Genomic DNA, 45393 nt, shown 5'->3' with positions numbered 1-45393 from the left:
AATCCGAGAGTTAATGACTATAGAATACTCTTGTAGCCCGCGCAGGCACCGCTTTGTCCGCAAGTGCCCCAGGCTTTCTAAGCGGAACGCTACGCGAACAGCCTGCGGGGTTTTTGCATATTTTATTTTTTGGAGTTCCCTTAGAGGAAAAGCACCGTAAGTTTGGGTCATTTCTAGCCCGGATAAGACCGAGGGAGATAGACTGGAACAGATGGATTTTAAAGATTAAAAAACCCTTGCCAATAGAACGAATGGCTCAACTGCGGCTGGATCGGGTCAGCCTGAACGCAGCGATCGCAGGGGCGAGGATGGAAAAACCCATCCTGAATGAGATTTGTTTTGACGTTTACCCAGGCGACTGCCTTGCCATTGTGGGTCCCTCTGGGGGGGGGAAAACCTCCTTGTTACGATTGATGGCTCGACTCATCGACCCCAGCCGTGGCACGATCTATCTGGATGGACAAGATTATCGGAAAATTCCGGTATTGGAACTGCGCCAGCAAGTGACCCTCGTCCTGCAAGACTCGAAACTCTTAGGCATGAGCGTCAAAGAGGCGATCGCCTATCCCCTGAATCTGCGCGGAATGAAATCCCCCGAGATTCAGGAGAGAGTCTCCACTTGGATGGATCGCCTACACCTACCTACCGAATGGCTGGAGCGAACAGAAATGCAGCTATCGGCAGGACAACGGCAGTTGGTGGCCTTATGCCGCGCCTTAGTCATTGAACCTTCGATTTTGTTACTAGATGAACCGACCTCCGCCTTAGACGTGGGTCGCGCTGAGCACCTCCTGCAAGTTTTAGCTGAAGTGGCCCTGAACACGGAGACGACTCTGATTATGGTCAATCACCAACTCGACCTCGCCCAGCAGTTTTGCAACCGCTTATTGTATTTGCACAAAGGCACGCTTTTGGAGGACCTGCCCGAGGAGCAGATTGACTCGGCAAAGTTGCGATCGGCGATCGTCCAAGCGGAAGCAGAGGCTGCCTCGGAATGGGAATGAGTTGAGGGAATTGACCTCGGACCTTTTAGGCGTCACTTTTAGGCTCAAGGGAGTCTAGCCGCGAGAGAGTGGCACCGCGCCGACTGGAGTTAATTGACGCATCGGGGTTTTTTTCCCCATCGGTTGTTCAGGTTGTTGGGCGGGCGTCGCGTTGAGGATTTCCGTATTCAAGCGATAGCCCACATTGCGGACCGTTTGAATCAAGCTAGGTTGTCGGGGGTCAGTTTCGATTTTTTTCCGCAGGGAGAGGACATGAGTGTCAATGGTGCGGGGATTATCAATGGCATCCGGCCATGCTCGGCGCAGCAGTTCCGGACGGCTCATGGGCAGGCCCCCAGCTTGAGCGAGGACGTACAGCAGACTAAATTCCTGGGGCGTCAGTTCGATCGCGTCCTCTTGATATCGAACCCGGCGCTGGACTAAATCAATTTGCAGGTCGCCATAGTCTAAGCTGGCCGGTGGTGTCATTCGGCGATGACGTCGGACCAGGGATTCGACTCGGGCGAGAAATTCCTGCATCCCAAAGGGTTTTTTCAGGTAGTCATCGGCTCCTGATTTCAAGCCTTCTACAATATCGGATTCGGTATTGCGAGCGGATAAAATTAAAATCAACGTTTCTTGCTGCTGGTAGAGCCAGCGGCAAAATTCTAAACCATCACCATCGGGTAATTCGTTGTCAAGGATGACTAGAGTTGGATGGCGATTATAGAAAATTTCTCGGGCATGACGGATGTCCGCTGATTGATAAACCCCATATCCTACTTGCTGCAGGTGCCACCCTAACAGCGATCGCAGATGAGGATTGCCTTCCACAATTAAAATGCAAACAGATCCCACAACTGAGTTGTTTCCTTCACGTCGGTGGAATTTAGGTTACCAAACCTTTTGTCAGGGTTTTGTAACTTCCGCTACCCTGAGTCCCCCCCAAATGTTAAGGAATTCCAAATAAAGTGGTGCTTTAGGTAAAAATTCCATCAATCGGGCGATCGCAATGCCATAATCGCCAGACCCTTAGAGGAAATGGCAGTAAAATAGGAATAGAGCAGTGCTGCGGGGCCACCCCAGGCCAGTTTTCCTGGAGGCTCACCCTCATAGCCAGAGGGTTCCCTCAAAAAGCCCAAAGACTCTCCGAACAAGGGTTTGGGCGTGGGAGTTGAGATGGTTTGAATCCGGGTTTGCCCCCGTTGAATCCGGGAGGATCAACCCCCGAGATGGAACAAAAGGGAATGCTCCGATTCAAGGAAAATAGACTGGGGTCACCGGATTAAGTGCTGACTTTTACACCATTCGAGGTTTTAATTATGCTTCAAGATACTGCAACCATTCGCCATTATCAAAAACTCACGGACTCCTTGGTAGATATGTGGAATCGGGGATATCGCCTGGATGATCTCCGCCTTTATTTAGAGGGATATATCGCCGCCATGCGACAAACCAATACCATCGAAGCTTTCCACATCCACAGGTTTGAGGAAGAAGCCATTCGATTTCTCCATGACCCGTCTAATTTCGAGCTGGTCCCACAGCCCCAGGCGGAAACCGGGTACTATTGACAAGAGTCTTGGGGATTTGACATTTCATCGACAAAAAGTAACCAGCATCATAGCGCGATCGCTATTGATGCTTGGGTTTCTTAAGCCCTGTATGCATAATTTTTATTCTATTTATTTAAATATCCATAAGAAAGGGCTTGATCATTCAAGCCCTTTCTCATGCAGATGAAATTCACCAATTTAACCCGACAGTTAAACCGGAGAGTTGCTCAGATTAGGAAGCCAGAGCGACTTCGACCTTCTGTTGCAATTCACCACTTTGATAGAGTTCGATGAGAATATCCGAACCTCCAACAAATTCACCATTCACATAGACTTGGGGAATCGTGGGCCAGTTGGAATACTCTTTGATCCCCTGACGAATCTCATAATCATCCAGAACGTTCACAGTTTCGTAAGGAACGCCCAAAGTGTTGAGAATCTGCACGACATTGTTGGAAAAACCACATTGGGGCATGAGCTTGGTCCCCTTCATGAAAACGGTAATTTTGTTACGGTTTACGATGTTGTCAAGTCGCTCTTTGAGTTCGGGAGTGATAGTCATGATGGGTGTTCGTTAAGGTAAGGGATGGGTTGTTACTGTGCAAAGAAGGGGTAGCAGAGTACCCAGGGCGATCGCCGTCTTAATAGCGGATTGGACGACCCAGCCTAGTTATGAGACGGCCCCAGAGACTTGGCTCCAAGCCTCCGGAGTATAAGTCTTCATGGTTAGCGCATGGATCGCTTCTGTGGACATAGCCTCTTGTAGAGAACCATACACCAACTGATGTTGCCGCACTCGGGGTAGTCCTTCAAAGTGGGACGAAACGACGATGACCTGATAGTGATCTCGGGTGCCGGTCAAATCTTCAACCGTCACCTGAGCGTCTGGCAATTGTGCCTCGATCATTGCCTTGACCTGATCCGGGCTAACCATTCTTACTCCTGTCCATACTGTTTTAATAGTAGTAGTTTAATTTAATTTTAGAAGGGCGATCGCCACGGCTCAAGGGGAAAACCCCGGGGGGTAAATTCCCCGGACTTTCCTAAATCCTCCATAACCGATGAGGTCCCAGGCACAAAAACCGGGGTCTTGGGCCAAATGGGGGGCGTTTTTGTCAGCCATCTCGCCGGTTACCGAACCCCCGAAGAACTTTGGCGTCCTCCCGGAAAGGGTGAATCCACAAAACCCAACTCCCACAATTGCTCGTAAGCTTTTTTCCCCAACTCTCGCGTGGGTTGCTGGGACTGGATAATCTGGATCAACAAAGGCACTGCCAATGCCGGTTGATTCTGCACCCGATGAACCAGGGCTAGTTCGTAGGTGGCTAAATCACGCATTTCAGCAGTTTCCGCCGCCCGATTCCGATGGGTTTCCGCCGTGGCGTTATCAATGCCCGCAAAACTGGTAAAAAGCTGCTGATAGAAATTAGAAAGCTGATTGAAAATCTCCCGAGAACGCTGCAACTTGCTAACCGCTTGTTCATACTGTTCCGCACTGGCAGATTGTCGAGCTTCTTCCATCAACCGATTGGCCGCCTCCATACTTAACAGACCCGTCTGTTGCGCTACGGTGTTGGATTCTTCGCTAGGTTCTTCCGGGGAGACTTCCGGCGTGGCATCCGGGTCGGAACTGCTGGGTTCCTCGATGATTTCCACAAAACCGATGTCACCTAATAACTGATACGCTTGACGACCGAGTTCTCGGGTGGGCTGTTGAGACCCCACAATCTGAATCAGTAAGGGGACCGCGAGATCGGCTTTATTTTGGGCGCTATGAACCAATGCCAACTCGTAACTCGCCTCGTCCCGCATTTGGGCGGTTTCTGCCGCCAGGGTGCGATGACTGTTGGCAATCCGGTTATCAATCCCGGTAAAGCTGGTGAAAAGTTGTTGGTGGAAATTGGACAGTTGATTAAAAATCTCTCGGGACTGTTGCAGTTTTGTCACCGCTGGTTCGTACTCTTGAGCCGCAGCGGATGCTTTGGCTTCTTGGACTAATCTTTGTCCTGCCTCCATACTCAGTAAGGTGCTATCGGCAGCGAGTCGGCGCAAATCCTCCGGGTCTGACGGTGGGGTAACCACCTCTGGTTGGGGACTTGATTGCGGCGTTGGCTGCGATGGGGATGTGGCCCCCCGCTCCGTTGGCGTTGGCCTGGTTAGGGGTTCGTTTGGCCGACCGGAAGGCTGTAATCCATCTAATCCATCGGGTTGAGCTTGTTCTTGCGCCCGAATGGGTAGGGGAGACAACAGGGTGAATCCTGCGATCACGCTTACAGACAATAAACCCGCAAAACCGAGCGGGGGAACTTTTACAGCAGATCCCATAAAGTACCTTTGTGTGTGGGGAGGACACCAGAGCGATAAAAACTTTAGGTATCTTAACATTGCCATGTCCCGGGTTGTGGAAGAAACTGAAAATGGGTAAAATCTCAGGGGCGATCGACCTCAGTCAAGGTTAGAAACCGGGTTTCTGCAACAAATTTGTGGCTCTGATGCAGAGATTTTGTTAAGAAACCCGGTTTCTGGTCCCTGGCATCTAAAACTGTGGGATCTAAAACTGTACTGAGGTCCTAGGCCCACTCCAATAAAGGATCCCAGATAGGCTGGGGGAAACCCAAGGCCCTGGTGGATCGAGTGAACCTATTTTACTCATTCAGCCTTTCCTCTCCAAGTCGGTGCACATTTTCCGGCAGTGGGAGCGATCGCCCCCACCCTGGTTATCCGCAATTCCCAATTACGGACAGCGCTGTACAGAACTTGTCCCCTAGCGCCCCCCACCGGCAATCTTACTGATTTATCCGTTAGCTAAATGAATAAAACCCATTAGCGAATAGATCAATCAGCGAAGGAATACATCCAATGACTGGTCCAGTTTATCGGTCAGATGCCTCTGAATCCAATCCCGTCGGAATTGGCGTATCCGATGAAAGCCTCGGCATTCTCCTGCAACGAGGTGGAGAAGAATTACTCCTCTTAAAACTCAGCGATCGCTTTACCGTCCGCCCCCTAGAACCCCATGCCCCCAAAGATTGGTTCAGCCAAATTCCGGCCACCCATCAACAACAACTCCCCAATACCCAGTTAGAAGAATTTATCGTAGACCGGGCAGACCTAGAACAGGTCATGACAGCGGTGCGAAGCTTGCCGGAAGTCGCCTTTGTTAGCCATGTCTATACCGTAGATAATAATCCGCAAATGCGGGTTTACCTCACCGATGAGGTTACTATTCAATTTGCGGAAACCGTAGACGAAACCCAACGACAGGCGATCGCCGATACCGTACAACTCGACCTTGATAAACCCGTTTACGGCATCCCCAACACCTTTATTAGTTACGTTCGTCGGACTGCTACAGAAAATCCCATCAAAATTGCCAACCGGCTGATGCGAAAATCCGAGGTTCTCACCGCCGAACCTAACATCGTCATCACCACCCAAAACCACTACCTGCCTCGCAGCAGCTTTTATCATAAACAGTGGTATTTACACAACAAAGGAGGCCGCGACCTCGCCCCTGGGTCCCATATTGAAGCGGAAAAAGCCTGGGATGTGACCCGAGGCATCCGGTCCGTCGTGGTTGCCATTACCGATGATGCGATCGACCTCAATCACCCGGATTTCCAAGGTCCCGGTAAAGTCGTCGCCCCCCGAGACTTTAAACGCAAAAACTTTTTACCCCTCCCGGAAGGAGAGTCAGACAACCACGGGACCGCCTGTGCCGGAGTCGCCGTTGCCGAAGAAAATGGCGTCGGGATTGTCGGGGTTGCCCCGGGTTGCGCCCTGATGCCGATCCGGACCACGGGCTATCTGGATGACGAATCCATCGAACAAGTTTTTGATTGGGCTATGACCAAAGGAGCCTCAGTCATTTCCTGTAGTTGGGGGGCTTCTGCGGTCTATTTTCCCCTCTCCCTGCGGCAACGGGCTGCCATTACCCGCGCCGCCACGGAAGGACGCAACGGCAAGGGTTGTGTGATTGTCTTTGCCGCAGGCAATGCTAACCGTCCCACCAGTGGCACTGTAAACGAGAGTGGTTGGCCGAATAACCTGCTCCAAGGGCCGGTCAAATGGTTGAGTGGGTTTGCGGTCCATCCTGATGTGATTGCCGTGTCTGCTTGCACCAGTTTGGCTAAAAAGGCGGCCTATAGTAACTGGGGTCCCTCTATCTCTGTCTGTGCTCCGAGTAATAATGCACCCCCGGGAATGTGGATTCAAGAAATGGGTGCGGTGAATACGCCTCCAGAGATTAAGGGGTATTTAACCGGGTTGGGCGTTTTCACGACCGATCGCACCGGGTCTAAAGGATACGATTCCGGGGATTATACCGGCTATTTCGGTGGGACCTCCAGTGCTTGTCCCGTGGTTGCCGGGGTGGCTGCATTGGTCCTCTCGGTTAATCCTCACTTGACTGCTGCTCAGGTTAAGCAGATTTTGCAGCAAAGTGCGGATAAGATTATCGATCCGGATATTGATATTCAACTGGGGAATCGCTTTGGCACTTACGATAGTAAGGGTCACTCCCAATGGTTTGGCTATGGTAAGGTGAATGCTTATAATGCGGTCCGACGAGCCCAGCGTCTGTTGACGATGCCGATGCAGGTCACTCGCCAGGTTCAGGCCCAAAACAGCCGTCGGCAGAGTATTCCGGATTTTCAAACGAATCAATCGGGTTTATTTCCTTTTAATCTTTTTGGCAGTAGCGATCGCCCGGGATTAGTTAGCGAAATTTCGATTTCTGACCCGAGTCCGGTTGTCGATATCCGCGTCACGGTGAATATCCAACACAGCTATCTCGGGGATTTAGAACTTTATTTAATTGCGCCCAATGGTCAGACGGTGCAATTACAAAGCCGGACTTTAGGCAGTCAAACTCGCTTGAATAAAACTTACTCCCTACAAACCACTCCCCCCCTCCGCCAGCTTTGCCGTCAGTCGGCTAAAGGGTCTTGGAAGTTGTGGGTCCGAGATTGTGTTCCCGGAGATACGGGGACGCTCAATAGCTGGGATTTGACTTTGGCGGTTTAGTCCCGTTTGAATGAGGGGTGAAGGGGGAGAAGTTCAGTTGTTGGCTGATGCTCTCCCTTTTTCATGGGTTGCTGAACTTATGCAGTCTGAATTAGAGGCTGTACAGGAAAGGTAGCGAGCGTCTCGGGTTATATCCTCGACCAGGATAGGGAAGTTTTAAGGAGGGTTGAAAATGAATGGCTCAGAGGGATTCAGTCTGAAGCTGGCTTTGACGATTCTCTCCCGGTCAAATTCTTTTCGCAATGATGTCATTGTTTAAGTGCAATACGGTTAAACTCTACTCACAATCACCAAACATCCTCCGGGAGTCTCCATTGCTTTTCTAGGAATAGCGTAGAAAATGGGTACTTGTTTATCACTTGTCTGCGATCGCAATCACAGGCTTACTAGATCGCGATCAATTTCATTTTGCAAAACGATAATGAATATAAGCGGTTTTTGATAGTTACCCACTTTAACAAAGCTTTATATATTTAGGATTGACACGCCTGATTTATTCACTTAAAGTAGAAGAAAGAGCTACAAGCCAGCTCTCCAAAATCCAGGATTTTAGGGAGATGTTTACAGGAATAATTGTTCTCACCCCTCTCGCGTAAAACTAGCGCACTATTATGGTCGCAACAGTTCCAGCAAACCCGGTGAAAATTAACCCGTAAACCCCTTGGCCATAGACTTTTGGGGTGACATTTCGCACAAATGCAGCCAGCCCACTCGTTTCACTCCTGTCATTGGAGGAACGGGAGCGTTTAGCTTGACCATTTTTTTCCGAACCGACCGGGGTTAAGTTGGCAAATTCATCGCAACTCAACCGATCCAGGCGGTGAAGAGTGTACACCAGGAGTAGAACAATGACTTCAGCATTTCTCAATCGTGTTGTCGAACTGACCAACGTAGAGCGCGCACAACAGGGTTTAGCCCCACTCACGTTCAATCCGGAGTTAGCGGCGGCAGCACAGGTCCATAGCGCCAATATGGGAAGTGGCGATTTTTTGGACCATACCAATCCGTTCGATGGCACGATCGCAGCCGATCGCGTCACGAGTCAAGGGTACAACTACCAGACGGTGGCTGAAAACGTCGCGGGGGGTCAACCGACGCCGGAGCAAGTGGTCCTCGAATGGATGAATAGTCCCTCACACCGGGTTAATATCCTCAATCCCGCTGTGACGGAAATTGGTGTAGGCTATCATTTCCAGGAAAATGATACCGGGAATGTCAACTTCTTCCACTATTGGACCCAGGTTTTTGCGACTCCGCTGGAGGAACCGCGCGTGTTTCCCCAAACCCATACTCCAACCCCACCTCCAACGGACGGAATTACTGTCATTGCTCAACCCTTAACGGCCAACAATCAGGGATTTTTTGACCTCACCGCGAATGTCGAGGGAGTTCAACTGGCTCCAGGGGCCCTGAATGGCTACCAATTTGGACTGCGAGCCTTAGATGGAGATGATATCATCATCGGTTCGGCATCCGGTGAAGTCGTCAATGGCAATGCGGGTCGCGATCGCATCTATGGAACCGGCGGAAATAACTTCCTACGCGGCGGGAAAGGGGATGATCACCTTTTTGGCGGCACGAACAATGACATCCTCAACGGCAATAATGATAATGATGTTGTCTTTGGCGGGGATGGCAATGATGTGGTTCGGGGAGGTAAAGGCCATGACTATTTATACGGTGAAGGTGGCGATGACAATTTAATCGGCGATTTTGGTGCGGATGTTCTGATTGGAGGCGCTGGCGCGGACCTGTTCGTCCTCCGTCGCGACACTGTGGTTGGGGTGGTTGAGCCACAGATGGCCGACTATATTATTGATTTTAATCCAGGAGAGGGCGATCGCATTGGCCTGACCGATGGGTTGACGGAAAACGATATTACCTATCAGCGATTCGTGGATGTGGATAACAATGGCCTTCCCGATGCACTGATTCAAATCAACAGCACAAATGAAATTTTAGGGGTTGTTCTAAATATCAATCCCCTGGAGTTAAACGGAATGTTTCAAGCGGTCTCCCCGGACATTTTGGCGATGGGGTAAGGGGATTCTGACTCAGTGGATGGGATGATTTTAAATTAGATACTTGAGATTGGGTGGATAATCAACCACCCAATTTTTTAGTTTATCCCAGGGTCTTCAGTTTCGCGGCGGAATTATCGTTCCCCTGACCCAGGGATAACATGACAGAAGGGTTACCCAGGATTTTGTCCGATCGCCCGCAGTGCTGTTTCTAAATCGGCGGTCAGTTGATTGCCGCTTTCTTTAGGAGTGTCTAGGCAGTATTGAGAGACTTCTAAGGGAGGGGCAATGGTAATTTTCACGCGGCATTGCCAGTTGGGAATCGTCGGATTATATTCCAAATTGATCGGCACAATTTTCACCCCCAAATTAGGATGGAGGGATTCCGCTTGAATCGCCAGTCTTGCTAATCCCGGTTTAAGCGGATGAAGTTCACCATCGTGAAAAATCGCACCTTCGGGGAAAATCGCTAACATTTGACCCGCTTCCAGGAGTTCGACTCCATGCCGCAAACTGCCAATTCCCGGACGTTTTCTATCAATGGGAAATCCACCGACTCGGGGAATTAACCAGCCGTAAATTCCTTTAAATTCATCAATAGAGACCATATAGCGTAAGTCTCGTCCGGTGATATGTCGCCCTGCGGCATAAGCGACTAAAATCCCATCCCACCGCGATCGATGGGTCGGGGCCAGGATAGTGGGTCCGGCGGTGGGAAGATGTTCTTGACCGATGACTTCAATCTCTTTAAAGTAGGCAGGGAGGACGATAAAACGACCTACTGGATATAATGCACTGGCTAACCAAGGGGAAATTTTAGAATTCACCGATGGATTTTTTTCGGATTGGATAGGGGATTTAACCAGGGGTGTTTGCATGATTTTTGGCTAGAACTAAAGATAATACAGAGTAAAAATTAGGTTCAATTTGGGGTTTATTTGAATTAAATTTGGGAATTTATAAAAAGTGTTTTAAACTATTGGGGGCTGAATTTTTCTATTGTACTTGGATTGTTCCAGGTACAGGGGGAGAGTATGGACAGTTTGTAGATTGTCCTAGTCCGGAGGTACAGTAAAGGTTAGAAACCGGGTTTCTTGTCCAACTATTCAGCAATGTCCCAGGAATTGGGGCCAGAAACCCGGTTTCTTGTCCTTGGGAGTTCAACCTATATCCACGACCTCGGTGGAACTTCAGATAGGCGGGGGTTAAAAACCGGCTGAAAACATCACTCGCAATCTTTAACATTAACCCCTCAATGTAGAGGCGATTCGCGAATCGCCTCTACATTGAGGGTAAATTATCAACATCTGCGTAAGTTCTGCTGATGTGATATTTTTGTGTTATTTTAAGTTATAATTTTGCGGTCTGCAGACTGTCGGCGTTGAGAGAACCAGGATTGTAATTGGTCTCGACAATCCGATTCTAAGATGCCACCGAGGACGGATAAGCGGTGAAAGGAAGCGGGACTATCGGGGAGGTTGAGAACGGTGCGGATTGCGCCACTTTTGGGGTCGTCGGCACCATAGACGAGGAGACTAAGACGGGATTGGGCGATCGCCCCGGCACACATGGGACAGGGTTCTAGGGTAACATAGAGAGTACAGCCGTTCAAATGCCAATTTTGTAGCACTTGCCCCGCTGTCCGCAGGGCGAGGATTTCGGCATGGGCGGTGGGGTCATGGTCCCGTTCTCGGCGGTTTTCGGTGCGGGCGACTGCCTTGCCGGAAGGGTCTACAACGATCGCCCCGACGGGAACTTCTCCGGCCTCTGCGGCAGCTTGGGCAAGGGCGATCGCCTGACGCATCCAGTCCCGATGTATAAGATACTGCGGGTCTTGCACTCCGTCTTGCACTCCCATGATTACGTTGGATAATTACAGGTTGTGCAGTCGCCGGGATAGGTGGAGTTATAGATGTCTGTCCGTTGTCCAAAGAGTTGATAACGGTTATCGCGGATTTGTTCATAGACGCGATCGCCGGTCCATTTCATCCCGGGAAGTGCGCGATAGGCGCTGACAAATAGGCTCCCTCCGGGTAATAAATTCCCCAGTTCTTCTGCGGCATCACTTCCCTGCCACCGTCGTTCTGGGCGGTCGGCATCGATTAAAATCATCCCTTGTTCACAGTCTTTTGGCGTGATGCCTAAGCGAGAGAGACTGTTTTCATCCTGCATGGGAATATAGCGAAAAATATCGCCTTTGTCAAAGGTTTCTAACAGTTGAACTACGCTCACACAGAGATTGCATTTGCCGTCATAAATGAAAAAATAAGTCATGGATTTGGGGGGGGTAGGTTAACTTTGGGAACCGATTTTAAATGGAGTTGCTCGGGGGATAAATCGCCACCCTTAAATCAATTGGGTGCTATGATTAAGAGGGGGTCTAACTGTGCTTTGGCATCGAGTTCATATAGGTCATCACATCCCCCGATATGGCGATCGTTAATAAAAATCTGGGGAACGCTGCGGCGTCCATTGGCCCGTTCTGCCATTTTCACTCGGGCGGCACCATCTCCATCAATTTTATATTCGGTGAATTTGACACCCTTCCACATCAGGAGAACTTTGGCCCGAATGCAGTAGGGACAGGTTTGCCAAGTGTAGATTTCCACATGGGCTTTGATGTTTTCCGGGTGACGCCCTAACAGGCGATTCAGGAAGTTTAGCATTGTTCTGAGGGTTTAGAGAGGGGAGGGAAAGGGTTACAAGTTTAGAAGTATGGGAGATTATATCATGATTTTTACCCGATAGCCCAATTTTTCTTTTAAATCAGTAAATTTTGGTGATAATTTTCACTCCGGAATCTTGGATAACGCAGATTGTATTGGTGAATAAATAAGAATTCGGGATTAAGATGGTTTTGCCTTCTCCTTGCAGGGTCGTGTAACGTAAATCAATATCAATAACCGTTCCTTCAAAGTTACCGACGGAAATGCGATCGCGACGGCGGAAGGGTCGATAAATTAAAATTAAAGCCCCAGACACTAGATTCGAGAGGATATCTTTTAAAGCTAATCCCACAGCAAATCCAGTTAGACCCAACCCGGCAATTAACGCCGAAACATCAATCCCGAGGGTTCCGAGGGCGGTAACAATCCCGACAATCCAAACGGTGCTAATGAGGGTTTGTTCCAGCAATTTTTGCGCATCCAGACTCAACTTACTGGTGGTAGTGAGGCGGCGAATCAGTTTTCGCAACAAGGCAGCGGCAATCCAAAAACTGATGATAATCAGCAGACTACCAGCGACTCGGGGTACGTGGATAATAATCAGGTTTAATAACGGGTTTAGCATTCTTCTGAGTTCCAATCCGGAGAGTCTGGGCATTTGCGTTTGGGGTAACCTCTTGGGTGCCGATTTGCCCTAAACGATTGCCCTGTTACAGGACTGACGCAATCTTGAACATCAGGCCCTAAATGTAGAGGCGATTCGGGAATCGCCTCTACATTTAGGGGAGATTCTCCAAGTCTGCATAAGTCCTGTTTTAAACCGAGTCAACCGTTTTCTAAAACGCCGGTACAGTGAGGTTTAGAAACCCGAGTTTTTACCAAAAATGCTGATTATGAGTAACCGATTCGGAATAAAAACTGGTTTTCTTGTCCTCTTTTTTTAATACTCTACCGCAACTCTAGTTTACAACCAATTGCCAACTAAAACATAAGGTGCCCAATAAATTGGATGTTGATAATCTGGGTCTTTCAATAGGTTGAGTTGGGCTTGGCGTAACGCTTCAGATTTAGTGAGATTCTCTTCGTTTAAGGATTGGTAAAAGTCAATCATCAGAGGCACTGTGGCGGCATCATCAATGTACCAGAGGGTCGCGAGGGTACTGCGTGCACCGGCGCGAACGGCCATCCCTGCCAATCCCAAGGCGGCGCGATCGTCCCCAGTTGCCGTCTGACAGGCACTTAAAACCAGTAGTTCTAGGGCTTCAGTACCACTGCGATTTCTCACGCGCAGTAAACTATCCAGTTCATTGACATTAATGCGATCGTCCCAAGCGAGAATAAAGGTATCTTCGGCACTCGAACTAAATTGACCGTGGGTGGCGATATGGACGACGGGAAAAGGAGTTTTTAAAAGCTGTTGTTGTAAGGTATCGCGGGTAAATCCGTCATCCATGAGGACGATTCCGGAGAGTGCAGCATTGATTTGTTCAACTTCGATCGCCACATTCGGCAGTTGTGCGAAGCCAAATCGTTCTTCCGTTAAACCGGCGGTTAAGGCTTTTAAACTTTGTCTTCGTAAGGGTTGAGGGGCCGTGAGTTTGAGTCCAGGACTTACGGCGATGCTGTATTTTTCCAACAAAAATTGTTCCCCGTCATACAAGGCCGCCATTGGAATATTTCTAAACAGTCCATCGGGAACAAAGACTAATGTTTTAATGCCACTGTTAGCTAAACTGTCTTGAATTGGGGCAATTAACCAGTTGTAAACGGTGTTGGCATGAACCCGATATTGCCGAGACGTGCGAGTTACCAAGCTTCTTCTGAGGGTGATGAGGGTTTGTTCGATTTCTTCTTTGGGTAAGGGGGTGGAATAATGCTGTAACGGTTGGTTGGGTAGAGAAACGATCACTTCTAAGCGATCGCCCAAGACGATGGGATAGACGACTGCCGCTGTGAGGTCAACCTGTTGTTTATCCAGTTCCACGGCATTGCTATCCACACAAGCATCCCGAAAAAAGTTATCCAGTTCGGCTAATTTCAGAGATTCGATCGCCTGTAATGCTTTGTGAAGGTTTTCCTGAGAAACCCCCGGACTGGATTTGAGATTGGCGGAGGGTGAGGGAACATCCAACAGTAACGCCACTAATTCGCGATAAACAGGTTCGACACTATCGCGAAAAGAAAATTGCACTTCCCGATTGGTGGTGACTAAATCTAGGCGCAACGACTCCAGAGAGTTAACCGCTTGAGAATAGGCAATGACCGCCCCCGGGCGATCGCCGATCGCGAGGAGTACGCGCCCCAGTTGCCATTGCCAACGATAAGCAATATCCACCGCATTGATATGCTCTGCCAACTCTAACGCCTGTTGGGTGAGACTGTGCGCTTGCTGCCACTGGCGATCGCGTTCGTATAATTCCCCCAAATTCCCTAATGCATAAGATTCAGCGCGGCGATCGCCTATACTTTGGGCCTGTTGGACCGCTGTTCCTAAGAGTTTAGCCGCTTCCGGCAGGACCGAACTCAGGGATGATTTCCCCTCATGCCACTGAATTAAACTTTGTGCGAACTTAATTCGCGAATACACCGCCATCCGACTCGGAGGTAACGCTTCGATTTGGGCATGGATTTGCGGAATCCAGCTTTGAATCAGTGGTTCAGAGGCAGAATCACTCAGAATGAGGGGATTTTCAATTAACAAAGAGAGGACATTGAGACGGGCTTGGACCTGAATATCTGCTGATTCTGCCGTGGCTGCGGCTTGTTGATACAAACCCAAAGCCGCCTCTCCATCTTGGCGGGCGCGCATTGTATTCCCTAACGCGATCGCACTTTCACTGATGGCCCCCGAGGACTTTAACCGTTGGGCCGTCGCCAAACTATCCCGTAAGACCGATTCAGACTGTTCTAAATCCCCCACCATGCGTAAGGCATTTCCCAAGGCGAGTAAAGCGGTTACTTTAGTATCCGAATCAGTTTCCTGGGCTAATCGGGTTTGAAGTTGTTCTAAGCGAGTCAGCGATCGCCGATATAATCCTAATGCCTGTAAAGCCCGGGCTTGATTAATAATAGCCCGATATTCCCCAGACTTTTCCCCCGATTGGCGGTAGGCATCTGCCGCTTGTTCCCAAGTTGTCACTGCCGCTTCGGTTTGTCCGAGAGTAAATTCCAATCCGCCTCGGGTATTGAGGACTTGGGCGAGGACCCGAACGGAGGAGGCAGAGTCCGACTCACCTTGAATCAAAGCGAGACTTTGAGCGATCGTCGCTTTTGCCTCCTCCCACTCTCCCAATTCCTGTAACGCTGCGGACAGATTACTCAAGGCAACTGCTTGCTGCAATCGATTCCCCTCGCTATCACTGCGACTGGCAGCGGTTTCCCACACTGCCGCCGCTGCGGAAAACTCCCCAGATTGATAGAGTAGACGCCCTTGTTCGACTAATTCCTCAGTGGTTTGGGCGATCGCACCTAAGGGTAAAGCGAGCAAAACCAGACTAACGGATAACAGCAATCCCTGTTTAACGTGAAATAAAGACTTATGTTGGGGGTGTCGCATTTTTATAAAAAACTCTAGAGAACTGGACAGTGAAAAGTTTGGTGAAATAATTAATTAGGGGCCTTCAACTATCCAGTTCGTCTGTGTATGACTTGATGCCTGAATGACTCTTTGGCGTGAAGGAATTTTCTCAAACGTAAGCTGGGTAGACTTTGCAGCTCAAATAGAAGGGTCAGCATACTCTGATCAGAGTCACAGAAGAGGGATAGCTTTCAACCCGGGCTAGAGGGGGAACAACGATCGGGGAACAACTGATAGCGGTTTGTCGGTGTAGCGGTTAACACCAGATTGCCGCCCTCGTCGATCGCCCATCCGGTTGTTTCCACCAGTGGCTCCACCTTCATAGCCACCGGCGACTGCTCGGCGGGCTGGCGGCTATGTGATTCTCCATCGAGGGCGACTGGACGCAAATCGTGCCAAACCGACGATCCCATAAAGGGTTGATTCGGATTTTCCGGCAAACCCCCCCGTCCCGCGATCACAAAGCGATTCCCTTCTTGTGCAAGACAGCCCCGGACGATGCCATCGCTCGGATCGGTAGGATTATCTTCTAACTCTACCAATCCCGAAGCCGGATCGAGATCCGGTTCTTGGACTTCGATCGTCCCATCCAGACCAAACTGAGAACTGGCGGTAATCTGACTCTCAGGAGAGAGAAATAAACCTTGGGTGACGATATTGATGTTCCCCCCATTGCCACTGACGGCATTGGCGCGAACTAAACTATTTTCCAGCGCTACAATCGTACTGGCCGCGATCGCCAAGTTCCCGCCATCGCCCCCATCACCCAGTGCTTCTACACTAATGCGACCGTTATTGGTTAAAATCAAACCATTCTGGACGTTCAACTCCACATTTCCCCCCCGTCCAGAGGCCGTGGTTGCCGCAATCGAACCCTGGCGATCGACTGAGATGGATGAGGCATTAATTTGTAACGTTCCGGCATTTCCGGTACCTGCATGAGTGACGGTAATCGTGCCGCCATCGCCAATCGTGATGCGATCGGCATTGATTGTCACTGCTCCCGTATTTCCGGTAGGAACCGGCGGGCTAAAAAATGCTTGCTGCAACTCTTGTGGTGCTTGGAAAGCACTCGCCCCCATTTGAGATTGAAAAAAACCGCTACTGGAAACCCCAACGATTTCAATTTCCGCAGCATTCACGGTAATCCGACCGGCATTTCCCGTCCCACTGGTAAATGCACCCATCGACGCCCCATCTTTGAGGATAATCCTAGGGCTCGTCACCTGTAGTTCTCCCACATTTCCCGATCCAAAGGTTTGCAACCCCACCAAACTCGGCGATCCGATAAATGGATTCACCCCCACCACGTTGATTTCTTCCCTCGCCTGAATCGTCAGATTGCCCCCATTCCCCGTTCCGGAATCGGGAATCGGTTCTCCCAATATCGACAGGGAAGGAATCACCAACGAAAATAGGGTCGCACCACCTTCCACCTGTAATCTGCGCGTCGAAATCACCACATCCCCAGCATCTCCCGATCCGAAGGTAATACTTCCCATCTGGGTGACATTTTCGGGATTCAACGGCGTTGTGCCACTCATCACAATGGTATCGGCATTCACCCGCACATCTCCTCCATTTCCCTGTCCGGCATTAGGGAAAGGCTGTCCCAGAAATTGTGAAAATACGATCGAACTCAAACCCGCCCCTTCTGTAAGGGTTAAACGCGGCGTGTTCAAGCTTATGATGCCTCCTTCTCCTGTCTCGCTCGTCGAGACAATCAGTCCAGAGACAATCACCGGGAAACGGGGATTCACGCCTTGCAGCCAAATCGACTCGGAGGCAGTAACGCTGAGATCTCCCCCACGTCCGGTTCCTTCATTCCAACTTCCCATCTGTGCGCCATTGGTCAGGGTGACTTCCACCGCCGAAATATTGACACTGCCGCCTTGGCCTGCACCGGCTGAGTAACTAAAAATACCACTAAAGAGTAAGGGATTATAGGGAACGGCATTATCTCCCGTGATGGAATTTGCAGTCACGGTCACATTTGCACCATTTCCCGTAGAGGTGGAACCAGCAAGGGTAACAATTTGTCCGCCATCGGTTAAGTTTATCTCTGTGGCATTGACGGTAATTTCTCCACCGGATCCGCTGGCAAAATTTTCGCTGCCAATGCGACTGTTGAGATTGCGGTCTAATAGAGTTTCGCGATCGATTTCGTTGATATCTGGAATGCCCGTAGGAGGAACTGCAAATCCATGTATGGAAATTCTGTCAGCATTGAGAGTCACATTTCCAGCATTTCCCGCTCCTAAACTTAAGGTTTGAATCCGAGAACCGTCGGTGAGGTTAGTTACTGGGGCATTCACCATTACTTCGCCACTATTTCCGGTAGCGGTTTGCAGCACTTGGTTGACAATCCAGGAACTAAAGGGAAAAATTGAATCGACGCCGGATAAGCTGAGAGATTCCCTGGCATTTATGGCAATATTGCCGCTATTAAAAGTTCCGGGAGTCACCGCCACAATTTGCGATCGCTCTAAGCCGATATTTTTTCCCACAACTTGAATCCCGGCAATTGGATTATCTGCTACGGCTGGATTGAATAAGGAACTGCGATCGCTCAGTTGAATGTTACCAAATTCCGCCACGCGATCGTATCCCAACACCATCCCTCCGGGAGTGGGAATCACATCTACCGCACCATTCGTTACACCACCAATTTCAATCCGTCCCGACGGCACCGTTACCACAGCGCCATTGAAAGAAACATTTCCCCCTACTAAGCCAAATGTCTGTCCGGGGGCTACCCCCATTCCTTGAGGATTACTCGGAACAATATCGGGATTTCCTATGCCTTGAACTTGGATATTACCGGCATTAGAATTAAATTGCAAACCTACTGGAGTGCTGATGGTTAATAAAGGAGGTGCGTTGGGGGTGCTGGCACTAAACGTGCTGCCATCGGGAAATTGCACGCTGTTAGCGGTACTGCCAATAAATGAACCCCCAATATTTATCCTCGCATTGGGGCCAAAGACCATACCATTGGGATTGAGTACAAATAAATTTGCCAGACCATTGGCGCGAATTAATCCATCGATTTCGGAAAGATTGCTGCCGGTAATCCGAGTAAAAATATTTTGAATGGTGGGGGAATTGTTAAAAAAGGCTTCGGTGTTGGTCGGGACTGAAAATTCTGAAAAACTGTGAAATAAATTGACGCCGCTTTCGGTCCCGCCTTCAATGGTGATGCTGTTGCCATCAGGAACCACCACCGAATTGTTCGGTAAGGTGCTGTCGGGGATAATTTGGGCAGTGGCAGGCGAAAGGCACGCAAAACTCCCCATTGAGAGTGCTGTAAAACACCAAAGTGCGATCGCTTTAACGGAATGCTGCGATCGCGATCGGGATTGAAGTCCCCCCGGCATAGTTTTTTCCTCCAACGTCAGATAAATTAATGGGTCATTGGTCATTGGTTCTTGGTCATTGGTCCTTGGTTCTTGGTCATTGGTCCTTGGTCCTTGGTCATTGGCCCTTGGTCAATCTAAGAACCTCTCCCTAAATCCCTCTCCTCTTAGGAGAGGGACTTTGAGAATAGAGGGGTTTGGAGTTTGAGCCGCGTAGAGTGACACAGGAGGGGTTATACAGAACTTTTCACGGTCCAGTTTGGAGAAGCAAAACAAGGGAAATCCCTTCATCGGTGTTTCCGGGCTAGGAAGCCAGTCCGCAAAAGCTGCACCCTCCCCGGTTGTGGGTTTTTTGGATTAAAACGGGTTAGACACAATGGAAAAATAAAAGCCATTTTCTTGCCAGGTGCGATCGCCCGAGGGGCTATCTATCAAGGGATACCCCCAATCTAAGCGGGCGCGTAGGCGATCGCCGAAATCTAGCTGTAAACCCAGTCCTGCCGAAGCTAGGGTATTGGGGTCTGGATTGTCTGAATCTCCACTATTCCAAGCAGTGCCCACATCCACAAAGGGGACGACTTGGACCCCAAACCAATTTTGGCGATACACCGGAATCCGGAGTTCCGCAGAAGCGATCGCCCCATTATCCGTTAAAAGCGCATCTTGGCGATACCCCCGCACACTTTCTAAACCCCCTAACCCAAATTGTTCCAGGGGTAGCAACGACCCTGATGACAATTGGACATCCCCCCGGACTAATAGAGTCGGGGACCGTTGGGGGTCGCTGGTTTCCGAACCGAGAACCCGCAACCACTGTCCCTGTCCCCGCCAACTCAAAAAGCGACTATCCGGGGCGGAAGAATTCACTGTAGCATCAAACCAACCCACCCCGAGATTAAACTGCGATCGGGCCGCTAAAACTTCCCGAGAACTGCGCGCGGTCCATTCTTGAAAGAACCGGAAGGCGGAAATCCGGGTTTCCCCATCATCATTCGCCCCCGGAGAGAGGGGAAAATTTACCCCTAAAATAGAGGTTTCACTAGAACGACGGGCGAAAGTCAATCCCATCGCAAATTCCCGGGTGGGACTTTGGATCAAGGGTTGCCGTAAGGTAAATTCAGTATTGCGAGATTTTGCTTCAATATCTACGCGATCAAAGGGTGGTTCAATAATTTCGCTTTGAGTGCGACCGTGAGAGACACTAAAGGTCCCATTGCGGGCATTAATCGGCAGGGTATAGCCCACATCCCACTGATTACTGCCTTCGGTATTGGTGTAGGAGAAATTCAGGGTATCCCCAAACCCGAATAAGTTGCGGTGGTAAACAGTTCCTTGCTGGCGGAAGCTGCCCACACTGGGCGATCGCCCATTATCTAAAACGAACTCACTACCAAATGCCGATGCTTCCGTAATCCGCACATCCAGGACATTTTGACCCGGACGAGACCCTGCGGCGAGTTCTGCGGAGATATTTTCAATCCGGGGGTCCAGTTGTAACAGGCGCAAGGCATCCAGGAGTTGGTCAATATTGACGGGTTTTTCCGTGGCGATCGCCAATCGAGAACTAATATAATTGGGACTCAACCGCTGATTCCCCGTCACATTAATTTCTTCTAATCCTCCTTCCACCACCTGAATCCGCACCACCCCATCTTCTAGAGTTTGAGGGGGAATTAACGCCCCAGAGGTAATATATCCCTCCTGAGTGTACCGTTGAGTCACCGCAGTTCGCGCTTGCAACAGTTCCGCAAAGGACAGGGGCCGGTCCGTAAATGGGGCTAAAATCTCCGCCCAGATTTCGTTACTGAATACGGTACTATCGAATACCTCAAACCGTTGCACCTCAATTGCACCAGGAATTTCTCCCGTGGGGTCTACTTGCAATGGGGGCGCAGCCGGATCCGCAGTCGGGGGTTGGAGGAGTTCTTCCGGAGGGGGTAGCAACGGAGGGCGTTCCGGTAATTGGGGGCTACCCGGTGGCAGGGGATTGGGAATTCGAGACGGATCCGTGAGGGTTCCCGGATTGGTCGTTTGTGCCAAAACTGCACCCCCATTCCCACCTAGGAGTAATAACAAGGTTAGGGTAAACCGAATTAAGCGGGTGGTTTTGCGGGACTCATCGGGGCTTTCCCGGGGTTCCCGGGCAAACCCAGATCCGGTGAAAGACGAGGACTCGTTCTGACTTTGGTCGGATTGCGGATGTTGAGGCAGGTTAATGGTTGGCATCGCTAATGAGCTGATGAAATCCAGGTGGATCGAGTTGAGCTTAATGTATCGCAAGATCCGCGTTTGTTCCTGATGATTTATGCACACGGATCGAAAAGAGGGGTTTTCAATCATGACCACTCCGACAAATTCTCTATTAGTTTCGAGAAAAGGGTGACAAGGTGGGTCATGGCAAATCAGGAGAACCGGCAAAGCTATGATGAAAATTTTTCCGGTTCTAGCATTACCTCTGTTCTGAGGAGATTCTCGGCTTTCAGATGCACCCGCACTGAGATGTACCTACACTCTACTTGCTCTGTGGTCTTCTGCCAAGGGATGGACTGTTCGATGCAGGCCAATTATTTTGGATTTTATTCTTATTTGGGATATTTCTTGGCAATTTAAGCCGAGTTGCTGCCTGCTACTTGCGCCAAAAACAGTAAGGGCCTAGTCACAAGACTAGACCCTATTTACGGAATGACTGGTTCTTCAAAATATATAGCAAAAAAGACGAAAGGTTTTAGACGATTGACAATTGCTTACTAGGGTTTACAATTTCCGCAGCTTCACCCTTGTGGGCCTCGCCGCACATCGGTTCTCAAGACAGGAGACACGCGGCCATTGGAACCAACGAATCCTTAAATCTTTCTTCTCCTTACTGCTTTTTTTCCGTGTCTAGTATGAAAGTAGCATACCCTTTTTGAACCTACAAGTAGTTTTTACAAAAGTTTACAAAAAACTCTTGAATCCCGGGTCAAAATTCTGACAACGGCGTAAAAATCGCTGAGGAATCTGCCACTGTCCCCCCCAATGAAGATGAAGATAAGAGGCATGAATCGCCGGGGTGGCAATTTGGGGAAAAGATCCCCATCCTTCCGGAGTCACGGGGAAGTTCCGGTGGAATCCCTGGAGTTGAAACAAGGGGGAAGCGGGTTCTGCGGTGAGGTGCGATCGATGGAACTCATGACCCCAGACGGTTTCCCCAGTCCGGAATAAGGGGGTGTCTTGGAGGGTTTTGGCAAGGCGATATCCCAAACTGAGGCGGGAACCCATGACGGCATTCGGGGGAAAAATACCGACCATTGGCCAGGATTTCCCAGTAAAATCAAGTAAATTCTGACATAAATACATCAAACCGCCACATTCAGCATAAGTCGGCATCCCTGACGCGACTGCCTGATAAACCGATCGCAATACGGAGGTATTTGCAGCAAGGGTTTCAGCAAAGATTTCTGGGAATCCCCCGCCTAAATATAATCCCTGGACTCCCTCCGGCAAGACGGCATCCTTAAGAGGACTCCAGGGGACTAATTCTGCACCGAGGGATTCGAGGGAGTCTATATTATCTTGATAATAGAAATTAAAGGCGCTATCTTGGGCGATCGCCACGGGAATTTTCGATTTAAACCCGTCCCAATTGGGAATTTCTAGGGGTGAGGATTTCCGCAGATTTTCCAAGGCAACCCTCTGTGTAGAGGCGATTCGCGAATCGCCTCTACAGATATCGGGTTCAGGGGGAAGTTCTAAGGGTTTTACCGCCGTTGCCGGAGGGGATTTCAACAGGGGGAATAGCTGTTCCCAATCAAAGCAAGTTTCAGCCAGATGTGCAAGGCGATCGATTAACGCATCCAGTTGGGGGAATTCGGCAGTGGGAATGAGTCCGAGATGGCGATCGGGAATAGTAATGTGATCCTGTCGCCGCCACACCCCTAAAATTGGCATTTGAATCGTTGCTAAGGCATCTTGCAGCAATTCTAAATGGCGATCGCTACCTACGCGATTGAGGATAACCCCGGCAATGTTTACCCGAGGATCTAATGTTCGATATCCTTGGGCGATCGCAGCGATCGAACTGGACAACCGACTGCAATCCAAAACTAATATAACCGGCAATTGCAATAACCGGGCAATATGGGCGGTACTGGCAAAATCCCCGAGAAAAAATAAAGGAGACGATTCCATCAACAGGGGGGCTGGTTGCACCCCATCAAACAGTCCCATCACCCCTTCAATTAGGGAAAATTCAGCCAATTGCGAATGGCGATTAAAACAGTCTTGAACGTATTCCGGGGAAGTTAAAACCGGATCTAAATTGCGACAAGGCCGACCCGTGACATAGTGATGAAACATCGGGTCAATATAATCCGGTCCAACCTTAAAAGATTGCACCTTTAAACCTTGTCGTTGCAGATAGGCTAAAATTGCTAAAGTTATCGTTGTTTTGCCAACGCCGCTTCTTTCTCCGGCAATTATTGTAGTCATTGTTTCTTTGTCATTGGTCCTTTGTCTTATGTCATTGGATAAATTTTACTATACCCTACTTTGCGCTTAAGGCTGAGGCGATTCATGTCTCATCCCAAGACAACATAACTTGAGGAAGGGGCAGGTGAATTTTTATCGAATTAAGTTACAATACAATTAGCAATTCAATGGAGTAGAGTGCCATGTCTGCCGAGGCGATCGCAGAAACCATGAACCCCGTCCCAGAGGCAGCCGAGTGGGAACCGCCCATGCCTCCTACGGACCTGATTTTTGATGACGGAAAACCCTTGGAAAGTAATCGACACCGCATTGCCATGAATGCCCTGATTGACGCAGTGCCTGCCCTATTGCCGGACCGCACTGATTATTTTATGGGCGGGAATATGTTTATTTATTACAGCAGTAAACAAGCCAAAAATCGAGATTTCAGAGGGCCAGATTTCTTTGCAGTTTTGGATGTAGAACCAGGCGATCGCCCGGGATGGGTCGTTTGGGAGGAAGAGGGTCGTTATCCCGATGTGATTGTAGAACTAACCTCCCCCAGTACCCGAAAAATTGACCTAGGACCGAAAAAAGACCTCTATGAACGGGTATTCCGAACTCGGGATTATTTCGTTTATGACCCCTATAATCCCAATTCTTTGCAAGGTTGGCACTTGGATGCTAATCACAAGTATCAACCCCTTGAACCCGATCAACGGGGGTGGTTATGGTGCGAAACTTTAGGGGCATGGCTGGGAAATTGGGAAGGAACTTTAACGCAAGTTTCTACTACTTGGTTACGCTTTTATCATCCCGATGGAACGTTAGCTTTGTTACCGAACGAAGCAGCACAACAGCAAGCGGAATTGGCACAACAGCAAGCTGAATTGGCTCAACAGCAAGCGGAATCGGCTCAACAGCAAGCTGAATTGGCTCAACAGCAAGCTGAATCGGCTCAATCCAAGGCCGATCGCCTTGCGGCAAAATTACGAGAAATGGGAGTTGACCCCGAACAGTTGTAGTGGAAAAAAAGAGGGGGCGATCGCCTTCTTCCAAACAGGACTTACGCAGATTTTGAAAACACACCCTAAAATAATGTAGAGGCGATTCGCGAATCGCCTCTACATTTTAATGAGATTACTAACGAGATTACTGACGTAACTTGAGAATCTCGGTGGTCACCGACAGACTTTCTTCATAAAGCATATCGCGACCCCAGCGCTGTAACTGTTGTCCCAGGAGGTATTCCGCCTTTTGGTCTGTTAACGGCGTCACCTGTTCCGTGCGACAGTTTTGAGCGCTTCCGCCAGACTCCATCCGCATACAGCCGGTGGTTTCAGAACAGAGAATCGTGCAGCAATTCGCCTCACTATTAGTAGAAGTGAGACGCAATCCGACCATATCCCCATTAATTTCACCCCAATCTGCTGTGGGAATGGCGGCTAACTCGGCTTCTACCGTGCGATCGCCTGGACCTTTGAAGGAAACTCGGCGAATATCATAATCGCCGCCTTCTTCGTGATAAGACAAAGGTTTCCAACCGAGGCGAGAAGCGAGCCAACCCAGGAACATCAGCGCTTGAGAGGCATTTCCCTTTTCATAGTCAATCGTAACGCGATCGAGTTCTATTAGGGAAGCGCGACGTTCCGGGGGGTCAAAAGCGGCAGCAGCCAACTCCTGCCAGGAGGTGAGGCGGTGCCAGTTCAAGTCCGCCATATAAGTTTCTTCATCGATCAGCTTTTGCATCTTCAGAAACTCGGACTCGGGGTCACTAAAGTAAGACGAGTCCATAATCATGCAATTGCAGGATTCCGAGAGCTTTTGGAACAACTCCTGTTCCGGATTGGGGGTTGCCTTCCACCAGACAAATTTTGGCAATGACGGAATCATCAGCGACACCACCAAATCCCCGACTCGTTGCAGCGCTTGCTTGGTGCCGCGTAAGGTGATGTACTCACAACAAATTAAGCGGCTGGAGTTGCCTTTTTGGATGGGACAATAGGCGGAAACTTGCGCCGTGACCCCCTCATCTTCACCCAGGACGGGACACAGGGTGATAATGCGGCAGGGATTTTGGGCGGCGATCGCCTCGCTGATGCTGAACCCTCGGGCATTGGGATTGGTGACTTTCTGGCGATCGGGTGGCATCTTATCATACTCTTCCCGCAGCCGGATCAGGGTTTCTGGGTCAATGCGCCCGGTTACTCTGATTCCGTAAGCGATTTGAGCTTCCTGAACCGCTTCCTTGGTTAGGGTTCCATAAATCCCATCAATGGGCCCTTCATAAAAGCCCAAAGCCCCTAGCAACTGCTGGAATTCTTCGGGTTCATAGACCACCATACTAAAGGTTGCCGCACGGGTGGCAATACTAGAAGCCCTGCCGCCACTTTCCGAGAGCCAGATTCGACCCAATTCTGACTCAATCTCATCAAGGGAAATATCTTTCGGTTGTTGGAGCGCAACAATTGGAGTAGCCATATTAATTTAATTGTTGAGTGTTGAGTAGTGATTGTTGAGCGGCAAGGATGAGGGATGAGGGTTTGGATTGCACTGTTGGATGTCCGGTTCCAGGTTCCCTCTTCATCCTTCATCCTTCATCCTTCCGAAGGTTACAACCTGCGCCAGCGGTGATCGTTACGATTGAGCAGCATTTCTGCTTCCACAGGCCCCCATGTCCCGGCTTCATAAAGGGCGATCGCCTTGGGATCGGAAGGAGCATCCCAAACTTGCAGCAGGGGAGTTAGGACACGCCAAGACTCCTCCACCTCATCCCCCCGGGTAAACAGGGTTTGGTCCCCTAACATACAGTCTATCAACAGCCGACTGTAGGCATCGGTGTTTGCCTGACCGAAGGTGGTATCGTAGCGGAAATCCATATCCACCGATCGCGTTCTTAAGGAGTTCCCCGGGGTTTTCACCTCAAAGCGCATCGAAATCCCCTCATTCGGCTGAATCCGCATCGCCAACACATTGGGATTCGCCTGTTTTGCCGCAGATTGGAACATCAAAAAGGGGACTTCCCGGAACTGAATCGCAATTTCGGTGACCTTTTTCGGCATCCGTTTGGCGGTTCTCATGTAAAACGGCACCCCTTTCCAGCGCCAGTTATCGATATACAGCTTGAGCGCGGCATAAGTTGGCGTCGTGGAGTTCTCGTCAACCCCTTCCTCTTCGCGATACCCTGGAACCTGCTTTCCTTTCATCCATCCGGAAGTGTACTGACCCCGAGTAGCGGAAAGGTCCAGATTTTCAATATCCGCCAGGTGAGTCGCTTCTAGGACTTTCACCTTCTCATTGCGGATACTATCGGCATCGAGGGAGTTGGGAGGTTCCATTGCCGTCAGGGTAAACAGTTGCATCAGGTGGTTTTGCACCATATCCCGCAGCGCGCCTGATGATTCATAATACCCAGCGCGTCCTTCTAAACCCACGGTTTCGGCCACGGTGATTTGAACGCACTCGACAAACTGACGATTCCACAGGGGTTCAAAAATGGCATTGGCAAAGCGAAATACCAGCAAATTCTGGACAGTTTCCTTGCCTAAGTAATGGTCAATCCGGTAAACCTGCTTTTCTGAGCAGACTTTTTGGACGACTTGGTTGAGGATTTGCGCCGTACCCAGATCGTGACCAAAGGGTTTTTCAATGACGAGGCGTTGTTTCTCGCGATCGCCTAGCATTCCCGCCTCACCGAGTTGCTCGATCGCTTCCGCGAAAAAGCGCGGTGCCACACTCAGGTAAAACACCCGGTTCTCCCGAGTCCCACGTTTTTCATCGAGTTCACTCAGAAAGGCTTTGAGTTTCTGGTAGCTTTCTGATTTGTCTATATCGCCTGGACAATAGAACAGTCCGTTCGCAAAGTCTTCCCAGAGCGCTTCTGAACCAATCCCATTGCCAAATTCTTCGACGCCTTGGCGGCAATGATCTCGGAAAAACTCATGACTCCATTTACTGCGGGAGACGCCGACAATTGTCAGTTCCGGAGGCAATTTGCGCTCCAGCTTCATCTGATAGATTGCCGGAACGAGTTTTCTCTGGGTGAGGTCACCGGAGGCCCCGAAAATAATCAAAATCTGCGGTTCGGGAATCCGATCTTGTTGGAGTCCCACGCGCAGGGGGTTTTCTAATAGCGTTACCATCTGGTTTGAAAAGAAGTTAGAGGTTAGGACACAGACATTTAGAACCGAGATTAAACTTGACAGATCAATCGGTTCTGCTCTAGGGCTGCCTCTTGTCCCCGGACCGATGTCTTGGTCCGGGTTAGGGTGGGGTCCTCTTGATCCCCGGGGATTGGGGGACCCCTCCTAGCCCCCCCTTGGTAAGGGGGGGGACCGGAGTGATTTCTGGAAAGTGATTGTCGCGGCAGAAAAATGGGTAACGGACTGATGCCGTACCCATTTTCCCATCCCGACTAGGCGGGAGCCAGTTTTTTGACTTTGGTTTCTAGGGAACTCATGAGGGACTCAAAGGGTTGAATAAATTTATCAATGCCTTCATCTAAGAGTTCTGCCATGACTTGATCCAAGTCGATGCCTACTTCGGGGAGGTTCTCAATGAGTTTGTAGGCTTCATCGACATCGGTTTCGATGCGGCTGGCGACATCGCAATGATCGGCACAGGCTTCGATGGTGGCTGGGGGTAGGGTATTGACCGTCTCGGGTCCAATCAGTTCATCCACGTAGATGACATCACTGTAGTTGGGATTTTTGCTGCTGGTGGAGGCCCAGAGTAAGCGTTGGGGGTTGGCTCCTTTGGCAGCCAGGGCTTGCCAGCGATCGCTCTGGATGATTTCTTTGTATTTTTGGTAAGCAATCTTGGCATTGGCGATCGCCACCTTGCCTTTGATTTCTTCCAATTTGGCCTTTTGCGGCAGTTCGGTGACGTGCTTGAGTTTCTCGTCGATCGCCTCATCAACTTTCACATCAATTCGGCTGATAAAGAAACTGGCAACTGAAGCAATTTTATTCACATCTTGGCCTGCCTTAACCCGCGCTTCTAAGCCGCGAATATAAGCCCAAGCGGTCTCTACATAACTGTCTACAGAAAATAACAACGTAATATTAACGTTGATCCCCTCAGCAATCACTTTTTCAACCGCCTCTAACCCCTCGGGAGTTCCGGGAATCTTCACCATCACATTTTCCCGGTCAATGGCCTTGTAGTAGCGCTTGGCTTCCGCCAGGGTTTTGTCGCCGTCGGTAGCGATGTTCGGTGGCACTTCAATACTGACATAGCCATCTAAACCCTCAGTTTCATCATAGATGGCCCGAAAATGATCGCAGGCATTGCGAATATCTTCAAACACTAAAGATTCATAAATTTCATCAACGGATTTATCGGCTTTGATACCTGCTTCAATATCGGCATCGTAAATTGCATTTCCGACAATGGCTTTCTCAAAAATGGAGGGATTAGAAGTCAGTCCTCGCAGTCCTCGGGTTTCAATCAGGGTTTTCAATTCACCAGACTGGATGAGATCTCGGTTCAAATTATCCATCCAGATACTTTGACCATATTCTTGTTCGATTTTTTGGAGTAAGGGATTGATTGCCATAAGTTTTATTTCGTTGGGTTTCTAGGTAACTACAGGGTATCATTCTGAATGTTTTCAAAGCGGATGATGACTGTCTGTGGTATGAAAGTCACTCATTTGACGCTTAAGTTTTAGCTTATCTTTGAATCGGCCTAAAAGGTAAGGGGAGATTGCCCTACTGTGTCATCAAATCATCATCAATGACTGGCGATCGCGGCGTTCTTCTCTTGCTTGCGATCGCTAATGAAAGATTTTACCAGGGCCACATCATCTTTACTGCCAATAATCACCGGAGTACGGGTATGAAGTTGATCCGGCACCACGTCTAAGATCTCCTCCGTTCCCGTACTTGCCAATCCCCCCGCTTGCTCAATTAAAAACGCCAGGGGTGCGGTTTCGTACAGCAGGCGCAATTTACCCTCGGGTTTTTTAATGGTTCCAGGATACATGAACACCCCCCCTTCATGCAGGATCCGATGAAAATCACCCACTAACGCCCCACTATAACGAGCGGTATAGCCCTCGTGCCGATGAACATAGCGGATATAGTCTCGAATCGATTCATCCCATTGCCAGAAGTTGCCTTCGTTCACACTGTAAACCGCTCCATGCTCGGGGACCTGAATATTCTGATTTGACAGAATAAACTCTCCCAAACTGGGATCCAGAGTAAACGAATGAACCCCCTTACCAATGGAATAAACCAGCATGGTACTGGGTCCATAGAGGATATACCCGGCAGCCAGTTGTTTGCGCCCACTTTGCAGCAAATCTAGGGCTTCCTCATTTTCATCACTCCCCTCTTGTTGACGAATCGAAAAAATTGAGCCAACATTCAGGTTGCTATCAATATTAGACGAGCCATCAATCGGGTCATAAAGCAGGGTATAACGACCAATGGGGCAGTTTTCCGGGATATAGTACGGTTTCTCCATTTCCTCCGATGCCAAGCGACAAACTAGGCCACTTTGCTTGAAAACGGAGATAAACACCTCATTCGCATAGACATCCATGCGTTTGACGCTTTCTCCCTGAACATTAATGTCGCCACTAAAACCCAGCACCCCTTCCACTAAACCCGCCCGACTCAACCGGCGAGAAATCAGCTTGGCTGCTAAAGCAATCCGGCTCATCAAGGCGCTGAGGTCCTGAGCATCCGCAGAAAAGCTCTGGAGTTGCTGCAAAACGTGCCTGGATAGGGTCGTACAGTCGCGATCGAGCGATTGAGTCTGCTCAATCGGATTTTGTTTTGTTTCATCCTTCATCGTTCTTGTCTTCCTTTGGAGTGGTTCTACTTCAGACGACTGGAGAGGTTAGCGGGTGGTTTTTCCCCAGTCGCCCTTTCCTTTCCATCTTAAAGAAGCATTTTCAGCAAGGCGGGTTAACTTTAGGGTAACTATAGAAAACGCAACATTTTCTTAAGTATTTCTGCTGTTTTGCAGAGAAAAGTCGGACTTAAGCATAAAATTGCCTAAAAGTCAGTTAACCCAGATACAAACTGGATAAAATTTCAAATTGGGTTATTCCCTCTCTCAGATAGAAGCCTCGAAACAGTCATTTCCGCTCAGACACAAAATTTAGCAAAAATATAGAATTTACTTCTATCTAAAAAGGGAGCGAGATTCCAATGTTTAATAAAAATTGTAATAGTTAAAAATCAATAGATTTCTGGATTATTTTAGGAAATAAGTTTTTTTTAAATTTCAAATAACCGGAATTAAACGAAACATTTTTAATGTAAAAAAAGGGACTGTCTCAAAGTTGAGCAGTCCCCGATCCACAAAATTGGCTAGTCAATCGAAATAGATTGAGGGCGGTTGTTGTAACTGCCACTGCCATTATTATTCCCCGTGGAAGAACCCGTGGGGGAAGCTCCTTGTTGTTCCAGCCAACTTTTCACCGGGTCATCGGAGAGATTGAGTTGGAACACCCCAGAGAAAAATCCACCTAAAAAGGCAACCGGATGTTCGGTCATTTCTTTAAAAATTGGACTCAGTTCATCTAAAAACATGGAATGTCTCCTTTGGCGGCCAATGCTTCTCAGAAGTAGCATATCCCCCCGGATTTCGCTATCCCGGGGGGATATGCCTACTTCTGCTGGTATCCTAGCGCGTTTAACACCGGAGTAGCCGTCGGCATCCCGAACCTTTCGGGCCTGGGGTCCCGATGGGGTGGCGAAATGCTATACCACCATGAACTAGGAGGGATTTTTTTCCGGTAAGAGGCACTTATCGGAATCGCAACCGGCAGGTCCTGCTTCAGCTAATTCACCGAGGTCATAACGCTGGAGGGCATTTTTAAAGTCATCGGTTTTGCGACGAACTAAGACCTCAGCGCTGAGGCGATCGTACTCCGCTTTATCAATGGGTTCAAAGGGGAGACGAGGGAAAGATTGGCGATCGTCAAAGCGAGCGAGTAAGGCGGCAGAAATGTAGCCTTCATCGTTTTGGATTGCTTCATAAATCCGAGTACCTAGGGTTTCAATTTCTGACTCCCGAACTTCCACCGTTGCCGAGGTGTTATGGGTGACATAGTGGCTTTGAACATTCATGTAGAAGTCCATTTGAGCCATCGCACTAAATTGACTAATATCAATTTCATCGGCACCGGGTAAATCGGCCCAACTGACGGCAATGGGAATTTCCACCAACCATTCAGAACAGCGCGGGTCAAACGGATCATTCAGGAGATTGCCCTTTTCATCCTTATCGGATTGGGAGGGAATGACACTGTAACCGTAGTCGATACAAGCCAAGGCAACCGGGTCGTTTTTACCGAAAGTAATTCGGCGAATAAATCGCTGGGCTTTAGGCGGATGCCACCCGGGAGATGCGCCGGTTAGTAAAGATTTGGTCCCTGATGGCTGAACGGTTGTGCAACGATTGGGACGGCGCAATCCGTGGCGATCGCAATAATCCCAGACTTTCTCATGAACAATGTCACGCCAGCGAGTCAAATAGGCTTCTTCTTGACGCTTAAATTCGATGCCTTCCGGGGTTGCGGGCCGTCCTTCAACCCACCAGCGCAACCAATCCACCCCAAAGGCATGAACAAAGAAATCAAACAATCCAGTAAAGGAAACGCCGACAATCGGATCGATTTCCCGGCTGTATTGATAGCGGGGTTCAACGAATTTATGATTCAGCAAAGTTGCCACGGATAAAGCACCGGCAGCAAAAGCATCTGCTTGTTCGCGATCGTTTTCGGGGTCAATTTGATTCAGATGAATCTCAGCTAAATTGCACTGCCCGGTGAGGGTTCCGCCGAACACACCTTTATGGAATTCAGGTTCGTTAAAGCAGAAGGTATCCTGGCGACCCTGAATGGGTACAATCTCCCGAATCACTTGCCATTTGCCTTTAGTGGTGGGGTGATGACCATCAGACGTATTAACACGCTGACAAGGAATTGCAGCACAATCGGTGATTTGCAGATACCACAAATCTTTGTTACGAATGCCGAGATTGGTGCTTTCACAGGCTCGGGATTGCAAGTTAATCGAGGAGCGAATCCCGCATTTGAGCAATAATAGATAGACCCGATAGGCGCGATTATAATCGGACAAATACAATCGAACGCCACCGCTGGACGTAGCGGAACCATCGGCATCAATTAAGCCTGCAATGAAGTGTAAAATCCCTTCCCGATTCCAGCTTGCCAAGGGTTCCAATGCTGTGGCATTGGCTTTTAAATCGCGGACTTGTTCGGGGTCGAATTGGCCTTGGAAACCCGTATAAAGCAAGCAAGGGGTTTCGGGATTTTCTGCGTAGTAACGCAATTTTCCTGAAGTCCGACCGGCAAGGGCCAATTCCGGATAGGTTTTGGCTCCATATAAGCGCAGTTGGAGTTGAGGCTTGCCATTAGATTGGCATAAAGAGCCATCCCCCACCAATTGTCCGAGGGTGTAAGCCCACAAGGGGTCTACAAATTTGCCATCTTGATAATCAATCTGGAATGGCTCAGTGTGCAGGGCATATTTGTGGGTGGAAAGATGCTCTTGCAGTTGGGCCGTGGTCATTTCCAGATAGGTTTTACCAAAGCGGTCCTTAACAAAGAAACGGTGTTTTTCTGTTACATCTAACCAGGTCCCATCAGCAAAAGAGACCCGATAAAGTTGGCGATCGCGCCCCGTCAACATCGGAGTGATACGACTCCACCGCTGACCATTCCAAATTTCCACCGATTGACCGACGAGCGATCGAATCGAGTGCATTCCATCTCGCGTCACCAGCATCGTATCGCCAGAAACACAATGAAAATCTGCACCAATAATTTCACCACATGGATTTAATCCTACTCGGGATAACCTATGCTCTAACTCGGGTTGAGAAATTTCTGGATAGCGATCGCCTATCCATTGCTTCCCTTTGCCCTCGTTATAGGCTTTCAGAAAATCCCGTTTAGACTCGCGATCGGGCATTAAATCGCAACTGGCTCGGGCAACGGCTTCACCAGCCCATTGAATGGCTCCTTCCCCAGAATAGTATTGTTGACGCACTGCATCAATACATTCCTGGAGGGTCGGTTTATGGTGAAAAACTCGGGTGTGATTGGACATTCTGAGTGCATCTCTTTCCGGGTCGATGCGCCAGTTTCCAGCCTCATCTTGTTGCCATAAATTCATCTTGGCATTAGCAAACAATTCATCATCGCTTGCTCCCTGCCTCATGCCTGCAGATCTTCTGATGTTGCCGGCCACTATTGTGCTCGCCGCTTCATCAATCAATAAGCAGCATTCGACTGAATTTAATTGGCGTCCATTTGCTTTATTTAAAATTAAAGCAACTCGCTGATAAAGGTCAGTTAATTTAACGGGATTAGCAACCCCTCCAAACCCTTTCAGCGGTTCTCCGGCTGGACGAATATCGCACAGATCCACGACAACTTCAACAGTTGAATTAAACCGCTCATCGGTGGAGAGTTCTAGCAGAGTTTGATAGGATTGCACCCACCCAATCCGGGAGTCTCCGACATTCATGAGGACCCGATCGCCATCGTAAGTCACCTCAGTTTCTTGGCGACGGCGATCGCTGGGGGTCAGGCCAATTTCACCTTGGAGGGTGATCTGAAGTCGGTTGCGAATCGGCGGCAACTGATTGATATATTGAGGTTCGAGGACTGCGCCAGTCCCACATCCCATCATCGCAAGGCCCATTAACAATCCAAAGGCTCGCCAATCGTGGATATTTGTCGAGGAACAGTTATAGGCCCCAGAAAAGTTTTCCGGGCGTTCGATCCAGTCGGTGCCCCCCACCCACAACCAGCGACCCGAGGAGAGGGTTTTGAGTTGTTTCTGCATCTGGGTGAGGAGTGCCACCTCGTCGGAGTTGAGATTACCGAGTTTCTCTAATCCAGCAATGGTGCGATCGCAGACTTGATCCCAAGTTTCGCGCCCATCATTCTGGCGGCGGCTGTAAGTCCTAAAAAACACCGGATTCGCTGCCGGTGCGGTTTCGGGAAAATCGCTGTGGTGGCGCGTGCGTTCCAATTCTCGAACCATAAGTCAATCTCTTCTCGTATCCGCATATAGCTGTAGATCAAGACTATACGCCATCTTAGATTTAGTGGTCAAAGGTTGTTAATTTTTAAGATTTGCGCTATGTCTAGGGCCAGGGGGGGATGTGGGGAGGATGGGGGAGATGGGGAGGATGGGGGAGATGGGGAGGAGAAATATTAACCTAAATGCGGAATGTGGATAGAATAAACCAAAGCCAGATTTCTGCGCGGGATTCTCCTGTTCCCGAAGGGGAGGCTTAATCAAGGAGAGGCGACGCAGAGGGACTGGTTCAATCTACATAAGGGGCATCACCGCCGAGAATCGCCATGATGTTTCAATCTGCTACGACGCACCAAAGCGCTGCCACGGGTTACGATACCCTCCTCGACGTTGAACTTCGCAAAGTTTTTAAGGTGTTTGAGGGGGAAACTGCGGTCCGGGGTGTCGATCTTGACATTAATCGAGGAGAATTTTTTAGTATCCTCGGTCCTTCCGGCTGTGGCAAAACGACCACCCTAAGATTGATCGGAGGGTTTGAGACGCCTTCTGCGGGAGAGGTCCTGATTCGGGGTAAGTCCATGAATCAGGTTCCGGCTTATCAGCGCCCGGTAAATACGGTGTTTCAGAGTTATGCGCTGTTCAATCATCAGTCTATTGCTGAAAATATTGCGTTTGGGTTGCGAATCAAACGCTGTGGAAAAAGTGAAATTGAGGAGCGAGTCAAAGAAGCGCTCAAATTGGTCAAAATGGAGTCTTACGCCAATCGCTATCCCTCTCAGCTCTCGGGAGGTCAACAGCAACGGGTGGCTCTGGCACGGGCGCTGGTGAATCGTCCAGCGGTTGTGTTGTTGGATGAACCGTTAGGGGCGTTGGACCTGAAGTTGAGGAAGCAGATGCAGGTTGAGTTATCGACGTTGCATCGAGAATTGGGGCTGACTTTTGTGATGGTGACTCATGACCAGGAGGAGGCCCTGTCTTTGTCGAACCGGATTGCTGTGATGCATGAGGGCAAGATTGAGCAAATCGGGAGCCCGAGTGAAATCTATGAGCGCCCCCGATCGCCGTTTGTGGCGGATTTTATTGGGGAAACCAATTTATTGCCGGGACGGATTGAAGGGAGCGATCGCACCTCTCTGGCAATTCGCACGGGGACGGGGCTCAAAATTGTGGTGGAACCAACGGAACCCTGGAGTGGTAACGCATCAGGGGCGATCGTCAGTGTTCGACCGGAAAAAATTAATTTGAGTCTCTATCCGCCAGAGGTGGAGGTCAACTGCTTTGAGGGACGGCTCAAAACGGTCATGTATTTGGGCACCCATGTTCAGTATGTGGTGGAACTGCTCTCGGGGGATGAAATGGCGGTCTTGCAACCGAATACGGGAACGAGCTTACCAGATCCTGAGACGCCGATCTATACCTACTGGCTTCCCACAGATTGTATTGCCTTGGCTGCGGCTTAGGCGACAACTGCCGGGGTGCTCTACGCCTTCACCTGTACCTGTGGATGCGATCGCTTGTTTGTACCATGTGGACGGACATTGATATGAATCGACGCAGTGTAAATCAATTTTTAGAGGAGATAGAATCCCACTGTCCCCAGAATGCCATTCTTACTTTTCTCGGCAGTGATGGAGAATCCTTCGTGGTTGACATCAAACGGGAGGGCAATCAGGTTAATTATGGGTATCAATGGGGGATCAAGGAATTGCTGATTAGCAAGTTGCTGTCTAAAACTGAGCCAGTCGCTTCCCTGATTCTCCGGTCGTTTTTACCCGAAATTGACGAACTCACCCATTTGCCGATAAAAGAACTCCGGGGGTATGTCCTGAAAGGTCACGGTTCTGAACTGGAATATGAAAAGCTCTCCCCCGAATTAATGTTTGCTTGTCAAAATACCGATGCGGAAACCGGGAATCCCCTCCCGTTAGAAACCTCGGTCCGGTATTGTTAATTAATCTGAATCTTGGTCATCACACCACCTTTTCAAAATAGTGCGGATTCCGAAACCCCAAAAATATAGAATGAGCAGTGCTACACCGACCCGCCGTCAGTTTTTACAACAGTCTGCGGCGGCACTTTCTGGTCTGGCGTTGTCTAGTTGTGGCTGGACCCTGGGTGGCCAACCGAGTCCAGAACTCGATGAGGATGCTGCCAATTTGGCGGTGGACTCAACTGCCTCTAATGAACTGTTTATCTACACTTGGGCTGACTATACCGATGCAGATTTGCTCGAAAGTTTTACCGAGCAAACGGGTATCCGAGTGATTGTCGATATTTACGACTCGAATGAGGCGATGTTGGCAAAGATGCAGGCAGGCGGGGGTAGTTCTTACAGTATTATCTATCCCTCAGATTATATGGTGGGACGGATGGTCCAACTGCAACTGCTTAGACCCTTGGAGCGATCGCGCCTGGAAGGACTAGATAACCTGTTTGAGAAGTTTCAAGACCCGGAATATGACCGGGAAAATCGCTACAGTGTCCCGTTTACCTGGGGGACAACTGGACTGATTTATAATTCGGCTAAACTCTCAACGCCACCCGATGATTGGGACTATCTCTGGACTCATCAGAGTGAGCTCTCTCGACGGCTAACTTTGATGAATGATGTCCGGGAGGTCATCGGTGCAGGACTGCGATCGCTCGGTTACTCCTATAATTCCACGGACTCCGCTCAACTTCATGCCGCTTATGAACACTTGGTCAATCTTAAGCCTGCTTTAGCCAATTTTACCACCGATGGCTGGCGAGATTTGATTTTGGCCGGGGATTTGGAGGTGGCAATGGGTTACTCCTTTGATGCTCTCTCCGTCTCGGACGAAAATCCAGACTTGGAATATGTAGTCCCCATGAGTGGCAGTTCATTATGGACTGATACGATGGTGATTCCCCGAAGTGCACCCAATGTTCAAGGCGCTTATGCTTGGATGAATTTTATGTTCCAACCCCGAGTGGCAGCGGATTTAATTGAACGACTCTATTTTGCCACCCCGAATCGCGCCGCTTATAATTTACTGTCCCAGGAACTCCGAGAAAATCCGACTTTATTTCCTCCCGAGTCGGTTTTAGAGCGGTGTCAAGGTATTCTCCCCCTCAGCACAGAAAAGGAAAAAGAATATGCTCGGTATTGGATTCGATTAAAGAGTGTTTAAATAGGTTGAAAATTCCATTCCCGGAAACGGGATGAAATGGGTTAAAATTCACCGAGTTTTTTGTCAAAAGTTCTAAATTTTTTCTCCTATTTTTCCCCTGAAACCATCCATCAATTCAAGATAAACTCAGTTTTTCGGTTAGCTCAGTTTTCCTGAGATTGAATCCGAAAAAGCTCTCAGTGAATCGCGATTGAACTTCTGGTTTATCCCCTTATTACTCCTCATAATGACTGTATCGCCCAGTAAGCCGAAAAACGAATCCAAAATCGGAAAACGCACCCTGCCGGAGTGGCTGGGACCCATAGCTTTACTCGGTCCTGCCGGAGTCTGGTTATTCCTATTGTTGGTCCTGCCAACGGTGGTGATTTTTCAACTGAGTTTAGTGCCGGGAATTCAACCCGGCGATCGCGTGATTCCCTCGGGACTGGATAATTTCTGTCTCGTCTTGGGATTTGAAAATTGCCGATTCGCGGACTTTGACCCAGTATTTCTCCAAACCATCGGGCGATCGCTCTTTTTTGCCACCGGCACAACCCTCATCTGTCTATTACTAGGCTTTCCCGTTGCCTATTGGTTAGCCGTGGATACCCCCAAACGCTGGCGAACTTTACTCTTACTCGCCTTCGTTTTACCCCTGTGGACTTCATCCCTGCTGCGTTCCTACGCCTGGAAAACCATTCTGCGTCCCACAGGTGTTCTCAACTCAGTCCTAGGGGTCGTGGGAATCCCTCCCTTAGATTTACTGCACCAAAGTTCTGCCGTATTCATCGGCATGAGTTACAGTTTTCTTCCCTACATGGTGTTAATTCTTTACGCATCATTAGAGAAACTCGATAAACGCTTATTAGAGGCAGCAGCAGATTTAGGGGCCAATCCCATTGAAGTGTTTTGGAAAGTAACCGTCCCCCAAACCTTATCGGGAATTGCTGCGGGTTCTTTGCTAGTCTTTATCAGTGGTTTAGGGGATTTTGTGAATCCTGAATTGCTCGGGGGGGCTTCCAGTATGACCGTTTCCCGGTTAATTTATGATCAATTTCTGGGAGTAGCACGAGACTGGGGATTTGGTTCGGCCCTGAGTATGGTATTAATTCTAGCGGTGAGTGTGGCGATCGCAGGATTAATTCGCTTTGGCGAAGCCACTCCTAAAAAATAACAGCTTTAACCCGTCCAAAGGGTGCATTGAAAAGTCTAGGTAATGCTTGCGTGGTGAAATTGCATGACAGAAACGAGGCTCAAACAGGAGGATATTCCGGTAGATATGTTAAAAAGCCAGAGTCGAATTAATATCTCTTGGCAGATAGCATTTGCCGGTTCCATGTTTTTTTTCATGTACCTCCCGATTTTGGTACTAGCATTTTACAGTTTTAATGAGTCTCGCTACAGTGCGAGATGGGAAGGATTTACCTTAAAATGGTATTTCACCCTATTTCAGGATGAAGCCATTTTAAAAGCCCTGAAAAATAGTTTAATTGTCGGGTTTTCGGCCATTATTATTGCAGCGATTGTCGGGACCTTAATGGCGGTTGGGCTATCCCGCTATCGATTTCGGGGGAAGAGTTTGTATTTGGGAGTGTCCTATCTGCCGCTGATTATTCCGGATATTGCGATCGCAGTTGCCACTCTAGTCTTTTTAGCTGCCGTCCAAATTAACCTCAGCATCTGGACGATTATCGCCGCCCATATTGTCTTCTGTCTGGCCTATATTGGATTAGTCGTTTCTACTCGCCTCAGCGACTTAGACCCACACCTAGAAGAAGCTGCCCTAGATTTAGGCGCGACTCCCATTCAGTCTTTTATCCAAGTATTACTCCCCCAATTGATGCCGGGAATTGTCTCCGGTTGTCTGTTAGCCTTTGTCCTGAGTTTGGATGATTTATTAATTGCTTCATTCACCTCCGGTGGCGGTGCGGTGACCCTGCCGATGGAAATTTTTGGGCGGATTAGAACCGGGGTGAAGCCGGATATTAATGCCTTGAGTGTGGTGTTGATTTTGACTTCCGGGGCGATCGCCTTCCTAGGAGAGTTCATCCGCTCTCGAAGTGACAAGAAGTAAACCCGAAAAAGCCTCAAAATTCATGGCAGAGTCATTTGGTCCTTGGTCCTTAGTCCTTGGTCCTTGGTGATTGGTCCTTGCTCAAATGACAAATGACAAATGACAAATGACAAATGACAAATGACAAATGACAAATGACAAATGACAAATAACAAATAACCTGAGTTTCAATCTGATGAGTGACTCTCTAGACCCCGCTAATTCTCAACCCAGTCCCCTCCCCACTAAGACTCCCACAGCACCAGACCCTGTAATGGATGCACCCTCCTGGGTAGATTTACGCCGTTATGATCAGTCATGGTTCGATCGCGGAAGATCCGGCGGGTTTATCTTGCTGTGGTGGTTGGTGCAAGGGGTCGCTTTCCCCTTGAGCCCTCATTTTGCCCACGGGTTTCGCCGGTGGTTGTTGCGGCGATTTGGTGCAGAAATTGGGACTGGGGTGCTGATTCGTCCCAGGGCAAGATTTACCTACCCTTGGAAAATCGCAATTGGGGACTACTCCTGGATTGGGGATGATGTGGTGTTATATAGTCTCGATCGCATTCGGATTGGGCAGCATTGCGTGATTTCCCAACGAAGCTACCTCTGTACCGGCAGTCATCGGATCGACGACCCTACCTTTAACCTGGAGACTGCACCTGTAGAAATTGGCAATGGGGTATGGGTTGCGGCAGACTGTTTTATCGCCCCTGGGGTAAAAATTGGCTCCAATGCGGCGATCGGTGCTCGCAGCAGTGTGTTTAGCAATATGCCCGAGGGTCAAATTTGCTTTGGCAGTCCCTGCCGTCCCCGGTATGCTCGCAAGGTGGAGGAAAACCCCGGTCCGAATCTTGTCTAAAACTGCCCTAAATCTACCTTTAGGGAACTCCAAAAAATAAAATATCCAAAAACCCCGCACCCTGAAGGGTGGGGCTACACGGACAAAGCCCGCCTGCGCGGGCTAATACAGTCTTGTTAGATGCTTAACCATCGGGATTTGGATGATTTATTTGTTGGAACACCTTTATACCAAATCTGGGTATCAGAAGTCGCTTTACTCTTTAGCCCGCGCAGGCGGGCTTCGTCCGCAAGTGCCCCACCCTTTAGGGTGCGGGTTTTTATAGACCTTTGACAACCGAATTCCGTATCAGAAGTCTTTACTCTTTAGCCCGCGCAGGCGGGCTTCGTCCGTATAGCCCCAGGCTTGAGCCTGCGGGTTTTGATAAACCTTTAAATACCCGATTCCGTCTTACTCATTCATGTTCCGATAAGTAGCAACGGCAGAGGGTGAAATGCGGTTCAAATAGCGGAAAATCCAGTATTTAAAAACCGTATCCAGGATGACGGGGAAGGTGGCAATAAATAGATAAATAAAGTCTCGACTTTCCGGCAGTCCCAGATGGCGCGAAATGCCTTCCAGGACGATTTCCCAGCCATGAGGAGAGTGGAATCCGACGAAAATATCGGTAAATAAGATAATGATGAAGGCTTTGGCACTGTCGCTTAAGCCATAAACGATATCATCAATAAAGGATTTAAGACTTTCAATTTCCCGGCGACTGTTATAAATAACTAAGCCAAAGGCAGCGAAGGAAAATAAATCAGAAAAAATATTTTTAATCGCATCACTACTGCGATAAGTGTAGCGTTTGGCAACTTCTAAGGCTTTGAGTTTGATTTGCTGTTGGACATCTTCTTCGGATAAATGTTGGGGAATTCTGCCGATAAATTTGAGTTCTTCTCGTTCGGGTCCTTCTAAATTTTCCAGTTGGGTGGCAAGGAGTTCCTCAAATTCAAGCATTTCATGGAATTGGGTTAATTCCATTAACGCTTCTTCTTTCATATCGACATTAAGAAAGATTTCCGCTTGGCTGCCGATGAGGCGATCGTAAATTGGACCTACGACAAAGTTTTTGGCAACTTGTTGGGTAAGGAGGGGAATTAAAATTAACAATAAAATAAATTTTAGGGAAACAATCGTCTTGGTTTTGGATAGGCGAAATTCTTGGACCACCTCATCTTCCGCTTTGGGGTCCAATTCGCGCTTGAGGCGATCGAGAGTTCTTAAAATTGAACGAGGTAAGAAGCTAGTTTGACCGGCAAGAGACCCTATTTCTTTGGTTTCCGGTTCCGGGTCAGAAGCGGGTTCTTCTAGGGCATAGGGTGGCTTTTTATTGCCCTTTAAACTGCGTGATTTTGGAACGTCTAAGGGGTAGGGAGGGGGGGATTCCGCTAGGGTGCGAGTCGTGGGAAGCGAGGAGGGAGTGGTTTGCACTCGGTTGCGGGTATATTTAGCGGTGACTTCATCAATAAAACTGAGTTTATCTAAAATCAAAGATTGAGAGGGTTCAGATAAACTGAACTCCGAGTTGGACAATCCATTATCCTCGGAAGAGACGACCCGAACCGGGATGGAATCATCAAAAGGTCGATCGCCTAATTTAGATTGTTTGTAAATCTCGACAAAAGAGCGACTATTTCTAAACTCTCTTAAACGCAGCTTGATAATACTTAAATTTCTTTTCAAGTCTGCTTCATGAACTGAAAAAACTGCCTGACCACAGCTAGAATTTTCCGGAGAAATCCGTTGACTATTAAAATATTTTTTTTCGATTTCCTGAATATTGACTGCCGCTTGATAGGCCAACTCCAGGGAGCGAGTTGGAGTTTCGATTAGCCATTGTTTAATGGAAGTAAAAAACCCGGTTTGATTAGAAGAATATTTGTGTTTTTTCATACCCCTTGTTTACTCGAACCAACCGAGTACAATTTGACTAAGACTGACTCGAACTATTCCTGCGAAAACTCTTTTGTTTCATCCAGTTCAGGCTGGTTTTCCTGGAATCCAAGCGGGAGTTTGCATCAAGCACGATGGTATTTGTAGACCCGAGAGTTCACCGATTTTTTTGCCGAGAGGCTTGGCGATCGCCCCAGTCTGTGCAACCCTTGAGGTACTATCCCCTCGGGCAAGCAATAATGAAACCAGAGACATCGCGCAAGTAACCGACAGTGGTGGTATGTTAACAAATTTGGTGGAGGATTAGGGGTGGGTAAAGCATCAATTTGGATTGTTGGATCGACCGGCAGTGGCAAGACAGGGCGTCTGGTTCAGGAGTTGTGCAACTGGGTTGACTCCAATGGCGACCCAAACACTCCTCCCCTGAATCGCCACCAGACTGCTGCTGTTGAATCCAACGCCAGGACAGGAGGAGGGGGAGGCAGGCAGAAACAGGAGTCGTTAATTTCTCAGACCATACCGCGATCGCCCAGGTTGGGACAAGATGAACCCCCATTGCTCGTCTTTGCCGCTACGGGAGACGATCGCATTCCCTTAACCGATCGCATCATCCATGCCACCTCCGGACGCTATCCCATTGACTCCACCACCCCCCTGGCCTTTTTCCAACGGGAAGTCCTACTATTTTGGCCCCTACTGATTCAACAACTCAATCTCAGGGCCGAATTTCCCCTGCGAGTACGCCCAGAAACTGAGCAAGAGTTAGCAACTCGCCTATGGAGAGATGAATTAGACTCCGGACGCTTGCGCCAAGAAGGAATCAGCGAATATCGCATGGTCCGCAGAACGTTGGACTTATTGCAACTGGCGGCATCCAGTGGCAGACGCCTCGAAGATGTTCCGGTAATTTTACAAGAAGGGATTGAGGACCCGACTGGAAATTTAGACCTCTGGAACTGCATGGGGGAAGTATTGCTCAAATGGCGCAGGTGGTGTCTCCAACGGGGTTTACTCACCTACGGGATTATCACCGAGTTGTATTGGCGGCATTTACTCCCGAATCCCACCTACCAGGATCAGTTAATCCCTCGCTATCCCGCAGTCTTTGCCGATGATGTGGATGAATATCCCAAAATTGTCCGGGATTTGTTTGAGGTCCTACTGGATGCGGGAATTCCCGGGGTCTTTACCTACAATCCCAAGGGGTCTGTGCGTCAGGGATTAGGGGCGGATCCGGATTATCTGGAAGGGTTAGCATTCCGTTGTCACCCACAGCAGTTAGATTCGGTTAGCGGATTGGCGGGAAGGTTAGGAAAAATGGCCCTCCAGGTAATGGCAGACCCGACGGTGTATTTAGAGGAAATGGAGTTGGAGGAATTGTCCCTGCCGGTGGCGTCAATTCAAACCACCGCCCGATCGCAACTGTTGCGAGAAACCGGGGAGGCGATCGCTGATGCAGTCCATACCGGCAAGGTTAAACCCTCAGAAATTGCCGTAATCGCCCCCGGTTTAGATGCGATCGCCCGCTATAGTCTCCAGTCCATCCTCACCAGCAAAGGAATTCCCGTCCAATCCCTCAACGAACAACGTCCCCTCGCCACCGTCCCCGTGATTCGCGCCTTACTCACCCTTTTAGCCCTCGTGTATCCCGGTCTGGGACGCCTCGTAGACCGGGATAGCGTCGCTGAAATGCTCGTCGTCCTCAGTCGTCGTCCCGACTGGGAATCCCTAAAAGAGACCGAGGAAGGCCCGAATCTCCTTCATCCGGCCTCCTTTTTGATTGACCCAGTACGCGCTGGATTATTGGTGGATCATTGCTATTCTCCTGCCACAGAACAGCCGAAATTGTTGCCTGTGACAGCATTTCCGCGCTGGGACCGATTGGGATATCGGGCAACCCGGGTTTATCAGGAGATTTTGGACTGGATTGAAGAGAGGCGATCGCAGCTAACCAGTCCCATCGCCTTGCTAAACTCGGCCATTCAAGAGTTTTTAGGCCGTTCTAGTAGTTTACCTGGAGACCAAATTGCCTCCCTGCGCGAGTTAATGGAAACCGCCCAACATTATTGGGAGGTGGATGCAAGGTTGCGCCGTTGTGGGGAACAGGATGCGCCGGATTATGTCACCGTGGGTCAATTTATCCAACTGCTTCGCAAAGGCACGATTACTGCTAATCCCTTCCCAGTGAGTGCCTTCGCTGCCAAACCCGATTGTGTCACTTTGGCGACGATTTTCCAATATCGGGCGGCGCGACAGTTTCACCGTTGGCATTTTTGGTTAGATATTGGTTCACCGTTATGGTCCCGTGGGGGTGCTGCGAGTCTGTTTGCTGCGCCGTTATTCTTACAAAGTTGGTCCGGTGACCCTTGGACTCAGGAGGAGGCAATTCGCAATGATGAGGAACGATTGCAGCGGATTGTCTTGGATTTATTGGGACGGGTGGGCGATCGCCTGATTCTCTGTCACAGCGATTTAGCCACCAATGGTCAAGAACAAACTGGGCCTTTATTATCAGTCTTAAATGCTTGGGTCCCCTTAGAGGAATAGGTTTCTCTTCTCCGGTGTTCGTAGTAACGACTTCAGTCGTTTCCGGGTTTCTTGGAGTAAGGAAAATAAATATTCCCCGTTTGTAGTAACGACTTCAGTCGTTTCCGGGTTTCTGGGGGGGAAAGAGAACGACTGAAGTCGTTACTACGAACACCGGAGAAGAGAACGACTGAAGTCGTTACTACGAACACCGGAGAAGAGAACGACTGAAGTCGTTACTACGAACACCGGAGAAGAGAACGACTGAAGTCGTTACTACGAA

At 49.2% G+C, this 45393-nt stretch carries 34 protein-coding genes; 12 read left to right on the top strand and 22 right to left on the bottom strand.

From position 1 onward, the window contains the following. The first annotated feature begins 236 nt into the window (after positions 1–236). Positions 237–1004 carry an ATP-binding cassette domain-containing protein gene (locus tag NG833_RS23810; RefSeq protein ID WP_254567758.1) on the top strand — a complete coding sequence of 256 codons (768 nt, stop codon included), beginning with the start codon at positions 237–239 and terminating at the stop codon, positions 1002–1004. Positions 1005–1058: 54 nt separating this feature from the next. Here the strand turns inward: NG833_RS23810 and NG833_RS23805 are convergent, their stop codons facing one another. Beyond that, the gene (locus NG833_RS23805; RefSeq protein WP_254567757.1) at positions 1059–1841 is read right to left on the bottom strand and encodes a response regulator transcription factor; all 783 of its coding nucleotides are present in this window, start codon (positions 1839–1841) and stop codon (positions 1059–1061) included. 137 nt (positions 1842–1978) lie between these two features. Further along, entirely contained in the window at positions 1979–2116 is a 138-nt protein-coding gene (locus NG833_RS23800) for a hypothetical protein (protein WP_254567756.1), read from the bottom strand. Between the two features lie 189 nt (positions 2117–2305). Between NG833_RS23800 and NG833_RS23795 the strand changes: the two genes are divergently transcribed. Next, positions 2306–2557 (top strand): DUF6761 family protein, encoded by a 252-nt coding sequence (locus NG833_RS23795; RefSeq protein WP_254567755.1) that lies wholly within the window; start codon positions 2306–2308, stop codon positions 2555–2557. A 214-nt stretch (positions 2558–2771) separates the two neighbouring features. Here the strand turns inward: NG833_RS23795 and grxD are convergent, their stop codons facing one another. The 3 genes from grxD to NG833_RS23780 all read right to left on the bottom strand — a co-directional run bounded on the left by grxD (position 2772) and on the right by NG833_RS23780 (position 4864). Next, a complete protein-coding gene (gene grxD, locus NG833_RS23790) occupies positions 2772–3101 on the bottom strand; it encodes a Grx4 family monothiol glutaredoxin (protein ID WP_256556133.1) in 330 nt (109 codons plus the stop codon). A gap of 108 nt (positions 3102–3209) precedes the next feature. Further along, complete coding sequence (locus tag NG833_RS23785; protein WP_254567754.1) at positions 3210–3473, bottom strand: BolA family protein; 264 nt, start codon at positions 3471–3473, stop codon at positions 3210–3212. A 197-nt stretch (positions 3474–3670) separates the two neighbouring features. Then, complete coding sequence (locus NG833_RS23780) at positions 3671–4864, bottom strand: hypothetical protein (RefSeq protein WP_254567753.1); 1194 nt, start codon at positions 4862–4864, stop codon at positions 3671–3673. Positions 4865–5398: 534 nt separating this feature from the next. On the opposite strand from NG833_RS23780, the gene NG833_RS23775 reads away from it, so the two are divergent. Together NG833_RS23775 and NG833_RS23770 are read left to right on the top strand one after the other, a co-directional pair. Next, entirely contained in the window at positions 5399–7564 is a 2166-nt protein-coding gene (locus NG833_RS23775; protein ID WP_254567752.1) for a S8 family serine peptidase, read from the top strand. A gap of 848 nt (positions 7565–8412) precedes the next feature. Beyond that, complete coding sequence (locus NG833_RS23770; protein WP_254567751.1) at positions 8413–9606, top strand: CAP domain-containing protein; 1194 nt, start codon at positions 8413–8415, stop codon at positions 9604–9606. A gap of 152 nt (positions 9607–9758) precedes the next feature. Here the strand turns inward: NG833_RS23770 and NG833_RS23765 are convergent, their stop codons facing one another. From NG833_RS23765 to NG833_RS23725, 9 genes are all read right to left on the bottom strand, one after another. Next, the gene (locus NG833_RS23765) at positions 9759–10463 is read right to left on the bottom strand and encodes a 1-acyl-sn-glycerol-3-phosphate acyltransferase (RefSeq protein ID WP_254567750.1); all 705 of its coding nucleotides are present in this window, start codon (positions 10461–10463) and stop codon (positions 9759–9761) included. 467 nt (positions 10464–10930) lie between these two features. Next, positions 10931–11443, bottom strand: coding sequence for a tRNA adenosine(34) deaminase TadA (tadA, locus tag NG833_RS23760; protein ID WP_254567749.1), 513 nt, complete (start codon positions 11441–11443; stop codon positions 10931–10933). A 2-nt stretch (positions 11444–11445) separates the two neighbouring features. Further along, positions 11446–11859, bottom strand: a complete 414-nt coding sequence (locus NG833_RS23755; RefSeq protein ID WP_254567748.1) for a thiol-disulfide oxidoreductase DCC family protein — start codon at positions 11857–11859, stop codon at positions 11446–11448. Positions 11860–11936: 77 nt separating this feature from the next. Beyond that, positions 11937–12251, bottom strand: a complete 315-nt coding sequence (gene grxC / locus NG833_RS23750) for a glutaredoxin 3 (RefSeq protein WP_254567747.1) — start codon at positions 12249–12251, stop codon at positions 11937–11939. A 100-nt stretch (positions 12252–12351) separates the two neighbouring features. After that, positions 12352–12909, bottom strand: coding sequence for a mechanosensitive ion channel family protein (locus NG833_RS23745; protein ID WP_254567746.1), 558 nt, complete (start codon positions 12907–12909; stop codon positions 12352–12354). Between the two features lie 306 nt (positions 12910–13215). Further along, positions 13216–15807 carry a CHAT domain-containing protein gene (locus NG833_RS23740; RefSeq protein ID WP_254567745.1) on the bottom strand — a complete coding sequence of 864 codons (2592 nt, stop codon included), beginning with the start codon at positions 15805–15807 and terminating at the stop codon, positions 13216–13218. 212 nt (positions 15808–16019) lie between these two features. Continuing rightward, positions 16020–19250, bottom strand: a complete 3231-nt coding sequence (locus NG833_RS23735) for an S-layer family protein (protein WP_254567744.1) — start codon at positions 19248–19250, stop codon at positions 16020–16022. 291 nt (positions 19251–19541) lie between these two features. Next, positions 19542–21410 carry a ShlB/FhaC/HecB family hemolysin secretion/activation protein gene (locus NG833_RS23730; protein ID WP_254567743.1) on the bottom strand — a complete coding sequence of 623 codons (1869 nt, stop codon included), beginning with the start codon at positions 21408–21410 and terminating at the stop codon, positions 19542–19544. 708 nt (positions 21411–22118) lie between these two features. Beyond that, positions 22119–23651 carry a cobyrinate a,c-diamide synthase gene (locus tag NG833_RS23725; protein ID WP_254567742.1) on the bottom strand — a complete coding sequence of 511 codons (1533 nt, stop codon included), beginning with the start codon at positions 23649–23651 and terminating at the stop codon, positions 22119–22121. Between the two features lie 182 nt (positions 23652–23833). Here NG833_RS23725 and NG833_RS23720 point away from each other — a divergent pair, with 182 nt between their 5' ends. Continuing rightward, on the top strand, positions 23834–24655 hold the full coding sequence (locus NG833_RS23720) for a Uma2 family endonuclease (RefSeq protein ID WP_254567741.1): 822 nt from the start codon (positions 23834–23836) through the stop codon (positions 24653–24655). A 127-nt stretch (positions 24656–24782) separates the two neighbouring features. On the opposite strand, the gene opcA is transcribed toward NG833_RS23720, so the two are convergent. The 6 genes from opcA to nrdJ form a co-directional block, all read right to left on the bottom strand. Continuing rightward, the gene (opcA, locus tag NG833_RS23715) at positions 24783–26111 is read right to left on the bottom strand and encodes a glucose-6-phosphate dehydrogenase assembly protein OpcA (RefSeq protein WP_254567740.1); all 1329 of its coding nucleotides are present in this window, start codon (positions 26109–26111) and stop codon (positions 24783–24785) included. A gap of 131 nt (positions 26112–26242) precedes the next feature. Continuing rightward, complete coding sequence (zwf, locus tag NG833_RS23710) at positions 26243–27772, bottom strand: glucose-6-phosphate dehydrogenase (RefSeq protein ID WP_254567739.1); 1530 nt, start codon at positions 27770–27772, stop codon at positions 26243–26245. Positions 27773–28044: 272 nt separating this feature from the next. Then, positions 28045–29187 carry a transaldolase gene (gene tal, locus NG833_RS23705; protein WP_254567738.1) on the bottom strand — a complete coding sequence of 381 codons (1143 nt, stop codon included), beginning with the start codon at positions 29185–29187 and terminating at the stop codon, positions 28045–28047. Between the two features lie 176 nt (positions 29188–29363). Beyond that, a complete protein-coding gene (gene fbp / locus NG833_RS23700) occupies positions 29364–30431 on the bottom strand; it encodes a class 1 fructose-bisphosphatase (protein ID WP_254567737.1) in 1068 nt (355 codons plus the stop codon). A gap of 524 nt (positions 30432–30955) precedes the next feature. Further along, the gene (locus NG833_RS23695) at positions 30956–31177 is read right to left on the bottom strand and encodes a hypothetical protein (protein WP_254567736.1); all 222 of its coding nucleotides are present in this window, start codon (positions 31175–31177) and stop codon (positions 30956–30958) included. Positions 31178–31363: 186 nt separating this feature from the next. Continuing rightward, entirely contained in the window at positions 31364–34666 is a 3303-nt protein-coding gene (gene nrdJ, locus NG833_RS23690) for a ribonucleoside-triphosphate reductase, adenosylcobalamin-dependent (RefSeq protein WP_254567735.1), read from the bottom strand. 326 nt (positions 34667–34992) lie between these two features. On the opposite strand from nrdJ, the gene NG833_RS23685 reads away from it, so the two are divergent. From NG833_RS23685 to hpsU, 6 genes are all read left to right on the top strand, one after another. Then, positions 34993–36123 (top strand): ABC transporter ATP-binding protein, encoded by a 1131-nt coding sequence (locus tag NG833_RS23685; RefSeq protein WP_254567759.1) that lies wholly within the window; start codon positions 34993–34995, stop codon positions 36121–36123. Positions 36124–36188: 65 nt separating this feature from the next. Beyond that, positions 36189–36614: a hypothetical protein gene (locus NG833_RS23680; RefSeq protein WP_254567734.1), complete on the top strand. Its 426-nt coding sequence runs from the start codon at positions 36189–36191 to the stop codon at positions 36612–36614. 70 nt (positions 36615–36684) lie between these two features. Then, positions 36685–37815, top strand: a complete 1131-nt coding sequence (locus NG833_RS23675) for a PotD/PotF family extracellular solute-binding protein (RefSeq protein ID WP_254567733.1) — start codon at positions 36685–36687, stop codon at positions 37813–37815. Between the two features lie 226 nt (positions 37816–38041). After that, positions 38042–38968, top strand: a complete 927-nt coding sequence (locus NG833_RS23670) for an ABC transporter permease (protein WP_254567732.1) — start codon at positions 38042–38044, stop codon at positions 38966–38968. Positions 38969–39031: 63 nt separating this feature from the next. Further along, entirely contained in the window at positions 39032–39868 is an 837-nt protein-coding gene (locus NG833_RS23665) for an ABC transporter permease (RefSeq protein ID WP_254567731.1), read from the top strand. Between the two features lie 253 nt (positions 39869–40121). Further along, the gene (gene hpsU / locus NG833_RS23660; RefSeq protein WP_375293942.1) at positions 40122–40706 is read left to right on the top strand and encodes a hormogonium polysaccharide biosynthesis acetyltransferase HpsU; all 585 of its coding nucleotides are present in this window, start codon (positions 40122–40124) and stop codon (positions 40704–40706) included. A 390-nt stretch (positions 40707–41096) separates the two neighbouring features. On the opposite strand, the gene NG833_RS23655 is transcribed toward hpsU, so the two are convergent. Both NG833_RS23655 and NG833_RS23650 read right to left on the bottom strand, forming a co-directional pair. Then, a complete protein-coding gene (locus NG833_RS23655; RefSeq protein ID WP_254567729.1) occupies positions 41097–42584 on the bottom strand; it encodes a proton extrusion protein PcxA in 1488 nt (495 codons plus the stop codon). 87 nt (positions 42585–42671) lie between these two features. After that, positions 42672–42839 carry a hypothetical protein gene (locus NG833_RS23650; protein WP_254567728.1) on the bottom strand — a complete coding sequence of 56 codons (168 nt, stop codon included), beginning with the start codon at positions 42837–42839 and terminating at the stop codon, positions 42672–42674. A gap of 54 nt (positions 42840–42893) precedes the next feature. Here NG833_RS23650 and NG833_RS23645 point away from each other — a divergent pair, with 54 nt between their 5' ends. After that, positions 42894–45131, top strand: a complete 2238-nt coding sequence (locus NG833_RS23645; RefSeq protein WP_254567727.1) for a recombinase family protein — start codon at positions 42894–42896, stop codon at positions 45129–45131. The last annotated feature ends 262 nt before the right edge of the window (positions 45132–45393 follow it).

The organism is Oscillatoria sp. HE19RPO, from assembly GCF_024220515.1.
Taxonomy (GTDB): domain Bacteria; phylum Cyanobacteriota; class Cyanobacteriia; order Cyanobacteriales; family Laspinemataceae; genus Laspinema.
The sequence above is the reverse complement of the archived record's forward strand: the minus strand, read 5'-3'. Positions and strand labels throughout refer to the sequence as shown.

Coding starts and splice junctions, on each gene's coding strand:
- NG833_RS23655 (WP_254567729.1), bottom strand. CDS start 42,584: ATGAAAAAACACAAATATTCTTCTAATCAAACCGGGTTTTTTACTTCC.
- NG833_RS23685 (WP_254567759.1), top strand. CDS start 34,993: ATGTTTCAATCTGCTACGACGCACCAAAGCGCTGCCACGGGTTACGAT.
- NG833_RS23770 (WP_254567751.1), top strand. CDS start 8,413: ATGACTTCAGCATTTCTCAATCGTGTTGTCGAACTGACCAACGTAGAG.
- NG833_RS23775 (WP_254567752.1), top strand. CDS start 5,399: ATGACTGGTCCAGTTTATCGGTCAGATGCCTCTGAATCCAATCCCGTC.
- grxC (WP_254567747.1), bottom strand. CDS start 12,251: ATGCTAAACTTCCTGAATCGCCTGTTAGGGCGTCACCCGGAAAACATC.
- NG833_RS23665 (WP_254567731.1), top strand. CDS start 39,032: ATGACAGAAACGAGGCTCAAACAGGAGGATATTCCGGTAGATATGTTA.
- NG833_RS23675 (WP_254567733.1), top strand. CDS start 36,685: ATGAGCAGTGCTACACCGACCCGCCGTCAGTTTTTACAACAGTCTGCG.
- NG833_RS23730 (WP_254567743.1), bottom strand. CDS start 21,410: ATGCCAACCATTAACCTGCCTCAACATCCGCAATCCGACCAAAGTCAG.
- NG833_RS23780 (WP_254567753.1), bottom strand. CDS start 4,864: ATGGGATCTGCTGTAAAAGTTCCCCCGCTCGGTTTTGCGGGTTTATTG.
- grxD (WP_256556133.1), bottom strand. CDS start 3,101: ATGACTATCACTCCCGAACTCAAAGAGCGACTTGACAACATCGTAAAC.
- NG833_RS23745 (WP_254567746.1), bottom strand. CDS start 12,909: ATGCCCAGACTCTCCGGATTGGAACTCAGAAGAATGCTAAACCCGTTA.
- NG833_RS23725 (WP_254567742.1), bottom strand. CDS start 23,651: ATGACTACAATAATTGCCGGAGAAAGAAGCGGCGTTGGCAAAACAACG.
- NG833_RS23680 (WP_254567734.1), top strand. CDS start 36,189: ATGTGGACGGACATTGATATGAATCGACGCAGTGTAAATCAATTTTTA.
- opcA (WP_254567740.1), bottom strand. CDS start 26,111: ATGGCTACTCCAATTGTTGCGCTCCAACAACCGAAAGATATTTCCCTT.
- fbp (WP_254567737.1), bottom strand. CDS start 30,431: ATGAAGGATGAAACAAAACAAAATCCGATTGAGCAGACTCAATCGCTC.
- NG833_RS23735 (WP_254567744.1), bottom strand. CDS start 19,250: ATGACCAATGACCCATTAATTTATCTGACGTTGGAGGAAAAAACTATG.
- NG833_RS23785 (WP_254567754.1), bottom strand. CDS start 3,473: ATGGTTAGCCCGGATCAGGTCAAGGCAATGATCGAGGCACAATTGCCA.
- NG833_RS23695 (WP_254567736.1), bottom strand. CDS start 31,177: ATGTTTTTAGATGAACTGAGTCCAATTTTTAAAGAAATGACCGAACAT.
- NG833_RS23755 (WP_254567748.1), bottom strand. CDS start 11,859: ATGACTTATTTTTTCATTTATGACGGCAAATGCAATCTCTGTGTGAGC.
- NG833_RS23795 (WP_254567755.1), top strand. CDS start 2,306: ATGCTTCAAGATACTGCAACCATTCGCCATTATCAAAAACTCACGGAC.
- NG833_RS23765 (WP_254567750.1), bottom strand. CDS start 10,463: ATGCAAACACCCCTGGTTAAATCCCCTATCCAATCCGAAAAAAATCCA.
- nrdJ (WP_254567735.1), bottom strand. CDS start 34,666: ATGGTTCGAGAATTGGAACGCACGCGCCACCACAGCGATTTTCCCGAA.
- NG833_RS23740 (WP_254567745.1), bottom strand. CDS start 15,807: ATGCGACACCCCCAACATAAGTCTTTATTTCACGTTAAACAGGGATTG.
- NG833_RS23720 (WP_254567741.1), top strand. CDS start 23,834: ATGTCTGCCGAGGCGATCGCAGAAACCATGAACCCCGTCCCAGAGGCA.
- NG833_RS23650 (WP_254567728.1), bottom strand. CDS start 42,839: ATGTCTCTGGTTTCATTATTGCTTGCCCGAGGGGATAGTACCTCAAGG.
- tadA (WP_254567749.1), bottom strand. CDS start 11,443: ATGGGAGTGCAAGACGGAGTGCAAGACCCGCAGTATCTTATACATCGG.
- tal (WP_254567738.1), bottom strand. CDS start 29,187: ATGGCAATCAATCCCTTACTCCAAAAAATCGAACAAGAATATGGTCAA.
- hpsU (WP_375293942.1), top strand. CDS start 40,122: ATGGATGCACCCTCCTGGGTAGATTTACGCCGTTATGATCAGTCATGG.
- NG833_RS23670 (WP_254567732.1), top strand. CDS start 38,042: ATGACTGTATCGCCCAGTAAGCCGAAAAACGAATCCAAAATCGGAAAA.
- zwf (WP_254567739.1), bottom strand. CDS start 27,772: ATGGTAACGCTATTAGAAAACCCCCTGCGCGTGGGACTCCAACAAGAT.